We start from the raw sequence: 42,903 nt of genomic DNA, 5'->3' as shown, positions 1-42,903 counted from the left end.
GAGACTGAGGCCGGATGCTTGCAGCAGGCGGCTTGAAGGAATTGGACGCAGATCAGGTATGATTGTTTATGATTCCCTTTACAGTTTCAAGTTTAAAGTTGCGGCTGGCAGCTTGATTTTGCTTTGCGGCGCAGCTATGATTGGTATTTCAAATGACCTTTCCTGTGCGCCTTCAATCTATCTTGTTCACTTCCCTGTAACCCTTTCAGGGTTTGTTCTTTGCTCGTCAGCCTATGGTTGAACATCAACATTGTGCGGCCCGAAACTCGGAACTTGGAATTAGGAATTTGGAATTTGAAACTTATGCACTATTTTAACGCTCCGAAAATAAAACCCCGTTCGATGGATGTAAAGATTGATGCCAGTTGGAAAAAGGTTCTGGCCCAGGAATTTGAGAAAGACTACTTTAAGAAACTAAGTGCATTTGTCCACGAAGAATACCGGACACACAAAATTTATCCGCCTGCTAAACTCATTTTCAACGCTTTTGACCAATGTCCGTTCGATCAGGTAAAAGTGGTTATTCTTGGCCAGGATCCCTACCACGGCCCGGGGCAGGCGCATGGTCTGTGTTTTTCGGTCAACGACGGGATTTCCTTTCCTCCGAGCCTGCGAAACATTTTCAAGGAGTTACAGCAAGATGTTGGCAAACCAATTCCGACAACCGGCAACCTGACAAACTGGGCCAGGCAGGGTGTGCTGCTTTTAAATGCAACGCTTACTGTTCGTGCAGGGCAAGCCGGATCGCACCAGAAAAAAGGCTGGGAGCAGTTTACCGATGCGGTGATACACCAAATCAACGCCCATAAAGAGCATGTGGTGTTTATTTTGTGGGGAACTTATGCCATACGCAAAGGCGAATTCATTGATGAAAGAAAGCACCTGGTGTTGACATCGGTGCATCCATCACCCCTTTCGGCAAGCAGGGGTTACTTTGGGAACAAACACTTTAGCCGCACCAATGCTTTCTTGAAACAGCAGGAACTGCCGCCAATCAACTGGTAGGTTTTCGTGCCAAAGCGCCACTTCAGTAGCAAATCAAACTAAGCGGTGATTGGGTTGCCAGGCACAGAATCGCTCCCAATTTCGCACACCGGACATTCAATAAAGGCTTCTTCTTGGATATTTCACACGACTCGGGGCCAAGACAGCTATCAGAATCTGAGTCTGTTTGCTTTCACTGTCAACCAGCCTTCTACCATTTATAAACGATTGAATTGATGTTCATTCCTGCTCCCACCGAGCATAAAATAATATAATCGCCGGCATTAATTTCCTGATTCTCCATCTTTCCTCTTACAATCAAATCAAGCAAGGTCGGAACAGTTGCAGTCGACGAATTCCCAAGTTTATTGATACTCATGGGCATAATTCCATCGGGAATATTTTTCTCTTTATACAATTTGAAAACCCCTTTCAAAATGGCTTCATCCATCTTTTCATTGGCCTGATGGATCAATACTTTTTTCACATCGCTCAAATGCAGACCAGCTTTCTCAAGACTATCTTTTACCACGCCAGGAACAAAGCTCAAAGCGTACACATACAGTTTATGGCCAATCATTTTTATGAACAGATCATCTCCTTCGTAATCCGGATTAGACGAACCACCCATAGTCAGCAATCCTGCATAAGGAATTGAATCGGAGCGACTTGAATGGGAAAGAATTCCGATTGGTTCGTCCGACCAGGTCGCTTCAACAATTGTGGCTCCGGCTCCATCAGCATAAATCATACTGTCGCGGTCATGCGGATCGGAAATGCGCGAGAGCACATCGGCCCCCACCACTACACCCCGCTTATAGGTTTCGCTCCGAATGTAGGCGTCAGCGATAATCATTCCCTGTGTCCAGCCAGGACAACCGGATATGACATCGTGACAAATGCAGAACGGGTTTTTCAGGTTTAATTTCCTTTTCACTTTGTTGGCCAACGACGGAACAATGTCGGAGTGTGTCCTTCCGGAAGCGACATCTCCAAAATTGTGACCTACAATAATGAAGTCTAACTCTTCCGGACTTAATCCGGCCGCCTGACAAGCATTTTTAATGGCTTCAGCTGCAATATCCGAATCCACCTGATCGTCTTTTACCCAACGACGTTCTTCAATATTGGTGATCTCATGAAACTTTTCAATGATCTCTTCATTGGTCTTGTCGAAAAGTTCCCGGGTGGAGGGATCATAAAATTTGTAATCAGAAAAGTAATCGTTTTTAACCACCTGCTCAGGAATGTAACTTCCTGTACCAATAATTTTCGTATAGATATTCTTCGCCATAACAATCAATTCATAGGCTTTCGCCTGGACCTTTATATGTTTTCAATTCAAATTTCTCACCATCAAACACGCCATATGAAAAATGGGAAATCCAATCGCCCAAATTAATGTAGCGTGTGTTTTTTCCAAGGGGCAAATCTAATAACAAATGCCGATGACCAAAAATAAAATAGTCAACTTCTTCATCTTCAAGGGTTGATTTTGCAAAAAGGTAGAGTCCCTCCTTTTCTTCACCTTGAAAAGGCACAAACATGCCCTTGGTCAACCGGCTCTTTTTTGACCAGGCGTGAGCCAGCGAAACACCCAGATTTGGATGCAGCCACGAAAACAGCCATTGTAAAAAACGGTTTGTGAAAAGTTTTTTCAGCAGATGGTAGCCTTTGTCGTAAGGATCCAATCCGTCGCCATGGGCCAGGAAAAACTTCTTTCCTGAAAAATTCACCCGCATTTCTTCGCGATGAACATGAACGCCCAATTCAGATGGCAAATAATCAAACACCCACACATCGTGGTTTCCGGTGAAAAAATGAACCGGGATACCTGAATCAGCTAGTTCTGCAATTTTCCCCAATGTACGCGTAAACCCACGAGGGACAACGGTCTTATATTCAAACCAGTAATCGAAAATATCACCCATGAGGAAAAGTGCAGCGGCATCCTTTTTGATATCATCGAGCCACGCCACAAAAAGTTTCTCGCGCTCCCTATTATTCTTCAGTGCCGGAGCACCAAGATGGATGTCTGAAATAAAATATATTTTACCTTGATAGTCAGTCAACTTATATCTTTTTCGTCAAAAAAACCCGACAAATATACCAGTAAAAAATTAAGTTTCACGAATTCATTTCATCAAACCATCCGAACAAAAAGTGCAGACAGCAATTAATTCAACTCTTCGCCCAACAAGCGATCCAATGCAGGCCCCTTCAAGTCTTTGGCAATAATAACACCTTCATCGTCGAGCAGATAATTAAAAGGAACTTGCTGCACATTGTAGTTGATGACAGCCGTCCGGCTTCCTTCCATATCGCCAACATTAATCCACGAAAGCTTGTCCTGGTCAATCGCATCAACCCACTCGTAGCGGTCTTCGTCGACACTAACCTGGTAAATCTCAAATCCTTTTCGGTTGTATTTCTTATAAAGCTCAACCAAAACCGGGTTCATAATTCTTGATCCACGGTCTTGCGCCGACCAAAACTGAAGCAAAACATATTTTCCCCGCAAGGACGACAAGGCAACTTCCTTCCCATCAGGATCAGGCAGCACAATGTCAGGACTATTTTCTCCTTGTTCCTGAATCAGTTGTTGAATTCGTGCGCTGCGCTCATCTTGCATCAACTTAATCGTATTGGCATATAATGCCTTGACATGTTCTGACTCGGGATAAAAAGAATTCAGAGCTGAAGCAGCTGTTTTTAGAGATTGAATATCCTGGATGACAAAATTGTCGTTGTCGAATTTCTGATAGAGAGCCAAAACATTGGCCATGGAAAACGGATGCGAGGTCACAAAGTTTTGAGAATATTTGATCTGCTCCTCCACGACCTCGTTATATTCCTTCTCCCATTTCTTTTTCAACCTTGGATAATTTGGATCAGTCCGAAAAAGAACATGTAGTGAACTGATTGAATCCAGCAGATGTTTTGTGTGACTTAAATGCTGGTTTAGCTCCTGTACCTGTGCTGAACCTTCGGAGCCGTTTACGATATAGTCGCGCGAAAAGTTGGCCGCGTCTCCAGCTACCTGAACCTGCTCAGCCGAGTCAACCAACAGGGTAATAAAATTTCGGTCGCTTAACTTCAACAGAAAAAAAGTAGGATGCTGAACAATGCCGTCAAATTCAAATTCCCCGGACTTTCCTATCTTTACTGAATCGACATTTTCGGATGAGCTTACCTTCAGTTTATCGAGGTAAACATACTGTCCTTCGGCGTTGCTAATGCGCCCTGAGATTTTGTAATGCGTGGAATCATCACAAGCCACCATGAATGCAGCAATCGAAATTAGGAGTACAAATAGTCTTTTCACAATTCGGATTTTTCAATTTTTTATTGGTGCGTAAAAATAATAATTTACCAATCAATTCACCGGTAAGTATGAAATCTTTTATACACTCGACTGGTTTTCATCGTTAAGCGTTATTCAAAAATCTAAAATTATACTACTTTTGGCACTGCAAAATGAGACTTGAATGAAAGTTTATCGTGACGTTAGCCAATTTAATGTAGCAAAACCAGTCCTCACGGTTGGATCTTTTGATGGTGTACACTTGGGGCACCGCAAGGTCATTGACCGTCTGAATGAAATCGCCAAGCAAAACGGAGGAGAATCGGTCATTTTTACTTTTTCCCCACATCCTCGATTGGTGCTGACCAAAGACCAGAGCAGTTTGCGCTTGCTCACCACGCTGAATGAAAAAATTGAACTGCTTGATCAAGCTGGCGTCGATCACCTGATTATCTACCCATTCACCCGAGACTTTTCTGAATTAAGTTACACCGATTTTGTCCGCATTCTTTTAGTCAACCAGCTGAATATCGACAGCCTTGTCGTTGGATATGACCACAAATTCGGGAAAGACCGCAAAGGTGACTTTGAAATGCTTCAGGGTCTTTCCATGGCCTTCAATTTCAAACTGGAAAAGTTGGATGTGCTGCTTTCGGACAATATGAATATCAGCTCAACCAAAATTCGGCAGGCGCTTCAAATAGGCGATATCAGCAAAGCAAACAGGTACTTGGGCTATCCCTTCAGCCTGCATGGAACCGTTATTGAAGGACAAAAGCTGGGACGCAAAATCCAATTTCCTACGGCCAATATTGAAGCCTCCGACCCACATAAGATTATTCCAGGGTACGGTGTTTATGCCGTTCTCGTTAATATTGAAGGGGTCATTCACCGTGGAATGCTAAACATTGGAACCCGCCCCACAATTAACAACAATGCGGATAACAGAAGTATTGAAGTCCATATTTTTGATTTCGACAAAGACATTTACAAAAAACAATTGGAGTTGAAGTTCGTCACCAAAATTCGCGAAGAACAAAAGTTTGGCTCCATCGACGGTTTGCGTTCACAACTGCAAAAAGACAAACTGGATGTTCAGGAATTTTTCAGTCAGGAGTAGCAACTGATCAGCCAGCCAACTTTTATCCGCCCACCGTTCACTCCAGTCTACTAATCCAATCGCCAAACAATTTTGTTTCATGACCATTATTTCGTCTGGAATAATTATCTTTGCACCACTAAAATTGAACACATTATGACAACGATGACAGATACGAAAATTGATTCTAAAGTGGCTGATATTTCGCTTGCCGATTACGGACGTAAAGAGATTGAGATTGCCGAGAAGGAAATGCCGGGCCTGATGTCCATCCGCAAAAAACATGCGAAGGAGAAACCGCTGAAAGGCGCTCGAATCATGGGTTCTTTGCACATGACCATCCAAACCGCAGTGTTAATTGAAACCTTGGTTGAGCTCGGTGCATCTGTCCGTTGGGCCAGTTGTAACATTTTCAGCACACAAGACCATGCTGCTGCAGCGATTGCTGCTGCGGGAATTCCGGTGTTTGCCTGGAAAGGTGAAACCCTGGCGGAATATTGGTGGTGCACCGAGCGTGCACTCGACTTTGGAAAAGGACAAGGGCCCACACTGATCGTTGACGATGGAGGCGATGCCACCGTAATGATTCACCATGGTTACGCCGCTGAGAATAACCCCGCCTTGCTGGACGTGAAATTAGAGGCCGAAGATGAAATTCAACTCAATAATATTCTGAAACGCATTCTAAACGAAGATCCCCAGCGCTGGCACCGAACAGCTCCCGAAATCAAAGGAGTGTCGGAAGAAACCACCACCGGCGTACACCGGCTTTACCAAATGATGGAAAAAGGGACCTTGTTATTCCCCGCCTTCAATGTGAATGACTCGGTCACCAAATCGAAATTTGATAACCTGTATGGCTGTCGCGAATCGCTGGCCGATGGTATTAAGCGTGCCACCGACGTGATGATTGGTGGAAAAGTTGTTGTCGTTGCCGGTTACGGCGATGTTGGTAAAGGATGCGCCAAATCGATGCGTGGCTATGGCGCCCGGGTGATTGTCACCGAAATTGACCCCATTTGTGCCCTGCAGGCCGCCATGGAAGGTTTTGAAGTGAAGACCATGGAAGATGCACTGGACGAAGGAAACATTTTTGTAACCACCACCGGAAACAAGGACATTATTACGGCTGAGCACATGGCTGGCATGAAAGACCAGGCCATTGTTTGTAACATCGGCCACTTCGACAATGAAATTCAGGTTTCGCGCCTCGAAAAATGGCCGGGCATTACAAAGCTCAATATCAAGCCACAGGTAGACAAATACACCTATCAAAATGGGCACGCCATTTATTTATTAGCTGAAGGCCGTCTGGTTAATTTGGGATGCGCCACCGGCCACCCTTCATTTGTAATGAGTAATTCGTTTACCAACCAAACGCTGGCACAAATTGAATTGTGGAAAAATGAATACAAAACAGATGTTTACCGCCTGCCAAAACACCTGGACGAAGAAGTAGCCCGCCTGCATCTGGAGCAATTGGGAGTGAAACTTACCACGCTTACCAAAGAGCAGGCCGATTATCTTGGTGTTGCACCTGAAGGTCCCTACAAACCAGAACACTATCGTTATTAATTGATACAAAAAAGCAGCTCACGGGCTGCTTTTTTTTGTATCTTCGGGCATGTCCGACAAAAAAATACATGAGCACCAGGTACTTCAAATCTTTAGGAATTTAGTCCGCGACTTTCCGAAGGGGAAAGTGGTGCAAACGGAATCGCCCGATTTTTTAGTTCGCCTGAACCGAAAAAAAGTGATTGGCATTGAGCTCACCGAATTGCATGGACAAACGTTTTACGACAACCTGGGATACTACAACACCCCCGAGCTGCTGTATCAAAACATTGAACACACGATCTTAGCCAAGGAAGAGAAAATTTATCTCTATCAAAAAGTTAAGCCTGTTGAATTGTGGTTACTTATCCATCTCCGGTCGTTCCAGGATCAGCTGAACTTCCACTACCGCAACAAACTCAATAATTGGGATTTTAACTCGTCCTTCGACCGTATTTTTCTGCTGGAGGAGAAGAATCGGGAACTCCATGAAATTTGCTAATGATTAATTGGTCACATGCAGGCGGCCTCCCGACACATTGACCCGGTATTGTTTTAACGGCTCGGCCGATGGCCCGCTGATGACATAGCCACCATCCAGCAAGTTGTATTGTGTTTCGCAACAAGGGCACGTTCCAATCACATCATGATCGTCGTTCAGACGGCAATTAAAATCCGTTTCGTACGGGCAAGTCATGTCATAGGCATAGAACGAAACGCCACTGTTAATAACAGCAATACCACCATAGCCTCCGTTGAAATATTCGGGATAGCCTACCGTATTCAGCGCATTATGATTGACCAAATTGATATAAAAATTCACCTCAACATAGGGGATCGAAGAGTCAAAGTCGTCGTCGCAAGATAAACCAAAAGCAAGCAAAAGGAGGAATAAAAAACTTAACCTCCGGGAGAACCATTTTATGCCATTCATTTTTTATATCTTTATAACTCTTAAAACAACGAAAAGACGAAGATATTTTACTCTGGGCACAACAAAATTAAGATAAAATGGAAGATTATATTTTTATTCTTATCGCTATTGTTCTTTCAATCTTTGGAGCGATCAATCAGAACAAAAAGAAAAAGATGGAGCAAATGATGGAAGAAGAACAAGAACCAGAACACGAACCTTCTTTCTTTGACCAAATTTTCGATGATCCGATGTTCAGGGAAGAGCCCCAGCCAAAAACTGTACGGGAACCGGTCGTCATGGAGAGGCCACAAATTATTCCCGAACCAAGGAAAGCTGAACGACGAATACCAGAACCGAAACTGGAGCGACAACCTCTCCGGTCATCACTTCTGAAGAAAACTGAAATTGGAGATGCCATTCATAAAAATAAGATTGCATCGTCAGCAACAGAAACGGAAACAGAAACCAAAGGTGCCCGCTATTCAGTCATGAGTGATTTCTCACTGCGAAAAGCCATCATTTACGCTGAAATTCTGGAAAGAAAATACTAGAACGGTTTCATAAACAATATTTTATAAGCTTTTCAGGAGTTTAGCACTCGCAAATACCGAATATTTTATATAGCTTTGTAAAGCTAAAGGGTTCCACTCGTTCGGAATTCTTTTTTCTTTTATGTAGTCACATCAAAAAAGTGAAAAACAATGGGAAAAGTGACCTTTATTACCCAAGAGGGATTGAACAAACTAAAAAAGGAACTTGAGCACCTGATGAATGTGGAGCGTCCTGCAATTTCGAAGCAAATTGGGGAAGCCATTGAAAAAGGTGATATTTCGGAAAACGCAGAATACGATGCAGCAAAAGATGCCCAGGGTATGCTTGAAGCAAAAATAGCTCAGCTCCGTGGCAAAATTGCCAATGCACGTATCATTGATGAGTCAAAAATTGATACCTCGTCAGTGCAAATTCTGAACAAAGTGACCATCAAAAACAAAAAAAACAATGCCACAATGCAATATACGATTGTATCGGAGCATGAAGCAGATTTGAAGTCAGGCAAGATCTCAATTGAAACGCCAATTGCGCAGGGATTACTCGGCAAAAAGGTAGGAGATTTGGTAGAAATACAGGTACCATCAGGTATCATTCCTTTCGAAATCATCGACATTTCACTTTAAGCTATGGCAAGCCTGTTTACAAAAATCATTTCAGGAGAGATCCCAGCCTACAAAGTGGCTGAGGATGAGAACTATTTAGCTTTTATGGATATTTTCCCAACAGCTAAAGGACACACGCTGGTTATTCCAAAAAAGGAAGTGGACTACCTGTTTGACCTGGATGATGAAACCTACACGGGTCTACACCAATTTGCAAAAAAAGTGGCTGTTGGTTTGAAAAAAGCTGTTCCTTGTCAAAAAGTAGGTGTGATGGTTTTAGGCCTTGAAGTGCCGCATGCACACATCCACCTTGTGCCCATGCAATCAGAAAAGGATTTGCTTCATTTTTCAGACAAAGTGAAAATGACTCCGAAGGAATTTGAAGCCTTACGGATAAAAATTGCTGAAGAAATTGATTAGGAGAATCAATTAAAAGATAGTGCTGGCCATTCTGTTTTTCAGGATGGCTTTTCTTTTTCCAAATGTTGAGCATCGCGGAATAAGCATTCACTTCACCCTACCGGGATTCTTTTTGACAAAGTCACCCCAGCCTTTATATGATTTCCCTTTGAGCGGGCTTCGAAGCTGCAGGTAATGGCAAACCGCAACAGCAAGCGCATCGGTCGCATCCAGCTCTCTGGGCAGTTCATCATCTTTAAACATGTTTCGTAAAAAGAAAGCCACCTGTTCTTTCGAAGCGCGTCCCATGCCCGTAATGGCTTGCTTGACGCGTAACGGTGCGTATTCAAACACCGGAATGTCCTTCTCCAGCGCTATGCCCATCACAATTCCCTGCGCCCGTCCAAGCTTAAGCATGGCTTGGATATCTTTTCCATAGAACGGTGATTCAATCGCCAGTTCGTCGGGCAGGTACTCATTCATTAAATGTTGAGTTCGGATGAAAATCTGTTTCAATTTGAGATAGTGATCTTTTAGCTTGCCTGTTTTCACAACACCTGTGTGCAAAATCTTCGGATTGTTATCCACAATTTCGATCAGGGCATAGCCCATCACCACCGTTCCCGGGTCGATCCCCAAAATTCGTTTCGATGTAATTCCCATTAATAAGCTCCCGTAATTTCCTGCAAGCCACGTTTCAAAGGCAAGCCTTGAGGTTGAAGTTGCATTGATTTCAAGGCGATGACATCGTTACCCCGGATAATATCGAGAGCGGCTTTTAAACACGCTTCCTCCGGGTTTCCCCATCCTCGGTATATATCATCAACCACTTCGTAATCGGCCGAAATTCCATTGAAGTAATCGCCCTGGTCGTTGGCGTTTAGCAATTTGAAGGTAACCGGAGCCAAGGCGATATCGTATTCTTCGGACTGAAAAACACTCATCCCAACAGGCTTTCCTGCAGTTGTCGTTCCAATCGTAACGACCTCCTTAAAGGGAAACATGCCGTTGATGACCATTTCGCTGGCTGAAGCCGATGCGCCGGTGGTAATAAAAAACAGCCGGTCCACATCAACCGACAGCTCATTGCCTTCGGTACCGAAATCGACATTATCATCGGTGTGATTTTCATTGTAGATAATGCGCCCCAGTAATTTTTTTTCGATGTCACTGCCTCCAATTAGTTCTTCCAAAAGGAAGGCGATGCCCAAGTTGCCACCACCATTGTATCGTAAATCGACGATGAGCTCATCAATACCCTCCTCCTGAAAATCGGTAAATACATCCTCCAACTCCTTCAGCGATGGCTCGAGAAAACTTTCGAAAACCAAATAGCCCACCTTCTTTGCTCCGACTGCCAGTACGTTCCAGTGCAAGACGGTATTCATCTTGTAGTCGGTCCGGGTCATCGAATGAGAAACCGTATCGTTTTCAGTCGTCACAAAAGTAAACTTCACTTCCGAATCGGTATCAAAAGTAGCGCCCAAGTCTGGGATATCCTGCAACGGAACATCATTAATCTCAATGAACTCCCAGCCGCGATCCACGCCGGCAAGCCCCATCGGCGACTGTTTGTAAGTAAACTTAACCATTAGTTTTTGGTCCGGCGTTACCGCCATTCCAACGCCGAAACCTTTAGTCTGCGCTTGTTCAAACAACGCTCGATAGGCATCCAGGCTAGTCACAAAACTCCAGCGATCCAACTCATCATACATTAAGGCGCCCACCAGACTTTCGTTGGTGCTGTAAGTGTTCGGATCGAGTTCCGGCAGCTTATCAAGCCAAAAATACCAATCCTGAAAAATATCGTAGATGTAAGTCTTGCTATTCTCGACAAGCTCCTCTTCCAACTCAATCTCAGGAATGACTTCTTCCTTGGAGCATGAAATTCCAAACAATAACACCCCGGAAAGAAAAAGGCTTAACAGCCCCCTTTTTTTTATATTTTTCATCGCTAGAGTCATCTTTATGTTAAACCTCTTTTTTCTTCACGACTGTTAACGGATTCGCCATCGTTTCACTTTTAACTGCTGAACAAAGATGCCAAAAATTATCAAGGCAAGGCCAAAAAAGGTGGTCAGATGGATCACTTCATGCAAAATAAAATGAATGAAGATCAAGGATAAAAACGGTGAAAGAAAAATAAAATTGCCTGTTACGGCATTGTTATCGCTGTATTGTAAAGCTTTCATCCACACCACATAAGTAAGTCCCAATTCAAACAATCCGATGTAAATTGCAACAAAGAAGTAGCCATCTGGTTGTATCTGAAAGCTTTCACCAGGCGCAAACAGTCCGTACACAACCAAGTAAGAAATTCCAAAGACAAAGTTCCAGAAAAAAACCACCAGTTTATCGCGCTTTTCCTGCACGCTAAAAATCCAGTACAACGACCAGATAACACTACTTGCCAAAGCCAGCAGTGCACCGATCAAATCAGTTTTATAAAAGCCGGAAATACTTCCCTGCGACGCGATAAACACCACGCCCACAAAGCTCAACAGAATTCCCCAAACATTGCGCGAACTGATTTTGTGCCCCAAAACCGGAGCTGACAACACGGCCAGAACAATAGGCCAAACCATATTTAGCGACTGGGTTACCTGTGCGGGATTCAAATCGTAAGCTTTGAAAAGCACCAAATAATACAAAAACGGGTTGAACAGTCCCTGCCCCACCGACAAAAGCAAGCCCCGCCGGTTCACGGTCAGCAAAAGTCTGAATTTGCCTTGAACCAATATCAGAATAAAAAAGATCAGAAAAGAAGTAATGGAAGCCACCAAAATCAACTGAAAAGGGCTTAAAACCTTCAACGCAATTTTAAACGCTGACGCCACGGTAGACCAAAACACCACTGCCAGCAAAGCCCACAAAATGGCTTTTCGTTGATTCTTCATTTAGTTGTTGTCGGGTTCGTTGAAAAATAGGGTTTCTTTGTCAACCGGAATTTCACCACGCAAACGACGGTATCGTTCGCGGGCATCCTCCACATAAATGCTTCCCGGGTATTGGGTCAGCATCTGCTTGTACAACTCACCGGCTTCCTCTGACCGATCTAACTTTTTCTCATACAGTTCAGCCAATAAAAATAAGGCATCGTCGGCCAGTAGATCGAAAGCAAAACCGTCTCTTACTTTTTCGAGAAAAGCGGCTGCCTGCGCATAATCACCACGATTGGTCAAGGTTTTCGCTTTGCGGAAGTAAATATCATCCAGCAAACTATGGTAGCTGTATTGAGCTTCAATCGAATCCAAGGTAGCCCAAGCCAGCGAATCCTGTCTGCGAAACTGGTACAAATCAGCTTTTGCAAACAACTGCATGGGAACTTCAGTGGTGTCAAGCGCAGTATTGCTGCTAATAAAAATCGATAATTCCAGCGCATCGTTGGCAATCAGCTTCGACGTACTGGCTTTCAGCACATCCAGTTGGGCCTGCGCCCAGCTCAGATTGCCCATATAATAACCGAGTTTGGCTTTCTTCAGCTTTACCTCATCGCCCAGCGGATTGTTTTTGTTGGTATCAATGATTTGTGAATAAAGCAAAACCGCCTCCCACAAATCATCTTTCAACACCTGAATATCGGCCAGCTCATTTTTCAGCTGATCGCGTTGCAAAGCGTTAATTCCTTTTATTGTCATTTGGTTTTGTAACACGTCCGTTGCCGAATCAATTTCCTGTTGATAGAAAGCCAAAAAATGCGCGTAGTCAATCACGAGCGAAGTTGTTTCAGGCAAAAAACCAACGACCTGAAAGGTCTTTTGAAACTGCGACTGCAATCTTAAGGCATCCGGATTTTGCTCGGGATAGTGAATAAACAGATGATAATGCATTTTCATTTTTCCCTGATGGGCCTCATTGTAAAACTCACCGCCCGGGCCCTTATCAATCAGGTAGTCATACGCCCGAATGGCTTCCTCAACTCCATCGTTTCCGGCAGCTATTCGCGCAAGGCTGGCAATATTGGCATCGCCTGCCCCAATGCGTTTATCCAGCGCAATGGCCTGTCGCAAGGCTTGCGAAAAACGATTTTCTTGAATAAATAGCCAGATAAGCAAATGATTGTAGGCGATTACATCCGGATCTTCCTGAATACGCCGGAGCAAAGAAATCCGAAACTCGTCGCGCAACGAATTGTCCACGTCCATCCGAAAAGCCGTCAGAATGCTACTTTGAACCCGCCCCAGATTGCTTTCATCAATCTTCAGCAAGTCCAGGTAAGCCTGAAACATCTGCTCATAGTCGCGTTGGTATAAATAAACCCGCGCCAGTTCATAATGAAAGGACTCGTTTGGCAGCCGTTGGTCGCCCAGTTCGTAAACCCGGCGGGCAAATTCATATTGCTGGCGCCCCAAAAAGGCACTGGCCAGCCTTATGTAGTCACTTTTGTTGTTCGGAACAACCCGCAAAGACTCTTCATATTTCCGCACCGCTTCATCCTGCCTGCCCTGCTGCGAAAGCATAAAACCCCACTGCACATAGAGGTAGGCGTCATTTTTGCGACGTGTCAGCTGTTTCCGGATCTCCTCTTCGGCCTGCGCAAAATCCTCCAGTTCCAACAGACAATTCAAGTACAGATTAAAGTAAGAATCGTTTCCCGACCTATCATAAATCTCGCGGTACAGGACCGCCGCCTTCTCAAAATCCCTATTCCGGTAATACTGATTGGCCAGCTGCAGTTTATCAGTGTCCATCTGTATAACCTGGCTCTGCCCCGACACCGGAACAAACAAGGCTAAAAGCAAACCAAAAAGTAGCCATCGTCTAATCGTCTTCTCTTTCATCGTCTACAAAAATAACAATCTGCCGGGACTTTTTGGCGGCTGAATACCGCGGGTTCCGCTCCGAGGATGGTTATTGTTTTTTTTGACGGTGTCAAGCCTGTACCATCGAAAGGTTCGGGTGTTTTTACGCCTAGCCGCCAATAGCTCCCGAAAGCGCTTTGAATACCAGTTTCAGGAACGATCAATTAGCAAACGATGATTCGTTACACAATGTCGATTATTTAACGTCACTTGCTCAAATGACGGACAGGCGGGATCTCCAATTTTCAAGCCGCACAAATCTTATAAGGAATTCCATGTGTTTGCTATCTATTGAAATCGTATCTTTTTTACAAATAATTCTCTCGCTGTAATAATTCCTGAGTTTCACCACTAACTAAAATAAAACGAATTGAGTAGCGATTTTTATAATACATCTATTTTACCCTTCAAGGGAATAATTATCAAAATATGCAGGGCATATACGAACTCACAAGAAGACTTTGAAGATTATTTTCAGGAAGTGTGTCTGCAAATCTGGAGGAGTAAAGAAAACTTTCGTGAGGAATCGGAATGGAGCACCTGGGTTTACCGAATTTCACTGAACGTTTGTTTGACCTTGCTGAAAAAAAAGACAAACAATAGTCAGCATTTTGTATCAGACACATTACCAGCTGAAGAAACGGAAAATAATGATGCGTTTTCAAACGAGTCTCTGAATCTTTTATATGCTGCAATCCGGAAACTGGGGGAAATAGACCGAGCCATCATCATGCTTTATCTGGAAGAAAAATCGTATCAGGAAATCGCTGATATTATTGGAACAAATCCAAATAATATTGGCGTTCGAGTTCAAAGAATCAAAATGAAATTAAAAAAAATATTAGATGGAAAAATCAATTGAAAACATTTGGAAAGAGGGTTTTCTGAAAAGCGATGCTTTAGTAGCACCAAAAATAAACAAGCTGTACACCCGAAAATCAATTCATATCATTGACAAATTTAAAAGGATGTTCAGGATAAACTTGATTGCGATTGTTGTCTTCTCGTTCACCTTTTTAATCGTTTCCTATTTTGTAGGAATACCGATAACAGGCGCGATGTTTTTTGTTACCCTGATAGTACTTGTTATTATTAATAGTAGGTTATTGAATGGGTTAGAGAAAATAGATCAAGGTGTCAGTAGTTATGAATATCTCAAGGCATTTAACCAATGGATAAAAAAACAGGTGGCCGTTAATAAGAGGATATCTACATTTTTGTACCCTATTATATTCCTGTCGCTTGCTCTAGGCTTTTGGTTTAAAGATGCAGAACACATCCCTTTGGGCGAAAGACTTGTAGATAAAATACTCTCAAATTTTCCTGACACTATTCTAATATTCGGAATTCCGCTAATAGGAATCGTTATCGCCGTTCTATTTTTAGGGTTACTGGCATTTTGCGGCGGCAGGATTTATCAATGGGATGTCAACCTCATTTACGGTAACGTATTCAAAAAACTGGATGAATTGCTGACTGATATCGAAAGTTTAAACCATTAAAACAGCTTGTATCGAAATGAGTTTATGTGGCCTTTCAAAAAAATAGATAAGAAAAACAGATTTTACATGTAAGATTTTTTGCGCTGAGCCACTAACCAGGAAAACGTTAATTATTATGACATTACAAGAAGCTTATAATTTTTTCGAACGATTAAGAATTATTGAAACCACTAAAAATTCGGAAATCAGGATTTATGAAAAATTCCTTCATATCCTATCCGAATTGAAAAACAGAGACTTCTCAAAAGTTGAAATTCAATCCATTGAAGCAGAGCTTGATCGTTTAAATTTAGAATCGAATCCTGAAAACAGGAAAAAACACTTCGGCAAAGCACTTAGTAAATTTGAAAATTTTTTAAAGAATACCTTTTCTTTAATTTCAACCGGGCATTACACCAAGCTTGGTATTGGTTTAGGATCTTCTTTTGGAATTCTTTTAGGAATTGTGTTTTTGTCGAGTATAGAGCGGTCTTTGGGAATCGCTTTGGGCATGTGTATTGGAATGCTAATTGGGTTGATCATTGGACGTAATATGGATTCTCAAGCGGAAGCAGCAGGAAGGATGCTATAATTTGCTCCTCAACGTCATCCTGTAAATGAATTCGGAGATAAATTCGACAATAGTACTGGTTTAGATTGCTTATATTAATTCCTTATTATCGAGTAACTGTTTCAGTTTATCCTGTTTTTCCCAAAAGCGGTCTTCTATCTTTTGAATGGTCTCATCATACTCTGGATGGCTTCTTAATGCTTTCATAATCGGGTCCTTTTGCTGGAATAGCAGAATCCAGTACTGGTAATTGTCCTGTGTCGCGAATGCTTTGAGTTGCTCTATTGCCATGTCGTTTTTTCCTTCATAAGCATACTTTACCGCCATACTGGCGCTCTTGTATATGGATTGGTCCTTTTCGCAATACTGAGTATAGGCATTAAAAAATGTTGAGGCCTGTGCTTCCAAGCCTTTCTTTTTGTAGACGGCGGCAATTTTGACATCTTCCTGAGGATAAATATCCAGATCGAGTCTCTCCCTAACTCTGACAAATTTTTCATAGTAATAAAAGGCACTGTCGTACGCTTCCTGAAAATAATAGACTTTGGCCACTTCCTGTAAGATGTCTAAACGGGTAGTATCTTTGCTCCATTCCCTGATTAACAGGTCTTTCATCTTCTCGATATTGCCATCTTTGGCGAATAGGATAAATGCTTTCAGCAATGGTGCATAATCATTTTCGGGGTTGTAGTCCAGCGACTTGTTGATGTAAGTCATCGACTCATCTACAAAACCATTTTGGATCAGTGCGTTGCTTAGGTGCAGATAAATAAAGCTTTGTGTGATGGAATCGTTGGCGGCAACATCTAGTTGGATGCCTTTCAGAGCGTATTCCAGGTATTTGCCAGTGTTGGGGATAACCCGGGCATATATATCACCGAGCATCTGAACCACCGCTGATGCGTTAGGGTTGTATTCAAGCGCCTTTTCAAGATGTGGCAAGGCCAGTTGATACGCTTCGGTTTGTATGTAGTAAAGTGCCTTGGCCATGAGACTTTCAGCAGATTTGGAATCGTAAAGCAGGGCCTTGTCAGCAAAGTTGTTGATTTGTTCGGTGTAGTGTTTTTGTTTCTGATACATATCCAAAAAGAAATACGCGATTGCGATATTGGAATAGGCCAGGGCAAACTGTTCATCATTTTCTATTGCCTTCTCAAATAAGGGAATCGCCTTTTCCAAGCCTTCCTTCGTTTCGGAGTTGAGATGGTCAAGTGCCCGGAGGTAATAATCGTAAGCCACTAAATTTTCCGTCGGTACTTTCTCAATTTGTTTCAATTCGGCAGGTGTTACAATTGCCTCAATAGCTTCTGCTATTTTTCTGGCCACTTCATTCTGAAGCGCAAATACATCTCCCACTTCACGGGTATATTGCTCACTCCAAACCGGTCGGTCGGTTGACGCCTCAATCAATTGAATATTGAGCAAGACCTGATTTCCAGCGCGTTGACCACTGCCCTCGACCAGGTAATTAACATGAAGCTCTTCCGCTATTTCGGGAATGCCCTTATTCGTATTCCGATACTTCGACACCGAAGTCCGGCTAATGACACGTAAATCTCCAATCTTTTGCAAATTGGTCAGAGTCGATTCCATAAGCCCATTTACGAAATACAGGTTTAACGAATCGGCACTTTCATTTTTGAAAGGTAACACTGCAATCGATTTTTCAATGTCAATTTCGGTAGGAGCGGCGCTTCTATTTCTGAATAGCACGATGGATAAAACGATTACCAGTAAAACAACCGCCAATACCAGATGCCATCTGTATTTATCCAAAAAACTCACCTCGATCGCTAAATTTTCAGCTGGCACGATTCCTTTTCTTACCTCCCCGGGTGAATATCCGTAATGTTCCCGAAAACACTTAATGAAATACGACGTGTTTCCAAAACCCACTTGGTATGAAATTTCAGCCACCGTTAGTGAGGTTTGCTTGAGCATTTCCAGACCTTTTACAAGACGAACCTGACGAATAAATTGGCTTGCAGAAAGCGTTGTATGCAATTTGATCTTTCGAAGTAAACTGGAACGGCTCATATTCATGAGTTCGGCCAGTTCTGAAACACCGAATTGTTCATTCGAGATGTTCTCCAGAATATTCGCTTCCGCCTTATCAATGAAGTCTGATGAAATGATTGGTGTGTTCGACATGTTCATACTTGTAAAAGCGAAAGTAGGAAAATTTATAGAAACGCTTGCAAACTTACTTTTCCGGAGTATAAAAACAGGCTCCATGCTTCAAATGTGGCATTTATGCGTCATAGTTTTTATGCCCAATTCAAATTTAACACTTATGGCTGCATACTTCATAGGCCTTGCCTGGCAGAACAGCCCACCTTTGTAAAACAGTTTTTTCAATGTCAAAAATTAAAATTTAAAATTATGAAAGCACTAAAAATTAATTCTTTTAAAATGATCGTCAGTTTTTCGTTTGTTATCTTTCTATTATTCAATGCGTGCTCGCAATCGGGTGACAAGAATAACACTCCGTCGGACAACAATGCTCCGGCAAAGTCAAGCGCAGCAGCGCCCGAAATGGACATACAGACAGCTGTAATATCAGGCAATCTCGAAGTCGTCAAACAACACATCGAAGCCGGAACCGATATTAACAGGAAAGATCAAATGAGTGGTTCAGCACCATTAGTCTCAGCCGTGTCGTTTGGCCGAACAGCGATTGCCAAAGCACTGATTGATGCTGGTGCTGATCTGAACCTTAAGAACAATGAGGGATCGACCGCTTTACATGTCGCTGCGTTCTTTTGTCATATCGAGATTGTGCAGATGCTTATCGATGCCAAGGCTGATAAATCCATAAAAAACAACTTCGGAGCAACACCGAGGGAATCAGTTACGGTTCCTTTTGCAGAAATGAAGCCCATTTATGAAATGATTCAAAGGCAAATAGAGCCGCTTGGGATCACCATGGATTTAGGAGAAGTGCAAAAAAAACGGCCGGTCGTTGCCATGATGTTGCAATAATCAACCAAAGTCGAATACGATTATGACAACAGAAAGAAGACACGATATTGATTGGTTGCGCGTGCTGGCTATTGGTTTGCTATTAATCTACCACATAGCCATCATTTTCCAACCGTGGGCCATGTTTGTTGGCTTTATCACAAGCGAACAACCGTTGAAAAACGTCTGGAAACCTATGACCATGCTAAACGTATGGCGGATCCCATTCCTATTCTACGTATCGGGCATGGGCTTATATTTTGCCATGAAAAAACGAAACTTCCGGCAGTTAATTTCTGAACGAACGAAGCGGATTCTGGTGCCCTTCATTTTTGGGATTGTGGCCATAGCGCCGCTGCACTTTTTAATTTTTCAGAAGTTCTACCACTTGCCGTTAAGCTATTACCCGCATGTCGGCCATTTATGGTTCCTGGGAAATATCTTTCTCTATGTGCTGGTGCTGTCTCCTCTTTTTCTTTTCCTGATGAAAAAAGAAGCGGGGAAGTTCAGAAAAGGATTATCCTCTTTCATGAACAAACCACTGGGCCCACTGACAATATCTGTCTTTTTTGTTGCAGAAGCCATTATTGTCAACCCCCAACTATTTACCTTGTACGCAGAAACCTTGCATGGCTATATACTTGGACTTCTGGCATTCTTCTTCGGATTTCTTTTTGTTTACTGCGGAAAGATATTTTGGCAAACGGTTTCGAAATGGAAAAATTTATATATTGGCTTGGCTGCCATTTTATTCATCATCCGGTTGCTGGTATTTGAAACGACTTCACCAGGCTATCTCATGGCCATCGAATCGAATTGCTGGATATATGGAGTTTTCGGTTTCGGTTACCAATACCTGAACAAGCCAGGTAAAGCACTGAGTTACTTGAGTCAGGCCGCCTATCCGGTATATATCATTCATATGTTTGCCTTATATAGCGGGGCTTTAATCATTTTGCCCTTGAAAATACCACCTGCACTGAAATTCGTATTAATAACAATGTTCACCTTTGGCGTCTGCTATCTCATTTATGAATTCATGATTAGAAGAATTGGTTTTTTAAGACCTCTATTTGGGCTGAAATGAAAGTTCAACAAAGTAGGAGAATGACTGTTCTGAATATACTATGAAAGAACATTATCCTGAAAAGAAATGACATCATGACAAAGAAACAAACAAAACAAATATTCAGAATATTATTTATTGCTGCAAGTATAGGCTCCTTGTTCTTCGTACCCTGGATTTTGGTCAGGGCTTGGTTAACCCCACTCCCAGATACGGTTCAGGAACAAGCAAATGAAGCCATTAAACTTGGGTTTGATGGAATAATTGTCTATGTCGACCAAGCTGGAAAAGAACCTGCTTTTTATGCCGCAGGCTGGCACAACCGAAAAAATAAAATACCCGCCGACCCGAATGCCTTATTCAAGATTGCAAGCATCAGCAAGTTATACGATGCCGTCGCCATCACTAAATTGGTGCATGACGGACAATTGTCGTTGGATAAAACGCTTGCCAATTACTTTCCTGAACTGGTGGGAAGAATTGAAAATGCAGAAGAGATTACCCTGAGAATGATGGTGCAGCACCGAAGTGGCATTCCCAATTTAACTGATTCCCCAAATTTTTGGTCAAACCCACCAGAAAACAGTAAAGAAGCACTTGAATTAGTCCTTGATTTACCGGCTGACTTTGAACCGGATAAAAAGTACAGGTATTCTAATACCAATTATTTGTTGATTTCCGAACTCATTGAAAAAGTTACGGACATGAGCAAATTCGAATACATCAGGCAGGAAATTTTGCACCCGCTCGGACTCAAAAATACTTTCGGATCGGTCCATGAAGTAAATATCGACGATGTGATGAGTGGTTATTACGTTGGTATTGAGGAGGACATAAAAACTTCTGAATATGGCTCAAAGCTTACCTCAATGATTGCCACAGCCGAAGACGTGGGCATATTTTTGCGGGCTTTAAACGATGGTTTTTTGTTTGATGAAGGAGAACAGGAAATCTATTCATCCATATATGTGTACGAACATACGGGGCTGATTCCCGGCTATCAGAGCATTGCCAAATACCACACAAACATTGACACGGTTGTTATTCAGTTTACAAATACGACCAATTTTGATGGATACAATTGGAATCTATCGGAAATCATATATAATCGTATCGTAAAAATTGTGAGAAGTAAAAGAAGAGCTTAACCTGATTCAAGTGGGTTTTAAAAGCTCTTGATACTAACGTTAAACAATTAGCTGTGATAACATTCTTTCGCCATACTCACCACTTGATGTTAAACAACGAGAAAAGACATGGAGTCATTGCAGGAATTTCTTTGATTATTATGGCTATTGTGGCAGGGTTCTCTTTTGGATATGCGCACAATAACCTGGTGATGGATTCTCCTGAAATTACTTTACAGAATCTGCAAGCTAATAAATCACTCTTTTATGCGGAATTGTCTGGTTGGAGCATCATTTTTATGACTGACTTAATCGTAGCTATCTCGTTGTATTTCTTCTTTCGTAATACATCAAAACAGATATCAACAATAACTTCCTTAATAAGAATCACTTACACTTTAATACTAGGGATCGCCATCATTCAGCTATTTAAAATACTTCCTGTCTTATCATTAGATACCCCCGTTTTAGAACAACATGCCGTATCAGAAACTACAGTTCATATTCAACTGTTTGAAAAAATATGGTCTATTGGCCTTATTCTATTTGGACTACACTTAATCGGTTTAGGCTATTTGTCGGTCAAATCAAAGTCAGTGCCCAAGCTATTAGGCTATTTACTCTATTTTGGAGGGCTTGGTTACGCTTTTTTGCATAGCTCCCGTCAACTGCGCTTATTCGATCTCAGAGTACTCAACTTAGGCGAGAATATTCTTGCTACCCCTATGGCACTTGCTGAAATCCTGATGGCTTTATGGCTGATTTATAAAGGCTTACAAAAATCACCATCCGAAATTAAATCATAGCGTAGGAAGAAAACGTTTAGAACAATTGTATTAACCCCATTAATTGCAGGACTTCTTATTCTGCTTGTTTTATCCATTAAATATTCCTCTGTCTATGTTTACCGTCTCCTACTCAAGATGTGGCCTACATATCTGATTGTCCGCTATATGAAAATCGTGCAATTGAAAGAAATAAACCCTTCAGTTTCTAAAAGATTTAAATGATCGTTACGCCGAATCTTTGTTTCAGAACAGGGTCGAACGCTCAGGTTTTAATTCGTTTGACGAATGGGCGGAAAAATCACAAACCACGGCCCTGATTTTTATCCGTAGGGAAACCATATTGTCCGAGAAATACTTCAATGTCTCCCATAGAGTATCCTATTTCCATTCGCAATCGATGGGCAGATCATTCATTTGATTAAATTGTTTGCTTTTATATGATCCGCCAGCCGGCGGATGGAACTCGCACTTTTTCCATTCCCTTTTGGGTTGACTAAACATGCACGTTTCATTCGTATACCTGTTGTAAAGGCGCGATCGTTCGACATTTTTTGCCTTCCAAAAATACGAAGTACAACTTAATGACTTTTATTCTGAAGTTAACCTGTACTTATTATGCATAAGCGCTTCCAAAACGCATAAAACAGAGAATAAATAAACTCTTTACCAGCAGAAACCATTATCTTGGAGACTGAAAAAAGCCCTAATCGGCGAAGTGATTTCTTTAAGAAATATTAGGACACCATAATAATTGACCGTAACTTATGAAAAAACTCCTTTTCTTTTGGAATGAATTAATGGCAACCTTTTGGCTTATCCCGGTCCTGATCATTCTTCTTTCAATCTTTTTGGCCATTGGATTTGTTTATATTGACCAAACCGTTACATTCTCTCAGGAGGGTTTGGGACGCTTCTTTTTTGTGAATAGTACGGATTCTGCCCGTAGCATATTATCGACCATATCGGGAGCAATGATTGGTGTGGCAGGGACGGTCTTTTCAGTTACTCTGGTAGCATTAACGCTGGCTTCTTCCCAATTGGGCCCGAGGTTGATCAAAAACTTTATGTACATCCGGCTTAATCAAATAGTGCTGGGATCCTATATTTCGACCTATTTGTACTGCCTTATTGTTTTAAATTCCGTCCAGGAAACGGATGGTTTTACCTTTATTCCATCGCTTTCCATTTTTTTGGCGATTATTGCAGCAATTGTGAATATTATTCTACTCATTGTTTTTATCCACCAAATTGCCATCAGCATTCAGGCCGATCGAGTCATTTCTGATATAGCGGTATCTATGTCAAAACAGGTCAGGGTGTTGTTTCCTGAAAAAATGGGCGATGAAGCAGATCATGACAAGGATTTGCCTGTTGATACCATTAAATCACAATATGCAATCATAGTTTCCGTGAAAAGCACCCAAAGCGGCTACCTTCAATACATTGATGGCGAGTCACTCTTGCATTTAATGACCAATTTTAATACGCTATTTGAGTTAAATTACCGACCTGGTGATTTTATCGTTGAGGGTATTGAGATCGGGAAACTATACACCAACGAAAAAGCAGAAAAAAATACCTTAGAAAAGATTCTTTCTCAATTCGTTATTGGAAAAACAAAAACTTCGCAACAAGATATTGAGTTCCCGATCCACCAAATGGTTGAAATTGCAGCACGTGCGCTGTCACCTGGTGTTAATGACCCTTATACGGCCATTGCTTGTATCGATAATTTAACAACAACCATCTGTTATTTGGCGCAGATTGAATTTCCCTCGAAATACCGGATTGACGATAAAAGAGAACTGCGGGTCATTGCAAACGCCTTAGATTTTGAGGGTGTTTTGGATGCGGCGTTTAATCAAATCCGTCAGTTTTCGGCGGGAAGCACAGCTGTAATCATCAGATTAATGGAAGCTCTATTGATTATTCACGGGTTTGCTACAATAGAAAGTGATAAAAAGGCCATTGTGAAACATGTCAAAATGACTTTAAATGTTGGCAAAGAATCGATTATAGAAAAGAATGACCTTGAAGATTTAATTGCAAGGTCAAAAAGAATTCGGATAAAATGATGCAAAGCCGACTTCAACACACGTAACCTCCAATCAGATGCTGCATGCGTACGCTTTACATTGGCGGCTCACTTCCGCATGTATTCACAGAACACGGGGGTTTGCAATTGGCCTCTCAACCGAGGTGAAACCCGCACTCAGGAAAAGAGCTGCACTAATTTTTTTGCTACCTTTGTGGCTCGAAAAATTAAAATCATGGAACTGAATTTGTTGACCGCCATTACACCCATCGACGGTAGGTACCGATCGAAAGTAGAAAACCTGCAAAACTATTTTTCCGAGTATGCCCTGATTAAGTACCGGGTACTGGTTGAAGTGGAGTATTTTATCGCCCTGTGCGAACTCCCTTTGCCACAGCTGTCCGGTTTTGACCACCAACTGTTTGGCCGACTGAGGCAAATCGCCACCGACTTCTCGGTCGAAGATGCCCAGCGGGTTAAAGACATTGAAAAGGTGACCAACCATGACGTAAAAGCCGTCGAATACTTTTTAAAAGAAGAGTTTGACAAATTGGGCATTCATGCCTATAAGGAGTTTATTCACTTTGGCCTGACTTCGCAGGACATTAACAATACCGCTGTGCCCAAGTCCATTCAGGATGCGTTGGATAACGAATATTACCCGGCCATTAACGATTTGATTGATACGCTGGAAGAGTTGGCCGATGAATGGAAAGGCATCTCGATGTTGGCTAAAACGCATGGGCAGCCTGCTTCGCCCACCAACCTGGGCAAAGAAATCCGGGTTTTCTCGGAGCGGATCAAGATCCAACTGGAGCAGCTCAAGGCGGTGACCTGCGATGCCAAGTTTGGGGGGGCCACCGGTAATTTCAACGCGCACCAGATCGCCTATCCCGAAATTAGCTGGAAGGCGTTTGGAAATCACTTCCTGAAAAAATACCTGGGATTGGAGCGCTCACAATACACCACGCAAATCGCTAATTACGACAATCACGCGGCTATTTTTGATGCCCTGAAACGCATCAATACCATCATCATGGATTTGGATCGCGACTTGTGGACTTACATTTCGATGGAGTATTTCAAACAAAAAATTAAGGCCGGCGAGGTTGGTTCTTCGGCCATGCCACACAAAGTAAACCCCATCGATTTTGAAAATTCAGAAGGAAACATCGGGATTGCCAACGCTTTATTGGAACACCTGGCAGTCAAGCTGCCGGTTTCACGCTTGCAGCGCGACCTGACGGACTCCACAGTTTTGCGAACCATTGGCATGCCGTTGGGACACACGTTAATCGCAGTTAGTTCGACCCTGAAGGGTTTAGGTAAATTGCTGCTGAACAAAGAAGCCATTGATGCTGATTTGGAGAAAAACTGGGCAGTAGTGGCCGAAGCCATTCAAACGATTCTGCGTCGCGAAGCGTATCCGAACCCCTACGAAGCCTTGCGTAATCTGACGCGTACCAACAAAAAAATGAGTCAGGAAGTAATTCATGAGTTTATTGATACGTTGGAAATCAGTGATCAACTGAAAGCTGAGCTCAAAACAATTACACCGCATAATTACACCGGGATTTTCAGCTAGACCCGGTAAATTAAAAGAGATCATACAAATGAAAGACCTTTTTGGCCTGCTCAAACGCTTTGTTCCTCCTTACAGAGGAAAGGTAATTCTAAATATCCTCTTCAACTTTCTGGGGGCACTGTTCGGGGCGTTTTCCTTTGCCATGCTTATTCCGGCGCTTGGAATTCTATTCAACACGCAGGAATTGGTGACCGAAAAACCAGTGATGGATTCGTTCAGTCTGGACGGCACATTGGAGCTATTCAACTACTTCATCAGCCAGGTGGTACTCACCTCGGGAAATGAGCGTGCCCTGATTTACATTGGTATTTTCATCATTATCATGGTTTTTCTGAAAGTAGGTTTCACTTACCTGGCCAGCTTTGTCATGGTCTACCTCCGCAATGGCGTGGTTCGTGACATTCGCGCGCAAATGTATCGCAAGATTCTGCAACTGCCGCTGGGCTTCTTTTCCGATGAGCGCAAGGGGGATATCATGGCCCGAATGACGGGCGATGTGCAGGAGGTGGAGAACTCGGTAATGAACTCACTCGAAATGCTGTTCAAAAACCCGGTGATCATTATCATTTCCTTGTTGGCCATGGTTTATATGAGCTGGTCGCTAACCCTTTTTGTGTTTGTTCTGCTGCCCATTGCCGGATACATTATTGGCCGGGTTGGCCGAAGCCTGAAGAAAACCAGTTTGAAAGGGCAGGACAAAATGGGCGATATTCTGTCGATTACCGAAGAAGATATTTCAGGTCTGCGCGTGATTAAGGCCTTCAATGCCGAAGAAAAAGCCTATAAGCGCTTTGACCGTGAGAATGACTCCTACCTGCACATTATGAATAAGTTGATGTGGCGGCGATTTTTGGCACATCCCATGAGTGAATTATTGGGGACGATGGTAATCATCATTGTTTTGTGGTATGGTGGCGCCTTGGTTCTAACAAACGAAAGTTCCCTTTCGGCCCAGGCGTTTATCGGGTACTTGGTTTTCTTCTACAGCATTATTAATCCGGCAAAAGCATTTTCTACCGCACTTTATAGTGTTGAGAAAGGGCTTGCTTCGATGAGCCGAATTGACCGGATCTTGAGCCAGGAAAACAGCATTAAGGATGGGCCCAATGCGGTAGCAAAAACAGAATTTAAGCAGACAATTGAGTACCGCGATGTTAGCTTCAAATATGTCAATGAAAAGGTTTTAAATCACGTCAACCTGGAAATCAAGAAAGGGCAGACCATTGCTTTTGTCGGTAAGTCGGGCTCAGGAAAAACGACTTTGGTTGATTTGCTGCCGCGATTCTGGGACGTCTCGGATGGTAGTATCCGAATTGACGGGACTGATATTCGTGACATTAAACTGCACGATTTGCGTAATTTGATGGGGAATGTGAACCAGGAGCCAATTTTGTTTAACGACTCTTTTTTCAACAACATTGCTTTTGGTGTTGAAAATGTGACGGAGGAAGCAGTGATTCAAGCGGCGAAAATTGCCAACGCCCACGAGTTCATTATTGCTACGGAGAAGGGCTATCAGACGAATATTGGCGACCGAGGAGACAAGCTTTCAGGCGGTCAGAAACAGCGGGTTTCCATTGCGCGGGCGATCTTAAAAAATCCTCCAATCCTGATTCTGGATGAAGCCACCTCGGCCCTCGATACGGAATCGGAAAAGTTGGTGCAGGAAGCTTTGGAAAACCTAATGAAAAACCGCACGTCGCTGGTTATTGCACACCGGTTGTCGACCATTAAAAATGCGGATGTGATTTGTGTTCTTCACAAAGGACAGATCGTTGAAATGGGGACCCACCAGCAGCTTTTGGAGCAGAATGGCCGTTATCAGAAACTGCATCAGATGCAGGTGTTTTAAATGTCCCTGACAGTAAAACTCAGGTGAACATGCGACGCAACGCTTAAATTAAATTATTATGAAACAGTTTCAAATCCTCTTTAGTACCTGCTGTCTTCTTCTTGCTGTCCTTTCGCTTACAGCGCAGGAAAAAACCACTTATAAAACAGAGCAGTCAATTCTTTACCGGGAAAGTGGCGTCATCACCGATTACATGAGTGAGCGTTGCCGTCTGGATTTGTATTATCCCGAAAATGTCTCCGATTTTACCACCCTGATTTGGTTTCATGGCGGAGGCATTACCGGTGGCCAAAAGTTTATTCCGGAGCAATGGAAAAACAAAGGACTGGCTGTCGTTGCGGTGAACTATCGGCTCAGTCCCAAGGCGAAAAATCCAAAATACGTTGAGGATGCCGCCGCGGCTGTTGCCTGGGTCTTCAACCATATTGAAGAATATGGCGGTTCAACAAGTTCAATCGCGGTTTCCGGACACTCAGCAGGCGGCTATTTGGCAAGCATGGTGGGACTGGATAAACATTATTTGGAAGCTTATGATGTAGATGCTAACCAAATTGCAGCATTGATCCCTTTCAGCGGACATACCATCACGCATTTCACCATTCGTTCCGAACGCGGCATTCCCGGAACACAGCCCATTATTGATGAATTTGCACCGCTTTTTCATGTTCGAAATGACGCACCACCGCTGTTTCTGATTACCGGCGACCGCGAACTGGAGATGCTGGGACGCTATGAGGAAAATGCCTATTTGTACCGCATGATGAAGGTTGCGGGGCACGAAAGCACTTTTATTTTTGAGTTGGATGGCTTTGATCACGGAGCGATGGCTGTTCCTGCCTACGAATTAACCCTGCGGATTTTAAATGAAATAGGGTTGAATTAATGAAGAGCTTGGATTGCGTTTGGCAAGTCTCGGCATCTATTCCAGTTTTCAAAAGGAATAGTTGAAAGTCAGCTTCATCTGGAAAGACGAAACTGATTTTCATTGACAGGGGGCTACTTTTTTGAAGGGTTCTGCTTATCATGTTAGCGAGGTACATATTTCTTGAAAACTGAAACGGCAATATGCCCTCCAAATCCAAAAGTGTTATTCATAGCAATGTTTATTTCCTTTTCCATCACTTGGTTTGGTGTTAGCTGAAGTTGAGGATTGATGGCAGCATCAATATTTTTCAGATTGATTGTGGGCGGTATTTTTCCGTTTACGATTGCTTTTAGGCAAGCGATGGCTTCAATGGCTCCGGCGGCGCCAAGCAAATGCCCTGTCATTGATTTTGTAGCGCTGACATGCAGCCGCGCCAATGATTTCTCAAAAACAGCGCTGATGGCTTTGCATTCGCTGATGTCTCCAACCGGCGTTGAAGTGGCGTGGGCATTAATGTAATCCACCTCTTCTGAACGGATCCCGCCGTCCCGCATGGCCTCCTGCATAGCTTGTGCCGCACCAAGCCCATCCGGGTGCGAAGCAGTGATATGAAAAGCATCAGACGCACATCCGCAACCGATCAGTTCACCATAAATTTTGGCGCCCCGATCCAATGCGTGGTCAAGTTCCTCCAGCATCAGTGCACCGGCGCCTTCGCCTATCACAAAGCCATCACGTGCTTCGTCAAACGGGCGTGAGGCTCCCCGGCTATCTTCGTTGTTGGTAGAAAGCGCTTTGGATGCATTAAATCCTCCAACCGCAGTGCGAGTTATCGGCGCCTCAGAACCACCTGTAAGGATGGCTTTGGCTTTTCCCAACCGGATGAAGTTGAAGGCATCTGCAATGGCATTATTGGAAGAAGCACAAGCTGAAACGGTGGTGTAACTTACACCTCGCAGTCCATAGCGGATAGACAGCTGCCCAGCTGCCATGTTCGGAATCATTTTCGTAATAAAAAAAGGACTAAAACGGGGATTTTCAATATCCTGTGCAAAGTTGAGTAATTCTTCCTCAAAGGTTTGAATTCCACCGATCCCGGAAGCCCAAATAACTCCCGCCTGGCTGCGATCCCAATCGGAGGTGTTAAATCCACAATCCACCATACACTCTTCTGCAGCTCCAATCGCGTATTGCGTATATAGGTCCATTTTGCGAGCGTCCTTTTTTTGCAGGTATTTTTCGATATCGAAGTCCTTGACTTCGCAGGCAAACTTGGTTTTGTAGTTTTCGGGATTGAAGCGGGTAATGGTTAGTGCACCACTTTTCCCCTCCAGCAGGTTGTTCCAAAATGTTTCAACATCATTTCCCAGAGGAGTGATAGCTCCTAGTCCTGTTATAACAACGCGTTTCATATATTTCAAATTTATATACTTACTAATAGGTAAGTGTTTCGGGTAAAAATTTTTTAACCTTTAAGATCATCAAGTAATGTCTGATGAATTCCTTTAAATTCTGTTTTATCCAAAACGCGGGTCAACTGCAGGCTGGCAATCATATTTGATAAAATCAGCAAAGCGCGGTTTCTCGAGTCACCTTTAAACGAAAAGATTCCGCTATTTCTGCCAGTCTCCAAAATCGAAGATAACCATTGTAAGATTCTGTTGGTCATTTGTTTTAATTCCGCCTGTGATGCCTCTGGAAGCGTATTGAAATCGGGGCCCAGCGATCCGATAACACATATTTTTTGTTCCCGGTTGCTTTTGGCATAAATGCGTAAAAAAGACTCCAGTTGTTTAGCTTCGTCAAACTTCATAATCTTCATGTTCTGAACCATTTCCTCAAAACGCTGGCCGTTGTTTTTGATAATGCTAGTCCCCAGGTTGGCTTTGGACGGAAAATAGTAATGGATAGCTGCATTTTTTATCCCCAACTCAGAAGAAATGTCTTGATAGCTAAAGGCATTGTAGCCTCTGGTCAAGATCAGCTCTTCTGCCAGTTCCATTATTCGCTCACGTGTCACAGACATCTTCTTTAAAATTAAATTTGCGTCAAATATACTTACTAATTAGTAAGTGACAAATTTATTTAAAAAAAAAATGAACCTTTAGATCAGGCCCGGATAAGTTCCCGGTAGATGGTCTGAATTTTTGTGGCCGCGTCTTCCCATTTGATGCTTCCGGATTCTTTTTTTCCGAATCGAACCATCATCTTCGATAACGAAGAATAGCTTAGCAAGGCATGAACGGCATCGCTCATGGCATGAACATCCCAAAAGTCTACTTTAAGGGCGTGCTTCACCACTTCCGAAACGCCCGATTGCTTTGAAATAATAGTGGGAATTCCACTTTGCATGGCTTCCAGTGGACAAATTCCAAAAGGCTCAGATATTGAGGGCATCACAAACACATCAGATAGTTTCATCATTCGGTTGACCTCGTCGCCTTTCAGGAACCCGGTGAAGAAAAAGCGGTCTGACAGGTGCAAATCAGCTACCTTCCGAATCATTTCGTGATGCAGATCTCCATTGCCGGCCATGATGAATTTGACATTTTTCATTTTACCGAGCACCAACTCAGCCACACGAATAAAATACTCGGGCCCTTTTTGAACGGTAATCCGCCCCAGGAACGTCACGATTTTATTTTTGTCCTTGAGCGGAAGCGAGATGGTGTTGTTTGTCTTGCCAAATTCAACACCGTTATAAACTGTTCGTGTTTTAAAAGCCGGTATCTTATATTTCTCGATTACCGTTTGGCGGGTTCGGTTGCTGACACAGATAACGCAGTCTGCTTGTTCCATGCCGTCTTGTTCAATCTGAAATACCCGCGGATTGATTCTTCCTCCACTCCTGTCAAAATCGGTGGCATGTACGTGAACGACCAGCGGCTTTCCCGATAGCTTTTTTGCCGCTATTCCTGCCGGAAAGGTGAGCCAGTCGTGGGCATGAATAACATCGAATTGAGTCTGACTGGCAATGTATTCACTGACCACAGAGAAGTTATGGATCTCACTCATCAAGCCCGGTCCGTATTGTCCCGTAAATTCAACAGCAAGTGATCGGTCTGAAGTTGTTGTGCTTTTCAACTTTTCCTGTTGTGCCATGTGCTGCTTCCGGAAAAGTTCCGGATCAACATATGGAACCATTTGCGATTCCACACTTAGGCATTCGACGGGGATTTCAAGGCGTTCGGTTCGGATCTTACTTTTGATTAAATCGATTTGATTGGCGCCTATTACCCGGACTTGATCATGCGGCTCGTTGCCATACGTCTTGGGGATAACAAAGGTTATTCTAGTTTTCCGATCGGCCAAGCTCCTGGTGATGCCATAACAAGCTGTTCCTAAGCCACCGGAAATATTTGGGGGAAATTCCCATCCAAACATTAGCACATTCATGTGTCTATTTTTATACCGTCTAGCAAGTCCGGCCGTCCACTGTTTTACTTGGGCGAACGGCTTGTAAATCATACAATCATTTCGAATCAATAAGTTCGAAAAAATGGAGAATCGGCGATCAGGATTGGTTAGTCGTGAGAGTCGAACATGCAAGGAATTTCAGATTGCAGAAGAAATGGTTAAAACATGTAGTGTCGTATGAAACCTCGTGAGGTTCTACTCCCTGTAAGCTTTCTCATGAATTTCCCATTCAACAACAAAATCAAACTTGTCGCCTTTGCATTGTAAGCCCTTTTCATTTGAGAAGGGCTGGTACTGATGTCTTCGTGTGTTTTTTAGATAGCTAATGTCTATCGCTGTTTCCGATAGGAAAGGAACTTTGTCGGTTTTAAACTTCGTTTTCATGGGCTTCCATTTTACAAAAGTGATAATTGGATGTATCTTATTTTGCTTAATACGGAAGTCTTCGAATCTTGTCCAAGCTGATGTAAAAATTCGCAAAACTCACGTTTCGAGATCTAAGAGCACTCCCAGCAACTTGCTATTTTAGTTCTGCTGGATATAGGACTACGGGAAAATGTGAAGAAAAGTTCTTGAAAAATGAAAGGTATTGTGTTTTTTTTTTTGGAGATGTGCTTCATTTAATCAGCAAACATTTTTTCGGTCTCTTTTCCATGAATCTCCCAGTTTACAACAAAATCAAAGCGCTCACCTTCACAATGCAATCCTTCCTCGCCAGGACAAGGATGGTAAAGTTTTTCGTTGCGATCTCTCAACCGATGGATTCCCTTTGCCTCCTTCAATTGGCGTTTCTTTATTGAATTCACTTTTACTGCCATCTTGACTAGATTTTTAAAGTTAACAACTTGTTTATTCTTACAATCCCATTTTTTTCCTGATGCTCTAGCTGAAAATAGGAAAAGTCGTGAGAGAGCTTATCGTTTCCGTTGAAAGTGAATTGAGATTAAGAATTGAGGTAAACGGTCAACTATCCACTATTACGCACCGGTTAAGTTAAAGGTTGTTGTTGTTTCGTTAAATATAGTTAAGTGGCCCAGATTTGTGGGGCAAGACGGGAGAACATTGTCGCCGGAAATGATTGTGCAAATTCAAGGCCAGCTGCCAGGAAAGCTAGCTTTCCCACCCGCTTGCAAGAATATCGGCTATATGAATGGGTGTGATCGGCAGTTTGTTTTTCTTGATGTACCCTTCAATATTTAACAGGCAGGATGATTCGGTTGAAATAATGTATTCGGCTCCGGTATTCAGGGCATGTTCTACTTTTTGCTCGGTCATGGCCGAAGAAATAGCCTGGAATTTAGTGACGAACGTTCCTCCAAACCCACAGCAGGTTTCTGTTTCTTCCATTTCAACCAGTTCCAATCCCTTCACCTTGGAAAGCAGAAGGCGTGGCTCACGTTTAATACCATATTCGCGCAAAGCTGTGCAGGCATCGTGGTAGCATACCTTATGCGGGAAACTGGCTCCGAAGTCTGTAAACTGAAGCCTGTTCACCAAGAAGTCGGTGAGTTCGAACAATCGTTTCTGAAGATTTAAATGAAGCTCGTAGTCTGAATCTCCTTTGCTGAAAAGACTGGAATAGTAGTTTTTGACAAAGCCTGTGCAGGAGGCCGATGGACTCACAATCAACCGGTCTCCCGGAAAATCTTTTACAAATTTGTGGGCCAACGATCGTGTTTCGTCCCAATAACCACTGTTATATGCTGGCTGTCCGCAGCAGGTTTGCTCCGGATTATATTCTACGTCAACTCCCGCTTTTTTCAGCAACTTAACCACGTTAAATGCTGTGTCGGGATAGAGCTGATCAATAAAGCACGGGATAAATAAATCTACTGTCATCTTTCAGAAATAGGGTTTAGGCAAATATAGCAGGTTTTCCGTTCATAAAAAAGATGGATAAGCTCGAAGGCTCGGGATCGAGAATCCAACATCTAGTATCCAGTATCGCATTGCGAGCGCCACCAATCCCCAATAATAACCAATCCCCAATGCCCAATCCCCAAAAATCACTATTTTTAGCGGCCAAAGGCTTAGCGCCTTCACCAAATTTCAAGTATTACGCCCTTATGGATTATCAATTGATCGAATACCTGTCGGAATGCCTGACTCCAGAACGAAAAGAATTGTTTGAACGTGTTCTCGAACTGCGAACCCGTTATTTGACGGTTGTTCTCGAAGATATTTTTCAGCCGCAGAATGCCAGCGCCGTTTTGCGTACGGTTGATTGCTTTGGCTTGCAGGATGTGCATGTCATCGAAAACCGGAACCACTTTACGGTTGACCGCGAGGTGGCTATGGGCGCTTCAAAATGGCTCACGGTAAAAAAGTACAAGAACACGGAAAACAACAGCCTGAATGCCATGAAACATTTGCGCAGGCAGGGCTACCGGATTGTAGCGACCAGCCCGCATGAAGGCGATACCAAGCTGGAAGATTTCGATCTGGAAAAGGGAAAAGCAGCCTTGATCTTCGGTACCGAGCTTACCGGAATTTCGGAGGTGGTGCAAAATGAGGCGGACGAATTTCTGAAAATTCCCATGCATGGTTTTACCGAAAGCTTTAACATTTCGGTTTCGGCTGCCATTATCCTGCATCACCTTACGCTTAGAATGCGGGCCAATCCGGCCATCAACTGGAATTTGTCGGATGAGGATCAGGCTGCCATCAAACTAAGCTGGATTAAGCGAACTTTAAAACGGTCGGACTTGTTAGAGCAACGTTATCAGGAATTAAAAAACGAAGGAAAATTATGAAGGTTTTTGCAGAAAAATTTGGCGACATCAAAATATTACGATACGAACTCACCGACTTTGAACAGCTAAGTCTTCAACAGAAACAATACATTTATTACCTGGGACAGGCTGCACTTTGTGGCCGCGATATGTTGTGGGACCAAAACAACCGCTACAACTTGCGAGTGCGCCACTTACTCGAAACCATGTACCAAACGTACCGGGGCGACCGGCAGTCGGACTTGTTTCAACAATTCGAGGTTTATCTAAAACGGGTGTGGTTTTCGAACGGCATTCACCATCATTATTCGATGGATAAAATCGAGCCGGGATTTTCGGCTTCTGACTTGCATCAGCTCATCGGTGCGTCCGATTTGTCGGGCTTTCCGTTTCAGCATGAACTGGACCAGTTGGTGGAAGTCATCACCAATCCGGCGCTCGAAGCCAAGCGCGTGAGCCTAGATAGTTCAGGCGATTTGCTTCAGGCTTCGGCCATGAATTATTACCGCGGCGTTTCGCAGGCAGAGGCCGAGGCGTTTTATAAGGCCAAAAACCAGGCTGCCGGAGAAAAGGCTCCTTTATTTGGACTAAATTCGCAGTTGGTGAAGGAAGATGGCGAGCTGAAGGAAAAGGTTTGGAAGGCCGATGGTCTGTATGGACAGGCCATTCAGAAGATTATCTTCTGGCTCGAAAAAGCCCTGCCTCTGGCCGAAAATGAGCTGCAGCAGAAGCACATTCGCCAACTGATTGCTTACTACCAGACCGGCGACCTGAAGCAGTTTGACGAATACAGCATTTCGTGGGTGAACGAACTGGACGGAATGGTTGACTTTGTGAATGGATTTATTGAAGTGTATGGTGACCCGCTGGGAATTAAGGGCAGCTGGGAGTCGATCGTGAATTACAAGGATTTGGAAGGCACGAAGCGCGCGACCATCTTGTCTGACAATGCGCAGTGGTTTGAAACCCACTCGCCGGTAGCCGATTCGTTTAAAAAGAAGGAGGTGAAAGGTGTGAGCGCCAAGGTTATTCATGTGGCCATGCTGGGCGGTGACTGCTATCCGCACACGCCCATTGGCATCAACTTGCCCAATGCCGAGTGGATTCGCGAGGAGTATGGCTCCAAATCGGTCACCATCGAAAACATTACCAAATCCTATTTTCTGGATTCGTTGGGCAATGGCATGTTGGAAGAGTTTGCCGAATCAGCCGAAGAAGTTGAGCGGGCCAAAACCTACGGCTACCTGGCCGGAAACCTGCACACCGACTTGCACGAGTGCCTGGGGCATGGCTCCGGGAAAATGATGCCGGGGGTGAAGCCTGAAGATCTGAAGAACTACTATTCGACCCTAGAAGAAACGCGGGCCGACCTATTTGCATTGTTCTATGTGCTGGACGAGAAATTGCTTGCCCTTGGCCTGGTTCCTTCAATGGAGACGGGAATGGCAGAGTACGATGCCTACCTGCGGAATGGCCTGATTACCCAATTGACGCGTATTGAGCCGGGCAAAGATTTGGAAGAATCACACATGCGCAACCGGCAGTTGATTGCGAAATGGGCGTTCGAACAGGGGCAAGCTGATGGCGTAGTGAGCTGGGTAAAGCGTGACGGCAAGTCGTATCTGAAAATCAACGATTACCAGAAACTACGGGACCTGTTTGGCCAACTGCTGGCCAAAGTGCAGCGCATAAAGTCGGAAGGCGACCTGCAAGCGGCCTCCCAATTGGTAGAAACCTTTGGGGTGAAGGTGGATCGGGAGCTGCATACCGAAGTGCTGAATCGCTTCAAAAAACTGGACATCGCACCCTACGCCGGCTTCCTGAATCCCGAACTTCGACTCGTTAAAAATGACAAGGGCGATGTCGTAGATGTAGAAGTGCAGTATGCACCCGATTACACCACGCAAATGCTTACCTATTCAGAAAACTACGGGTTTTTGAATGCTTAGCCGGATGAATAAGTCAGTGCTCCGTCAGCAAAAGCGACGGAATACCTTTCAGCCCATCGACCGCAATTTCGAAGTTCTTTTGGTAGTTCAGTACAAACAAGCCCCGGTTCATATAGCCACCGTTACGGCTGACCTTATCGAAATAGAATTCGGCCTGAGTCAATTCGACATGATGGTAAGGCAAACAATCGGCAAATTCTTTTCCGTATTGAAACAAGGCCGACATAAAATAAAAGGCTACATCGTACCCCTGGAAGCTGAACTGGTTGGGTTCAGCCGCAAAATTGCTACGGAAATTTCGAATGAAGCGGTTGGTCAACGGTGCCCGGTAGTCGATAAAATACGGACTCAGCAAGTGCATGTTGCTTTGGTGAAAATATTCGGGCTGAATGCTGTTGTAGCGCTGGAAGTTCGATAAGCCAATCAAGGTAACCGGAAAATCTTCGGCCAGCGAATTGATGTTGGAAACCGCCACGCTCACCTGTGCTTCGGTAGCAGAAGGGATGATAAAAACATTCTCACGCGTTTTGCTCAAAATACGTCGCAATCCCCAATAACCTTCAGCGGTAAAGTTATACTCATGAAACCGGACATCACGGTCGGCTTCATAAAATCCAGCCGAAAAAAACTTCTCACGACACAAATTAACCAGAGTTGCTTCAGGCAGATGTTTATACTCGCCCATTTGAAGCACAATCAGGTTCTTATTGAAATATTCTTCACCAATGTAGTTGGCCGTTTCACGAACCAAATAATCTTTCGTTGGATTGATTTTGAAATACCACGGATTGCTGGACTCGAAATTTCCGGAAGCTGACAAAGGCGAAACTATCGGAATCCGGTTAAAGTTAGCAAAGCTGGCCACCGGATCCTGCAGCTCGGGATATACCGGACCAATAATCAGATCCATCTTGCGAAACATATCCAGCCGGATGATTGAATCAACTGCCGCCTGCTCCTGGTTGGTATCAAACACGTGCAGCTGAACATTCATGCCGGCACGCTTCAAACTGTCGACCGCCAGCAAAACACCCTCATAAAAGTGAACGAAATTCTCAGACCGGGGATAAATAATCTCCTGGTCACGAACCAAAAAAGTATCTTCCGGCAAGTCATCGGGGTTTTGAACCTTGTCCATGAAATCTTCGTCCATAAGCATTTCCTCTTTAGTCATGCGCACCCGGTTAATTGTGTCGTTCGCCTCCAGGTACAGGGGTAACAGCAGTGCCACATCAAATTTCTCAGATGAACTTCTGAGATTTGGCCGGCAACCTTCGGGCCGTTCCATAGCCGAAATCTGCAAGGTATATTCTTTTCTGTCGAAACCTCTTTGCGAATGCTCTTCTTCTCGATCTGTTGTAATCGCCGGTTGCGTTTTAGTCTCCAATTCGGGCTCAGCGTCGGCTTGTTTCGGAATTAAAATCGTCTCTCCCGCCATCAATCCACGGTAGCCCAACATCGGGTTGCTCTTTTTAATAGCTGCAATGTTGACGTTATATTGATTGGAAAGGCTGTAAAGTGTTTCGCCGCTCCCAACGGTATGTTTATTAAATGCCGCTTCGTTGACTGGCTCTACCTGAATATCGGGTGTTTCATGCGAAACAGGAACCCGAATGCGTAAGCCGGCTTGCAGACCTTGCTCGAGGGCCGGATTATACTTCTCCAGCACATCGCGGCTGACGTTGTATCTTCGCTCCAAGCTCCAGAATGTTTCACCAGATTCAACCAAATGCGTAAAAAATCCACCTGCTGGCCGCATAACTTGCCCGGCTGAAAAAGTCGCTTCCGGAATGGTCAGCTCCATGCCAATGCGTAAGCCATCTTTCACCTGGGGGTTGGCTTTTACCAAATCGGCAATCGGACGATTATACTTTTTTGAGATAGAATACAATGTTTCGTCGCCCTCTACTTTGTGTTTTTGGGAGCCAGATGCTTCTTCTTCAACCAAAGCCCGCTGTTCCCTTTTTGATTCGCGAATCCGTTTCAAATCATTGGCATCCGGAATCAGAAGCGTCTGCCCTCGTTCCAATCCGTTTTCTTCCAGTTGCGGATTGTATTTCAAGATATCGTCTACAGCAACGTTAAACTCTTTGGCAATGAAATGAAGTCCATCGCGGCGCTTCACTTTATATGTTTTAAAAGCAGGTAATTCTTCGGGCTGCACCGAAGCAACCGACTCTGAATGAGAGGCTTCTTTCTGCTGTACTTCCGACACCGGGATTTTAAGTTCCTGCCCGGTCTTCAGACCAAAAATCAAATCGGGGTTGGCATTTAGCAATTCCTTTTGCTCCACGGAATAGGTCTTACTGAGTGAGAAAATGGTCTCCCCTTTTTCAACGACATGAATTAGAAAAGTCTTTCCATTCTCCTGAATCCGGCGCTCCTGAGCCTGTACGGCAACAGCATAAAAAAACACTATAAGAGTGATGATCAATTGTGTCTTCATTATTTTTAAGTTCGATTTAAAGAAACCGCCAATAGGCGGCGCTTCTTGAATTGACTCCCCAAAAATAAGGTTTATCAACCGATGTACACCCCAAGAACGTGTTAAAAAGTTTTTAATTGTCTAATTCGGAAGGAGCTACTTAGAAGTTTTTCTGTGTAAAATATTTCATAAACTGGGAGCGTTCATACAAAGCGACATGCTTATCTCGAATGGCTAAATTTCCCTTAAAATCAGCAATTTGATCATAGTTTTTCGCATCCATCCAAGTTGCAATCTTCTGGTTTATTTCAGCTACGATTTCCGTTCCGCCGTTGTACAACACCGAAGCTACCTGAACAGCAGCCGCCCCCGCCAACAGAAATTTGATAGCTGTTTCCGCTGAATGAATGCCGCCTGTAGCTGCCAATGGACAGGCCGTTTGCGACGACATGATGCCGGTCCAGCGAAGGGGCAGCAAATAATCGGTTGAATGGCTTAACACGTCAGCCGAAATCATTTTCTCATTTTGAATGTCAATATCGGGCGAGTAAAAGCGGTTGAATAGGCTGATACCTGCAATTCCCGTTTCAGAAAGGGCTTTGATCATTGCCGCCAGGTTGGAAAAATAGTGACTTATTTTAATGGTAACCGGAATGGAAACCGCCTCGAGCACTTTTTTCACGGTACTAAAATAGAACTGTTCGTTAGCCTCTCCGCTCTTTTCAAGTTTGGCAGGTAATAAAAACAAGTTCAGTTCCAACGCATCGGCTCCAGCTTCCTCTAATTTTTTCGAAAATACAACCCAGTCCGACTGGCTGATACAACTTACGCTAGCCACAATGGGAACATCCACCTCCTGCTTGGCCTGTCGGATCAATCCGGTATAGTTTTTCAGATTTTCATCTTTAATAATGTAGTCGAAGTAATCCAAATACTCTGGATCGGGCTCCAGCGCTTTTCGTTGCAACAATTCTTCCTGCAACTGGGCATCAATTTCCTCTTCATACAACGATTTAAGGACGATGGCCCCAGCTCCTGCCCGAGCCAGTTTTTTGATTTGTTCCAAGTCACCGGTCATGCTGCAACTGGCCGCAATGATGGGACTTCTTAATTCTAAGCCGAAAAATTTAGTTGACAAATTAGCCATATGATTGTTTTATTTTTTTGATTCTGGATGTTGGATTCTTGATGTCCTATTAGCGGCATCGACTTAATTTATTGCGCATTCTTAATCTCCGACAATTCGTTCTGTAAGTTGTTCTGTTTTGTTTGCAAATACTGATGCATGCCCGCGGCAGCTCTACGCCCGTCGCCCATAGCCAAGATTACGGTTGCCCCGCCGCGAACGATATCGCCACCGGCAAACAAATCAGGAATGGAGCTTTGCATGGTTTCCGGATCCACTTCAATGGTTCCCCACCGGCTTACTTTCAGCTCAGGCAACTCGGAAGGTACCAGCGGATTTGGAGACACGCCGATGGCGACCACCACCACGTCGACCGGGATATCGTATTCCGAACCTTCCACCACTACCGGGCGGCGGCGGCCAGAAGCATCGGGTTCGCCCAACTCCATCTTTTGAAGGCGCATGCGGTTCACCCGTCCATTTTCATCAGCAAAATATTCTATCGGGTTGTTCAGGTTCAAAAACTCAATGCCTTCTTCTTCGGCATGCAAAACTTCTTCGACCCGTGCTGGCATCTCTTCGCGCGATCGGCGATAAACAATGATTGCCCGCTCAGCACCCAACCGCTTGGCTGTCCTCACCGAATCCATCGCGGTATTTCCACCACCAATCACGGCAATATTTTTACCCCGGAGCACGGGTGTGTCAAATTCACTTTTAGCCGCATTCATTAGGTTTACGCGGGTTAAATATTCATTGGAAGACAAAATACCATTGAAGTTTTCGCCTGGAATATTCATAAAACGGGGCAGTCCGGCACCACTGGCCACAAAAAAGGCCTGAAAGCCTTCTTCCTTTAAATCATCGAAGGATGCGGTGCGGCCCACAATAAAATTGCGTTCAAACTTAACCCCCATTTTTTCAAGACTGTCCAGCTCCACATCGACCACCCGGTTGGGTAATCGAAACTCGGGAATCCCATATTTCAGTACACCACCGACTTCGTGCAGCGCTTCAAAAACCGTGACATCATAACCCAGTTTGGCCATATCGCCAGCAAACGACAGAGATGCCGGACCTGAGCCAATGGCAGCCACTTTGATGTTGTTTTTTGGTGCTGTTTCTGGAACTGAAATGCTTCCGCTGTTTTGCTCAAAGTCGGCGGCAAAACGTTCGAGATAGCCAATGGCAACCGGTTCCTTTTTCAATTTCAGCGTGTAAAAGCACTGCGCCTCACATTGCTTCTCCTGTGGACAAACGCGCCCGCACACGGCTGGCAATGCCGAAGTTTCCTTTAAGGTTTTAGCTGCTTCAAGCACTTCGCCGCTTTCAATGTATTTAATGAACTTCGGAATATTGATGCTTACCGGGCAACCTTCAATACAGGTTGGATTCACACAATCCATGCAGCGCGAAGCTTCGGTCATGGCACTGGCTTGACCCAAGCCTATATTCACTTCTCGATCCTGGTACTGGATTCGTTCCACCGGATCCAATCCTGGCATGTGTACCCGCTCAATCGTTGTGCGTTCCTTATTTTTTAGTTTGGTGCGTAATTCAACACGCCACTCCTTTTCACGTTCTATTTTCAGGTATTCTTCCATTTCTTTTCTATTTCAAAGTCCGGCTGTCTAATCCATTTTTGGGTGAATTCCAATTTCACTCGACCCCATTTTCAGTCCCCAACTCCCCAATGACCAATGACTAATTATCTAATGACCAATTGTCCAATGACTAATTATCCAATAACACTCTCCCAAGCTTTCTTTTCTTCGCTTTTGTATCCTCCCAAGCGAAGAACCAGCTCATCGAAATCAATCTCATGCGCATTAAACTCGGGCCCGTCGATACAGGTGAATTTGGTCTCTCCGCCAACACTGGCACGGCAAGCGCCGCACATGCCAGTTCCATCAACCATAATCGCATTCAGGCTGGCTTGTGTCGGGATGTTGTATTTCTTAGTCAGCAGGGCGGTAAACTTCATCATCACTGCCGGACCAATGGCAATACACTCATCCACTTGCTCGCGTTGAATAACCTGTTCCGCACCTGTAGTTACCAACCCCTTGGTTCCGTATGATCCATCATCGGTCATGATAATCACTTCATCTGACCACTGTCGAATTTCCTTCTCCAAAATAATCAAATCTTTACTGCGGGCGGCCAGCACGGTAACGACACGATTCCCAGCTTTTTTAAAGCCTTCAACAATGGGCAACAGAGGTGCAATGCCAACGCCACCTCCACAAGCCAAAACGGTTCCCACTTTATGGATATGGGTGGCCTTGCCGAGCGGACCAACCAAATCCAGGATTTGATCACCCGGATTCATTTCGCACAAGCGGGTTGAGCTGACGCCAACTTTTTGCACCACCAGCGAGATGGTTCCGGCTGTCTTGTCGGCCTGCGCAATGGTCAGGGGAATACGCTCCCCCTGCGCATCAATTCTTAAAATAATGAAGTGCCCGGGTTTTCGCGAACGTGCAATCCTCGGAGCGTGAACAACCAATTTCACTACCTTTTCGGAGAACTGTTCCTTTTGAACGATTTGATACATGCTTAATCGGTATTTTTTAAATGAGCCATCAATTTGGCTAGCCAAAAATAATAATGTCTCCTTAACGGCAAGCCCAAAATGCTGCTTTTTGGCTTATTTATATTCATTCTTGAAAGAGGAATCAAGCTGATTCTCTTCCTGGTTTGACCTTATT

Annotated in this window: 40 protein-coding genes; 21 read left to right on the top strand and 19 right to left on the bottom strand. The window is 43.8% G+C overall.

The annotated features are described in order from the left end of the window. Together AAC033_RS08550 and AAC033_RS08545 are read left to right on the top strand one after the other, a co-directional pair. Positions 1-241, top strand: a 241-nt coding sequence (locus AAC033_RS08550) for a hypothetical protein (protein WP_339737053.1), incomplete at its 5' end; no start/stop codon positions are given. 101 nt (positions 242-342) lie between these two features. Then, positions 343-1,005 (top strand): uracil-DNA glycosylase, encoded by a 663-nt coding sequence (locus tag AAC033_RS08545; protein WP_339737051.1) that lies wholly within the window; start codon positions 343-345, stop codon positions 1,003-1,005. A gap of 190 nt (positions 1,006-1,195) precedes the next feature. Here the strand turns inward: AAC033_RS08545 and AAC033_RS08540 are convergent, their stop codons facing one another. From AAC033_RS08540 to AAC033_RS08530, 3 genes are all read right to left on the bottom strand, one after another. Next, a complete protein-coding gene (locus AAC033_RS08540; RefSeq protein ID WP_339737049.1) occupies positions 1,196-2,278 on the bottom strand; it encodes a ketoacyl-ACP synthase III in 1,083 nt (360 codons plus the stop codon). A gap of 10 nt (positions 2,279-2,288) precedes the next feature. After that, positions 2,289-3,056 carry a UDP-2,3-diacylglucosamine diphosphatase gene (locus AAC033_RS08535; RefSeq protein WP_339737047.1) on the bottom strand — a complete coding sequence of 256 codons (768 nt, stop codon included), beginning with the start codon at positions 3,054-3,056 and terminating at the stop codon, positions 2,289-2,291. 104 nt (positions 3,057-3,160) lie between these two features. Beyond that, complete coding sequence (locus tag AAC033_RS08530; protein WP_339737045.1) at positions 3,161-4,309, bottom strand: TlpA disulfide reductase family protein; 1,149 nt, start codon at positions 4,307-4,309, stop codon at positions 3,161-3,163. A gap of 163 nt (positions 4,310-4,472) precedes the next feature. On the opposite strand from AAC033_RS08530, the gene AAC033_RS08525 reads away from it, so the two are divergent. From AAC033_RS08525 to AAC033_RS08515, 3 genes are all read left to right on the top strand, one after another. After that, positions 4,473-5,408 (top strand): bifunctional riboflavin kinase/FAD synthetase, encoded by a 936-nt coding sequence (locus tag AAC033_RS08525; protein ID WP_339737043.1) that lies wholly within the window; start codon positions 4,473-4,475, stop codon positions 5,406-5,408. 135 nt (positions 5,409-5,543) lie between these two features. Continuing rightward, a complete protein-coding gene (gene ahcY, locus AAC033_RS08520) occupies positions 5,544-6,962 on the top strand; it encodes an adenosylhomocysteinase (protein WP_339737041.1) in 1,419 nt (472 codons plus the stop codon). 49 nt (positions 6,963-7,011) lie between these two features. Then, positions 7,012-7,443 carry a hypothetical protein gene (locus tag AAC033_RS08515; RefSeq protein WP_339737039.1) on the top strand — a complete coding sequence of 144 codons (432 nt, stop codon included), beginning with the start codon at positions 7,012-7,014 and terminating at the stop codon, positions 7,441-7,443. Between the two features lie 3 nt (positions 7,444-7,446). Here the strand turns inward: AAC033_RS08515 and AAC033_RS08510 are convergent, their stop codons facing one another. Continuing rightward, entirely contained in the window at positions 7,447-7,875 is a 429-nt protein-coding gene (locus AAC033_RS08510) for a hypothetical protein (RefSeq protein ID WP_339737037.1), read from the bottom strand. Positions 7,876-7,952: 77 nt separating this feature from the next. Between AAC033_RS08510 and AAC033_RS08505 the strand changes: the two genes are divergently transcribed. From AAC033_RS08505 to AAC033_RS08495, 3 genes are all read left to right on the top strand, one after another. Next, positions 7,953-8,408, top strand: a complete 456-nt coding sequence (locus AAC033_RS08505) for a hypothetical protein (protein WP_339737035.1) — start codon at positions 7,953-7,955, stop codon at positions 8,406-8,408. Between the two features lie 150 nt (positions 8,409-8,558). Further along, positions 8,559-9,032 (top strand): transcription elongation factor GreA, encoded by a 474-nt coding sequence (gene greA / locus AAC033_RS08500; RefSeq protein WP_339737033.1) that lies wholly within the window; start codon positions 8,559-8,561, stop codon positions 9,030-9,032. A gap of 3 nt (positions 9,033-9,035) precedes the next feature. Then, entirely contained in the window at positions 9,036-9,431 is a 396-nt protein-coding gene (locus AAC033_RS08495; protein ID WP_339737031.1) for an HIT family protein, read from the top strand. Between the two features lie 87 nt (positions 9,432-9,518). Here the strand turns inward: AAC033_RS08495 and ruvC are convergent, their stop codons facing one another. From ruvC to AAC033_RS08475, 4 genes are read right to left on the bottom strand one after another with little or no spacing between them, the layout of a single operon-like run. Continuing rightward, the gene (gene ruvC / locus AAC033_RS08490; protein ID WP_339737029.1) at positions 9,519-10,073 is read right to left on the bottom strand and encodes a crossover junction endodeoxyribonuclease RuvC; all 555 of its coding nucleotides are present in this window, start codon (positions 10,071-10,073) and stop codon (positions 9,519-9,521) included. Further along, positions 10,073-11,362: a S41 family peptidase gene (locus AAC033_RS08485; protein WP_339737027.1), complete on the bottom strand. Its 1,290-nt coding sequence runs from the start codon at positions 11,360-11,362 to the stop codon at positions 10,073-10,075. The genes ruvC and AAC033_RS08485 overlap by 1 nt, the downstream gene beginning before the upstream one ends. Positions 11,363-11,407: 45 nt before the next feature. Continuing rightward, a complete protein-coding gene (locus AAC033_RS08480) occupies positions 11,408-12,307 on the bottom strand; it encodes a DMT family transporter (protein ID WP_339737025.1) in 900 nt (299 codons plus the stop codon). Then, a complete protein-coding gene (locus AAC033_RS08475) occupies positions 12,308-14,191 on the bottom strand; it encodes a tetratricopeptide repeat protein (protein ID WP_339737023.1) in 1,884 nt (627 codons plus the stop codon). A gap of 391 nt (positions 14,192-14,582) precedes the next feature. Here AAC033_RS08475 and AAC033_RS08470 point away from each other — a divergent pair, with 391 nt between their 5' ends. From AAC033_RS08470 to AAC033_RS08460, 3 genes are all read left to right on the top strand, one after another. Further along, positions 14,583-15,074: a sigma-70 family RNA polymerase sigma factor gene (locus AAC033_RS08470; protein ID WP_339737021.1), complete on the top strand. Its 492-nt coding sequence runs from the start codon at positions 14,583-14,585 to the stop codon at positions 15,072-15,074. Next, on the top strand, positions 15,058-15,714 hold the full coding sequence (locus AAC033_RS08465) for a hypothetical protein (protein WP_339737019.1): 657 nt from the start codon (positions 15,058-15,060) through the stop codon (positions 15,712-15,714). The genes AAC033_RS08470 and AAC033_RS08465 overlap by 17 nt, the downstream gene beginning before the upstream one ends. Positions 15,715-15,829: 115 nt before the next feature. Continuing rightward, positions 15,830-16,285: a hypothetical protein gene (locus tag AAC033_RS08460; RefSeq protein WP_339737017.1), complete on the top strand. Its 456-nt coding sequence runs from the start codon at positions 15,830-15,832 to the stop codon at positions 16,283-16,285. A gap of 69 nt (positions 16,286-16,354) precedes the next feature. Here the strand turns inward: AAC033_RS08460 and AAC033_RS08455 are convergent, their stop codons facing one another. After that, a complete protein-coding gene (locus AAC033_RS08455; RefSeq protein ID WP_339737015.1) occupies positions 16,355-18,415 on the bottom strand; it encodes a helix-turn-helix domain-containing protein in 2,061 nt (686 codons plus the stop codon). Between the two features lie 231 nt (positions 18,416-18,646). Between AAC033_RS08455 and AAC033_RS08450 the strand changes: the two genes are divergently transcribed. The 8 genes from AAC033_RS08450 (at position 18,647) to AAC033_RS08415 (ending at position 28,561) form a co-directional block, all read left to right on the top strand. Further along, positions 18,647-19,246 (top strand): ankyrin repeat domain-containing protein, encoded by a 600-nt coding sequence (locus AAC033_RS08450; RefSeq protein WP_339737013.1) that lies wholly within the window; start codon positions 18,647-18,649, stop codon positions 19,244-19,246. A 22-nt stretch (positions 19,247-19,268) separates the two neighbouring features. After that, positions 19,269-20,312: an acyltransferase family protein gene (locus tag AAC033_RS08445; RefSeq protein ID WP_339737011.1), complete on the top strand. Its 1,044-nt coding sequence runs from the start codon at positions 19,269-19,271 to the stop codon at positions 20,310-20,312. Positions 20,313-20,386: 74 nt separating this feature from the next. Then, positions 20,387-21,439, top strand: a complete 1,053-nt coding sequence (locus AAC033_RS08440) for a serine hydrolase domain-containing protein (RefSeq protein ID WP_339737009.1) — start codon at positions 20,387-20,389, stop codon at positions 21,437-21,439. 53 nt (positions 21,440-21,492) lie between these two features. Next, entirely contained in the window at positions 21,493-22,224 is a 732-nt protein-coding gene (locus AAC033_RS08435; RefSeq protein ID WP_339737007.1) for a DUF4386 domain-containing protein, read from the top strand. A gap of 746 nt (positions 22,225-22,970) precedes the next feature. Then, positions 22,971-24,281, top strand: coding sequence for a DUF2254 domain-containing protein (locus tag AAC033_RS08430; RefSeq protein WP_339737005.1), 1,311 nt, complete (start codon positions 22,971-22,973; stop codon positions 24,279-24,281). A 195-nt stretch (positions 24,282-24,476) separates the two neighbouring features. Next, complete coding sequence (gene purB / locus AAC033_RS08425; protein ID WP_339737003.1) at positions 24,477-25,826, top strand: adenylosuccinate lyase; 1,350 nt, start codon at positions 24,477-24,479, stop codon at positions 25,824-25,826. A 28-nt stretch (positions 25,827-25,854) separates the two neighbouring features. Further along, positions 25,855-27,678, top strand: a complete 1,824-nt coding sequence (locus tag AAC033_RS08420; protein WP_339737001.1) for an ABC transporter ATP-binding protein — start codon at positions 25,855-25,857, stop codon at positions 27,676-27,678. Between the two features lie 58 nt (positions 27,679-27,736). Beyond that, positions 27,737-28,561 (top strand): alpha/beta hydrolase, encoded by an 825-nt coding sequence (locus tag AAC033_RS08415; RefSeq protein WP_339736999.1) that lies wholly within the window; start codon positions 27,737-27,739, stop codon positions 28,559-28,561. Positions 28,562-28,704: 143 nt separating this feature from the next. Here the strand turns inward: AAC033_RS08415 and fabF are convergent, their stop codons facing one another. The 6 genes from fabF to AAC033_RS08385 all read right to left on the bottom strand — a co-directional run bounded on the left by fabF (position 28,705) and on the right by AAC033_RS08385 (position 33,799). Then, a complete protein-coding gene (gene fabF / locus AAC033_RS08410; RefSeq protein WP_339736997.1) occupies positions 28,705-29,955 on the bottom strand; it encodes a beta-ketoacyl-ACP synthase II in 1,251 nt (416 codons plus the stop codon). 53 nt (positions 29,956-30,008) lie between these two features. Next, positions 30,009-30,569: a TetR/AcrR family transcriptional regulator gene (locus AAC033_RS08405; protein WP_339736995.1), complete on the bottom strand. Its 561-nt coding sequence runs from the start codon at positions 30,567-30,569 to the stop codon at positions 30,009-30,011. Positions 30,570-30,652: 83 nt separating this feature from the next. Beyond that, positions 30,653-31,939, bottom strand: a complete 1,287-nt coding sequence (locus AAC033_RS08400) for a glycosyltransferase family 4 protein (protein ID WP_339736993.1) — start codon at positions 31,937-31,939, stop codon at positions 30,653-30,655. 216 nt (positions 31,940-32,155) lie between these two features. Continuing rightward, the gene (locus AAC033_RS08395) at positions 32,156-32,344 is read right to left on the bottom strand and encodes a hypothetical protein (RefSeq protein ID WP_339736991.1); all 189 of its coding nucleotides are present in this window, start codon (positions 32,342-32,344) and stop codon (positions 32,156-32,158) included. 236 nt (positions 32,345-32,580) lie between these two features. Continuing rightward, positions 32,581-32,778: a hypothetical protein gene (locus AAC033_RS08390; RefSeq protein ID WP_339736989.1), complete on the bottom strand. Its 198-nt coding sequence runs from the start codon at positions 32,776-32,778 to the stop codon at positions 32,581-32,583. Between the two features lie 292 nt (positions 32,779-33,070). Then, a complete protein-coding gene (locus tag AAC033_RS08385; RefSeq protein WP_339736987.1) occupies positions 33,071-33,799 on the bottom strand; it encodes a (Fe-S)-binding protein in 729 nt (242 codons plus the stop codon). A gap of 227 nt (positions 33,800-34,026) precedes the next feature. Here AAC033_RS08385 and AAC033_RS08380 point away from each other — a divergent pair, with 227 nt between their 5' ends. Together AAC033_RS08380 and AAC033_RS08375 are read left to right on the top strand one after the other, a co-directional pair. Further along, positions 34,027-34,713 (top strand): RNA methyltransferase, encoded by a 687-nt coding sequence (locus tag AAC033_RS08380; RefSeq protein ID WP_339736985.1) that lies wholly within the window; start codon positions 34,027-34,029, stop codon positions 34,711-34,713. Beyond that, entirely contained in the window at positions 34,710-36,641 is a 1,932-nt protein-coding gene (locus tag AAC033_RS08375; protein ID WP_339736983.1) for a dihydrofolate reductase, read from the top strand. The genes AAC033_RS08380 and AAC033_RS08375 overlap by 4 nt, the downstream gene beginning before the upstream one ends. A 13-nt stretch (positions 36,642-36,654) precedes the next feature. Here AAC033_RS08375 and AAC033_RS08370 read toward each other — a convergent pair whose 3' ends face one another. The 4 genes from AAC033_RS08370 to AAC033_RS08355 all read right to left on the bottom strand — a co-directional run bounded on the left by AAC033_RS08370 (position 36,655) and on the right by AAC033_RS08355 (position 42,749). Then, positions 36,655-39,087, bottom strand: coding sequence for a LysM peptidoglycan-binding domain-containing protein (locus AAC033_RS08370; protein ID WP_339736981.1), 2,433 nt, complete (start codon positions 39,085-39,087; stop codon positions 36,655-36,657). A gap of 139 nt (positions 39,088-39,226) precedes the next feature. Beyond that, positions 39,227-40,213, bottom strand: a complete 987-nt coding sequence (locus tag AAC033_RS08365) for a dihydroorotate dehydrogenase-like protein (protein WP_339736979.1) — start codon at positions 40,211-40,213, stop codon at positions 39,227-39,229. A gap of 68 nt (positions 40,214-40,281) precedes the next feature. Beyond that, positions 40,282-41,796 (bottom strand): NADPH-dependent glutamate synthase, encoded by a 1,515-nt coding sequence (gene gltA, locus AAC033_RS08360; RefSeq protein ID WP_339736977.1) that lies wholly within the window; start codon positions 41,794-41,796, stop codon positions 40,282-40,284. Positions 41,797-41,930: 134 nt separating this feature from the next. Continuing rightward, positions 41,931-42,749 carry a sulfide/dihydroorotate dehydrogenase-like FAD/NAD-binding protein gene (locus AAC033_RS08355; RefSeq protein ID WP_339736975.1) on the bottom strand — a complete coding sequence of 273 codons (819 nt, stop codon included), beginning with the start codon at positions 42,747-42,749 and terminating at the stop codon, positions 41,931-41,933. Between the last annotated feature and the right edge of the window lie 154 nt (positions 42,750-42,903).

This window comes from uncultured Sunxiuqinia sp., assembly GCF_963974515.1.
Classification (GTDB): Bacteria; Bacteroidota; Bacteroidia; order Bacteroidales; family Prolixibacteraceae; genus Sunxiuqinia.
This window is presented reverse-complemented; position numbering and strand designations above follow the sequence as displayed.

Bases quoted from the DNA above. Each gene is read 5' to 3' on its own strand.
- AAC033_RS08380 (WP_339736985.1), top strand. From the start codon at position 34,027: ATGGATTATCAATTGATCGAATACCTGTCGGAATGCCTGACTCCAGAA.
- AAC033_RS08370 (WP_339736981.1), bottom strand. From the start codon at position 39,087: ATGAAGACACAATTGATCATCACTCTTATAGTGTTTTTTTATGCTGTT.
- AAC033_RS08465 (WP_339737019.1), top strand. From the start codon at position 15,058: ATGGAAAAATCAATTGAAAACATTTGGAAAGAGGGTTTTCTGAAAAGC.
- AAC033_RS08385 (WP_339736987.1), bottom strand. From the start codon at position 33,799: ATGACAGTAGATTTATTTATCCCGTGCTTTATTGATCAGCTCTATCCC.
- AAC033_RS08365 (WP_339736979.1), bottom strand. From the start codon at position 40,213: ATGGCTAATTTGTCAACTAAATTTTTCGGCTTAGAATTAAGAAGTCCC.
- AAC033_RS08355 (WP_339736975.1), bottom strand. From the start codon at position 42,749: ATGTATCAAATCGTTCAAAAGGAACAGTTCTCCGAAAAGGTAGTGAAA.
- ahcY (WP_339737041.1), top strand. From the start codon at position 5,544: ATGACAACGATGACAGATACGAAAATTGATTCTAAAGTGGCTGATATT.
- AAC033_RS08420 (WP_339737001.1), top strand. From the start codon at position 25,855: ATGAAAGACCTTTTTGGCCTGCTCAAACGCTTTGTTCCTCCTTACAGA.
- AAC033_RS08505 (WP_339737035.1), top strand. From the start codon at position 7,953: ATGGAAGATTATATTTTTATTCTTATCGCTATTGTTCTTTCAATCTTT.
- AAC033_RS08455 (WP_339737015.1), bottom strand. From the start codon at position 18,415: ATGTCGAACACACCAATCATTTCATCAGACTTCATTGATAAGGCGGAA.
- fabF (WP_339736997.1), bottom strand. From the start codon at position 29,955: ATGAAACGCGTTGTTATAACAGGACTAGGAGCTATCACTCCTCTGGGA.
- gltA (WP_339736977.1), bottom strand. From the start codon at position 41,796: ATGGAAGAATACCTGAAAATAGAACGTGAAAAGGAGTGGCGTGTTGAA.
- AAC033_RS08415 (WP_339736999.1), top strand. From the start codon at position 27,737: ATGAAACAGTTTCAAATCCTCTTTAGTACCTGCTGTCTTCTTCTTGCT.
- AAC033_RS08485 (WP_339737027.1), bottom strand. From the start codon at position 11,362: ATGAAAAATATAAAAAAAAGGGGGCTGTTAAGCCTTTTTCTTTCCGGG.
- ruvC (WP_339737029.1), bottom strand. From the start codon at position 10,073: ATGGGAATTACATCGAAACGAATTTTGGGGATCGACCCGGGAACGGTG.
- AAC033_RS08460 (WP_339737017.1), top strand. From the start codon at position 15,830: ATGACATTACAAGAAGCTTATAATTTTTTCGAACGATTAAGAATTATT.
- purB (WP_339737003.1), top strand. From the start codon at position 24,477: ATGGAACTGAATTTGTTGACCGCCATTACACCCATCGACGGTAGGTAC.
- AAC033_RS08405 (WP_339736995.1), bottom strand. From the start codon at position 30,569: ATGTCTGTGACACGTGAGCGAATAATGGAACTGGCAGAAGAGCTGATC.
- AAC033_RS08545 (WP_339737051.1), top strand. From the start codon at position 343: ATGGATGTAAAGATTGATGCCAGTTGGAAAAAGGTTCTGGCCCAGGAA.
- AAC033_RS08475 (WP_339737023.1), bottom strand. From the start codon at position 14,191: ATGAAAGAGAAGACGATTAGACGATGGCTACTTTTTGGTTTGCTTTTA.
- AAC033_RS08430 (WP_339737005.1), top strand. From the start codon at position 22,971: ATGAAAAAACTCCTTTTCTTTTGGAATGAATTAATGGCAACCTTTTGG.
- AAC033_RS08540 (WP_339737049.1), bottom strand. From the start codon at position 2,278: ATGGCGAAGAATATCTATACGAAAATTATTGGTACAGGAAGTTACATT.
- AAC033_RS08480 (WP_339737025.1), bottom strand. From the start codon at position 12,307: ATGAAGAATCAACGAAAAGCCATTTTGTGGGCTTTGCTGGCAGTGGTG.
- AAC033_RS08375 (WP_339736983.1), top strand. From the start codon at position 34,710: ATGAAGGTTTTTGCAGAAAAATTTGGCGACATCAAAATATTACGATAC.
- AAC033_RS08515 (WP_339737039.1), top strand. From the start codon at position 7,012: ATGTCCGACAAAAAAATACATGAGCACCAGGTACTTCAAATCTTTAGG.
- AAC033_RS08400 (WP_339736993.1), bottom strand. From the start codon at position 31,939: ATGAATGTGCTAATGTTTGGATGGGAATTTCCCCCAAATATTTCCGGT.
- AAC033_RS08440 (WP_339737009.1), top strand. From the start codon at position 20,387: ATGACAAAGAAACAAACAAAACAAATATTCAGAATATTATTTATTGCT.
- AAC033_RS08445 (WP_339737011.1), top strand. From the start codon at position 19,269: ATGACAACAGAAAGAAGACACGATATTGATTGGTTGCGCGTGCTGGCT.
- AAC033_RS08495 (WP_339737031.1), top strand. From the start codon at position 9,036: ATGGCAAGCCTGTTTACAAAAATCATTTCAGGAGAGATCCCAGCCTAC.
- AAC033_RS08510 (WP_339737037.1), bottom strand. From the start codon at position 7,875: ATGAATGGCATAAAATGGTTCTCCCGGAGGTTAAGTTTTTTATTCCTC.
- AAC033_RS08450 (WP_339737013.1), top strand. From the start codon at position 18,647: ATGAAAGCACTAAAAATTAATTCTTTTAAAATGATCGTCAGTTTTTCG.
- AAC033_RS08390 (WP_339736989.1), bottom strand. From the start codon at position 32,778: ATGGCAGTAAAAGTGAATTCAATAAAGAAACGCCAATTGAAGGAGGCA.
- AAC033_RS08395 (WP_339736991.1), bottom strand. From the start codon at position 32,344: ATGAAAACGAAGTTTAAAACCGACAAAGTTCCTTTCCTATCGGAAACA.
- greA (WP_339737033.1), top strand. From the start codon at position 8,559: ATGGGAAAAGTGACCTTTATTACCCAAGAGGGATTGAACAAACTAAAA.
- AAC033_RS08525 (WP_339737043.1), top strand. From the start codon at position 4,473: ATGAAAGTTTATCGTGACGTTAGCCAATTTAATGTAGCAAAACCAGTC.